The following is a 57,671-nucleotide window of genomic DNA, read 5'->3' as shown; positions in this document are numbered from 1 at the left end:
CTGCACGGCCACCTGGCCGGTGTGGATGATGCACATGAAGCTGCCGGCATCGCCCTCATGGAAAATCGCTTCGCCCTCGGCGATGGCGCTGATGCTGAAATAGCCCGACGCGGCGGCGAAGTCGACGGGCAGTAACTGGTCGAACAGACCGCAGTCCATCAGCCAGTCGCGGATTTCTTTATTCAGTAAGGTCGGTTCTGACATGTTGGCACGGTCTTTTTCTTGTGTCTGCTACGGGGTTGGATTGAAGAAGAACCCTTGTTATTTGATCTGGGATGCCCAGCGCATGGAGCTAAGACCCGGCCATCCCACAGAGTTCCTCAACCCAACCCCAAAACCTTCAAGACAAATGCATATTCGAGCGCTACGTCACGCAATCCCTGGTAGCGCCCGCTCATTCCGCCGTGGCCGGCGCCCAGTTCGGTCTTGAGCAGCAGGGGGTTGTCGTCGGTCTTGGTGGCGCGCAATTTCGCCACCCACTTGGCCGCTTCCCAGTACTGCACGCGACTGTCGTTGTAACCGGCGATCACCAGCAACGCCGGGTACGCCTGGGCGCGGACGTTTTCGTACGGGGCGTAGGCCCGGATCCGATCATAAACGTCCGGCTCCTCTGGATTGCCCCATTCGTCGTATTCGGTGACGGTCAGCGGCAGGTCCGGGTCGAGCATGGTGTTGAGCACATCGACGAACGGCACCTCGGCAATCGCGACCTTGAACAGCTCCGGGCGTTGGTTGAGCACTGCGCCGATCAGCAGGCCACCGGCGCTGCCGCCGCTGATTGCCAGTTGTTCGGCGGTGGTGAAACCGTTGGCGATCAAATGCTCGGCACAGGCGATGAAATCGCCGAACGTGTTGTGCTTGTGTTCCTGTTTACCGGCGCGATACCAGGCTTCCCCCAGCTCGCCGCCGCCCCGCACATGGGCAATGGCAAACGCCACGCCGCGGTCGAGCAGGCTCAGCCGCGCATGGGAAAACCACGGGTCGAGGCTTTCACCGTAAGCACCGTAGCCGTACAGGTACAGCGGCACCGGCCGGCCGAGGGCTTCGCGTTTGACCACCAGGCTGATGGGCACTTGTGTGCCGTCTGGCGCCGTCGCCCACAGCCGCTGGCTGACGTAGGCATCGGCATCGAACGGGCCCAGCACCGGGGTCTGCTTGAGTACGACCTGTTCGCCGCTGGCCAGGTCCAACTGACGGATCTGTGCCGGACGGTTCAGGGCCTCGTAGCGCAGGCGAATGCGATCGCTGACGAATTCCAGGCTGTTCTGCACATGCAGGCTGTAGGCCGCGTCCGGCAACCTCACCCGATATGCCGGCAAGTCCTGGGGATGCACCTCGATGATCGGCAGGCCGCCCTCACGCAGGCTCAAGGTCATGGCACCGGCGTTCAGGCTCAGGCCGTCGATCATCACCGTATCGCTGTGGGGGATCAGGTTCTGCCAGTCGGCTTCGGTCGGCGCCACGCCGGTGTCGGCGGCTTGGTACAGGGCGAAGTTGATTCCGTCGCGGTTGCTGCGGATCAACCAGGTCCATTGGCCATCGAGCAGGCCGTGGTCGACGTCGTATTCGTGGTTTTCCAGGCGTGGCGCCAGGCAGGTGAAGGGCTGTTGCGGTTGCGCGGCGTCCAGTACCCAGACTTCGCTGGTGGTCTTGCTGCCCAGGGACAGGATCAGTTGCTTTTCCGAGCTCGAACGATAGCAATGCAGGAAGAAACGCCCGTCCGGCTCATGGAACACTTCTTCGGCGGCAGTGCCGTCCAGTCGATAGCGCCAGAGTTTGTGGGGGCGATGGGTGTCGTCCAGTTCACCAAAAAACAGCGTCAGGCTGTCGTTGGCCCAGGTCATGCTGCCGTCGCAATTGTCGAAGGACAGTTCACTGACCTTGTCGTTGGACAATTCCTTGACGAACAGGGTGTAGATCTCGTCGCCCGTGGTATCCAGGCTGTAGGCCAGGCGCTGGTGGTCGGGGCTGATGCTGAAGGCGCCCAGGGCAAAGAATTCGCCGCCGGCCAGCGCGTTCGGGTCCAGCAGCAGTTGTTCGTGGCTTTCGTCCACGCTCAGGCTGTCGTCGGCCGGACGTGGGCAGCGGTAGTGGCGCGGGTATTCGTCGCCGGCCGTGGTGCGGGTGTAATACAGGTAGGGGCCCCAGGGTGAGGGCAGTGACAGGTCGGTCTCGAGAATCCGGCCCTTGATTTCCTGGAACAGGGTTTCGCGCAATTCGGCCTGATCGGCGAGTTGCGCCTCCTGATAGCTGTTTTCCGCCTTGAGGTAGTCGAGCACGGCGTCGGTGTCGCGCTCCTGCAGCCAGGCGTACGGGTCAACACCGGCGTCCCTGCGGGCAATCGGGGCGTTGGAAACGTGGGCAGATAGGGACATGAAAGGCTCTCGAACGTTGTACGAAAAGGGACACGCGGCCTGGACAGAAGCCACCACACAGGCCATTCGCCAGACGCCGGGGCAGCCTGACGCGCGAAAAGCCGTTACTATAAGCGTCTCTTTGCCTGCCTTGCCATGGACACCATGACCGAGAATGACTATCTGATCGCCTGGGGCCTCTACGCCTTCGCTGCCCTGGGCTGCCTGCTGGTGTGGATGCGCATGACCCGCTGGATGTGGCGCTGGTTGCGCGAGCCGCTGCGCTTGCTGATGGCGGTGTTGCTGTTCAGCCCCACCGTCGTCGACCCGGTGAAGGACAAAGTTGCCCCGGCCTTGGCCATTGTCGCCCTGGACATCTTGTTCAAGGTCGGCAACAACGTCTGGCGGGCGGCGTCCGATCTGCTCATGTACGGCATGATTGCCTTCGGCCTCTACCTGGTGATCGTGCTGATCCGCTTCCCCATCGAGCGCGCCGCCAACGCCCGCAAGGAACGGGCGGCCGCCGCCAAAGCCGCCGCCGCGGCCGATGAGCCAGAGGACGAACCACCGTTCGGCGTGGCCGGTGATGACCGCTACGGTCGCCCGCCCGTGCCGAGCAACCCCCAGCGTTCGCGTATCGAACCGCGCCTGTAAGCAGGCCTGCCCCTTGAAGCGAGAGTTCGAGCATGTGTGAGTTACTGGGCATGAGCGCCAATGTGCCGACCGACATCGTGTTCAGCTTCACCGGGCTGATGCAGCGCGGCGGCAAGACCGGGCCGCACCGGGACGGGTGGGGGATCGCCTTCTATGAAGGTCGTGGCCTGCGCCTGTTCCAGGACCCGGCCGCCAGCAGCGAATCGGAGGTGGCGAATCTGGTGCAGCGCTATCCGATCAAGAGCGAAGTGGTGATCGGGCATATTCGCCAGGCCAATGTCGGCAAAGTCTGCCTGTCCAACACCCACCCCTTCGTGCGTGAGTTGTGGGGCCGCAACTGGTGTTTTGCCCACAACGGCCAGCTGGCCGATTTCCAACCGGGCGTGAGCTTCTACCGCCCGGTGGGCGACACCGACAGCGAAGCGGCATTCTGCGATTTGCTCAACCGCGTGCGCCAGGCCTTCCCGGAGCCGGTGGAGGTAGAGCAGCTGCTGCCGTCGTTGATCGAGGCCTGCACCGAATACCGCAGCAAAGGCGTGTTCAACTGCCTGCTCAGCGATGGCGACTGGCTGTTCTGCTATTGCTCGACCAAACTGGCCCAGATCACCCGCCGTGCGCCGTTCGGCCCGGCGCGGCTCAAGGACGTGGATGTGATTGTCGATTTCCAGGCGGAAACCACGCCCAACGACGTGGTCACGGTGATCGCCACCGAGCCCTTGACCGAAAACGAAACCTGGACCCGCTACGAACCGGGCCAATGGAGCCTGTGGCGACGCGGCGAATGCGTCAGCCACGGCCGGACCGAATAAGGACGTCACGCTATGTTGCTCAGTTATCTACGGCTGGTGTTGTTCGCAGTGGGCCTGTTGGTTGGGGTCCAGGTGCCGGGCTTCATCAATGATTACGCCAAGCGGGTCGAGGCTCACCTGATCGAGGCGCAGACCGGCCTGCAAGGTTTCCAGGGCACCGCCAACCAGTTCTTCAAGGGCGACATGCAGGCCTTGGTGGCCCATTACCGCGCCAGCGAAGACCCGATCTTTCGCAGCGATGCCGACAGCCTGAACACCTTGCTCGTGCGCCAACAGGCCCTAGACAAACAATTCCAGGCCATGCAGGGCCCGTGGTACATCCGCCTGCTGCAAGTGGCCCTGGCCGCCGATCCGGACATCCGCAAGGAGACCTGGAACGGCTACAGCTATCAGATCCTGCTGACCCCCGAAGCCATGATCTGGGGCATCAGCGGCGCGATGTTGCTGTCGTTCGGCCTGGAATGCCTGTTCCGCCTGATCGATTGGGTGGTGTTGGGCGGCAAGCGCCTGCGCCAGGGCCGGCCGATTGAAGAACGGGACCTGCGGGGGTTGTAGCCAACAGTGGCCTTGCTGTTGTGGCGAGGGGATTTATCCCCGCTGGGCTGCGAAGCAGCCCCCCAATGCAGCAATAGAAATGATCCGCCTGACATATGTGGTGGCCTTGTAAGGGGGCGCTTCGCGCCCCAGCGGGGCGGTGCGACGTTTCGCTAAATCCCCTCGCCACAACGGTGTTCAGGCCCTGCGTGTTACCCAATCAAATTTTTCTTATGACCCAGCCAAGGTTTTATTCGTTGGACGGGATCGGCCGCGCGCTCAAGAATCGGGGCAACGGTCTCCACGTCAGCGTCGTCGAGACTCACAACAATAAAACCGTGGAGAACCCCCATGAGTGCACCCGACACGCTCGGCGTCCCCCAACCCCAGGCCCGTTCTGGCCCGTTCGATTGGTATCGCAACATCAACCAGCAGGAACGTCGCACCTTCTGGAGCTGCAAGATCGGCTACGCCCTGGACGGCATGGACACCCAGATGCTCAGTTTCGTGGTGCCGACCCTGATCGCGATGTGGGGCATCACCACCGGCCAGGCAGGCCTGATCCACACCAGTACCTTGATCGCCTCGGCCATTGGCGGCTGGGTGGCGGGCATTCTCTCCGACCGGATCGGTCGGGTGCGCACCCTGCAACTGACGGTGCTGTGGTTTGCCTTCTTCACTTTCCTGTGCGGCTTTGCCCAGAACTACGAACAACTGTTGATCGCGCGCACACTGATGGGTTTCGGTTTTGGTGGCGAGTGGACCGCTGGTGCGGTGTTGATGGGCGAGGTGATCCGTGCCAAGGACCGTGGCAAGGCGGTGGGCATGGTGCAGTCGGGCTGGGCGCTGGGCTGGGGCATGACGGCGATCCTGTATGCGCTGCTGTTCTCGGTGCTGCCGCCGGAAGACGCCTGGCGCGCACTGTTCATCCTCGGCATCGTACCGGCAGTGTTCGTGATTTTCGTCCGCCGACTGGTCAAGGATCCGGAAGTCTATAACCAGACCAAGGCCCGGCTGACGCCGGAAAACCCAGCGAAGTTCTACGAGATTTTTGCCCCCGGCATTCTCTTCACCACCCTTCGCGCCTCGCTGCTGACCACCGGTGCCCTGGGCGGTTACTACGCCATCACCTCCTGGCTGCCGACGTTCCTGAAAAATGAGCGCGGCCTGAGTGTCTTGAGCACCGGCGGCTACCTGGCGATGGTGATCGTCGGCTCCTACGTGGGCTATGTCATCAGTGCGTACCTGTCGGACATCCTGGGGCGCAAAAAGAACTTCGTCCTGTACGCCGTCGGCTCCTTCACCATCGTCCTGCTGTATACCCAGGTGCCGGTGAGCAATAACGTGATGCTCTGGCTGGGCTTCCCCTTGGGGTTCTTCGCGTCGGGCATGTTCAGCGGCATGGGCTCGTTCCTCACCGAACTGTTTCCTACGCGCATTCGTGGTTCGGGCCAAGGCTTCTGCTACAACATTGGCCGGGCGGTGGCGGCATTGTTCCCGCTGTTGATCGGTATTTTGAGCCAGAAGGTGCCGCTGAGCGTGGGTATCGGGGCGTTCGCGGCGGTGTCCTATGGCGTGGTGATCCTGGCGGCCCTGAGCCTGCCGGAAACCCAAGGCAAGCAGTTGGAAGCCGAGTAACTGATAACCTGTGGGGTACGTGCCCCACAGTTAAACAAAGAAAGAACCTACAGGAGCGTTCACCGTGAACCGCCTGCTATTGAACTGCGACATCGGCGAAAGCTTCGGCAGCTGGACCATGGGTCTGGACGCCGAGGTGATGCCCTTCATCGATTGCGCCAACATCGCCTGCGGCTTCCACGCCGGCGACCCGGGCATCATGCGCAAGACCGTCAGCCTGGCCCTGAGCCACGGCGTGCGGATCGGCGCACACCCGGCCTATCAAGACCTGGCGGGCTTTGGCCGCCGTTCCATGGCCTATGGCGCCCAGGAGTTGCAGGACTTGCTGCATTACCAGATCGGCGCCCTCGACGGCATCTGCCGGGCCCAGGGCGGGCGGGTCAGCTACGTCAAACCCCATGGGGCGATGTACAACGACATGATGGCCAACCCGGCGCAACTGCGCGCGGTGATCCAGGCTGTCGCGGCCTATGATCGGCAACTGCCGCTGATGCTCATGGCGACCCGGGACAACAGCGCCGCCCAGGCCTTGGGCGATGAGTACGGCCTGACCCTGTGGTTCGAAGCCTTTGCCGATCGCGCCTACGACAGCGCCGGCCGCCTGGTTTCGCGGCAAGCACCGGGCGCGGTGCACCACGATCCCGAGGTCATTATCGGGCAGGCCCTGACCATTGCCCGCGGCGATGCGTTGACCGCCAGTGATGGCAGCGCCTTGCACCTGAAGGCCAATACTTTGTGCGTGCACGGTGACAACGCCAGTTCCGTGGCGGCCGTGCAACGCATCCGCGAAGCCCTGGACCGGCAGCGTGCGCCATGAAACCACGCTTGGAAGTGGTGGCGGTGGACTGCCTGATGGTGCGGCTGTTCGACGAGATCGCCGAGGCCAACATGCCCTGGATGCTCGCCGCCAGCGAGCGCCTGCGAGCGGTGTTTGCCGGACATCTGATCGATCTGGTGCCGTCCTATACCACCTTGATGGTGCATTACGACTTGCTCGCCCTGGGCCCGGCCCAGGCCCGCGACTTGATCGACGAGGCGCTGCATCACCTTTCCCCGGATGCCCGGTCCGCCGGTCAATGCCACGTGTTGCCGGTGTGGTACGACCTTAGCGTCGGGCCGGAACTGGCGCTGCTGGCGAGCCGCAGTGGCTTGACGGTCGCCCAGGTGATCCGTCGCCACAGTGAACGCGAGTACCAGGTGTTTGCCCTGGGCTTCGCCCCCGGTTTCGCCTTCATGGGGTTGGTGGACGAAGCATTGGCTGCACCGCGCCTCGACACGCCGCGCAAGCGCGTGGCCGCAGGCAGTGTCGGCATCGCCGAGCGCCAGACCGCGGCGTATCCGGTGGTGTCGCCCGGCGGCTGGAACCTGATCGGTCGCACCCCGGCCAAACTGTTTGATCGTGAGCGCGACGGCTACAGCCTGATGCAGCCGGGGGACACGGTGCGTTTTGCCCCCGTGGACCATACCGAATTCATCGCGCTGGGTGGCGACGATACACCGCTGGAGGCCCAGGCATGAGCCGGTTGTTGATCGAGGCCAGCACACCGCTGTGCCTGTTGCAGGACACCGGCCGCTTCGGCGTGAGGCACCTGGGCGTGACCCAGGGCGGGGCGGCGGACTGGCTGTCGATGGCCTGGGCCAATTGGATGCTCGGCAATGGCCTGGACGCGGCGGTGGTAGAGATTACCCTCGGCGGTTTTACCGTGGTGGCCGAAGAGGATTGCGTGCTGGCGCTGGCCGGGGCGGACCTGGGCGCGCGAATAGACGGTCAGGGTGTGGCGTCGTGGCGCTTCTTCAGCCTGCGCAAGGGCCAGGTGCTGGCGCTCACCCAGCCCGTGCTCGGTGCCCGGGCCTACCTGGCGGCCCCTGGCGGTTTCAATGCGCCTGCGGTGCTGGGCAGCCGGGCGACGGTGGTGCGCGAGGAACTGGGTGGCCTGGATGGACGGGGGCGGGCGCTGAGTCGCGGCGAGCACTTGAGCTATTCAGGCACGGCGACGCCGCGGCCCATGCCGCACACGCGGATTCCGGATTTCCAGCAAGCGCAACCGCTGGACCTGATCCTGGGGGCGCAAAATGGCGCGTTTAGCGGGCAGAGTCTGTTCGACGCGTTCAACACCCCGTGGACGCTGGACAGTCGCGCCGACCGCATGGGCATGCGCTTGCTGGGCACGGCGCTGGAGTATCAGGGGGCGGCGATGATTTCCGAAGGCATCCCCCTGGGCGCTGTGCAGGTGCCGCCGGATGGCCAGCCGATCGTGCTGCTCAATGACCGGCAAACCATCGGTGGTTATCCACGCCTGGGCGCCTTGACCCCACTGGCCCTGGCCCGCCTGGCGCAATGCCTGCCGGGGGCGCAGGTGCGGTTGCGGCCGGTGGTGCAGGAGGTTGCGCATCGGCAGCAGGTGGAGTGTCTGCGTAGTTTTCTCGACCGCTAAAAGCATCGCGAGCAAGCTCGCTCCCACCGTGGATCTTCGTCACACTGAGATCCCCTGTGGGAGCGAGCTCGCTCGCGATGAGGCCTGAACAGGCAACCAAAATCTTACTTGGACAGAAACCGCATCCCTTCCTCCAGCCCCCGCAAGGTCAGCGGATACATCCGGTCTTCCACCAACTCGCGCACGATGTTGGTCGAGGCGGTGTAACCCCAGGTGTCCTTGGGGTACGGATTGATCCAGATGAGCTTCTTGTACTTCTCCATGAAGCGCTGCATCCACACATAACCGGCTTCTTCGTTCCAGTGTTCGACGCTGCCGCCGGCCTGGGTGATTTCATAGGGGGCCATGGCGGCGTCGCCGATGAAGATCACTTTGTAGTCGGCGCCGTACTTGTGCAGCAAATCCTGGGTCGAGGTGCGCTCGGAAGTGCGGCGCAGGTTGTTCTTCCACACCGATTCGTAGACGAAGTTGTGGAAGTAGAAGTACTCCAGGTGCTTGAACTCGGTCTTGCAGGCCGAGAACAGTTCTTCGCAGATCTTCACGTGGGCATCCATCGAACCACCGATGTCGAACAGCAGCAACAACTTCACGGTGTTGCGTCGCTCCGGGCGCATCTGGATGTTCAACAGGCCAGCGTCCCGGGCGGTGTGGTCGATGGTGCCGTCGATGTCCAGCTCTTCGGCCGCACCCTGGCGGGCAAACTTGCGCAGCCGGCGCAGGGCGATCTTGATGTTGCGGGTGCCCAGTTCCACCTGGTCGTCGAGGTTCTTGTACTCGCGCTGGTCCCAGACCTTCACGGCCTTGCCCTGGCGTTTGCCGGCGTCGCCGACCCGGATGCCCTCGGGATTGAAACCACCGGAGCCGAACGGGCTGGTGCCGCCGGTGCCGATCCACTTGTTGCCACCGGCATGGCGTTCCTTCTGTTCTTCCAGGCGTTTCTTGAATTCTTCGATCAGCTTGTCCAGGCCGCCCAGGGACTGGATCTGTGCCCGTTCCTCATCGGTCAGCGAGCGCTCGAATTCCTTGCGCAGCCAGTCCTCGGGAATCAGCGCCTGGAGGTGGTCGTCGAGTTTCTCCAGGCCGTTGAAGTAGGCGGCGAACGCCCGGTCGAACTTGTCGAAATGCCGTTCGTCCTTCACCAGGATGGCCCGGGACAGGTAATAGAACTCGTCCATGTCGGCGAAGATCACCCGCTGTTTCAGCGCGTTGATCAGGTCCAGCAGTTCACGCACCGACACGGGCACCTTGGCGGCGCGCATCTCGTTGAACAGGTTAAGCAGCATGGCAATCGCCCTCGCTCTTGTGGGACGAAGAGGATCAGCGGGTGCCGCGACGGCTCATGAACGCCAGGCGCTCGAGCAGTTGCACGTCCTGCTCGTTCTTGACCAGTGCGCCGGCCAGCGGCGGGATGGCCTTGGTCGGATCACGCTCGCGCAGCACCGCTTCGCCGATGTTGTCGGCCATCAGCAGCTTGAGCCAGTCCACCAGTTCGGAAGTGGAGGGCTTTTTCTTCAGGCCCGGCACCTTGCGCACGTCGAAGAACACGTCCAGCGCTTCGCTGACCAGGTCCTTCTTGATATCCGGGTAATGCACATCGACGATTTTCTGCAGGGTGACGCGGTCGGGGAAGGCGATGTAGTGGAAGAAGCAGCGGCGCAGGAACGCATCCGGCAGCTCTTTTTCGTTGTTGGAGGTAATGATGATGATCGGGCGCTGCTTGGCCTTGATGGTTTCGTCGGTCTCGTAGACGTAGAACTCCATCTTGTCGAGTTCCTGCAGCAGGTCGTTGGGGAACTCGATGTCGGCCTTGTCGATTTCGTCGATCAGCAGGATCACCCGCTCTTCGGACTCGAACGCTTCCCAGAGCTTGCCCTTCTTCAGGTAGTTGCGCACGTCGTGGACCTTGTCCACGCCCAGTTGCGAGTCCCGCAGGCGGCTGACCGCGTCGTACTCGTACAGGCCCTGGTGAGCCTTGGTGGTGGACTTGATGTGCCAGGTGATCAGGCGCGCGCCGAAGGACTCGGCCAGTTGCTCGGCGAGCATGGTCTTGCCGGTGCCCGGTTCGCCCTTGACCAACAGCGGCCGCTCCAGGGTGATGGCGGCGTTGACGGCCAGTTTCAGGTCATCGGTAGCCACGTAGGCGCTGGTGCCTTCGAACTTCATCTGCAATTCCTCGAACGGTGTCGCCGGCCTGGTGAGGCGGGGCGCGCGAAATAGATATCGTGCCCGACTATAACGCGAGGCCCCGCCGACTGTGAACGCAGACGCTGTATTCAGTCTCTGAATGGAGCGTCACATGTTGACTCAGTCTGGGCTGCTTGCCAGTATTGCATATCGCCAATTTGGCGATATGTTTGGCGCATGTCTACTAAATATCGATTTAAAAATACTTACCGCATTCAACTGCGTGAACGAGACCATCCACCGCCCCATGTTCACCTGACGTGTGGTGGGGTGGATGTGATGTTAAGCCTGGAGACCGTGGAAGTGATGATGGGCCGTGCGCCGCCGTTGATCATCAAGGAAGCGCTGGACTGGGTCGGGGTCCACCAGGCGCAACTGTTGGAGGATTGGAAACGATGTTACCCATGAAACGGCCGCGGCTATTGGCCGTGCAGGCCTTATTACCGTTCAGTCTTGAACTGACGTTCATCGACGGGCAGCAATTGACGCTGGACTTGAGTGCCGACGTGCAACGTTACCCAGGCTTGCAGCCTTTGCTGAAAGAGGCTGCGTTTGGAGGTGCGAGCCTGGGGGATGATGGTTGGAGCGTGGAATGGCCCGAACTGGATATCCAGATCGGTGCCGATACCTTGTATCTGGATGCGCTGGCGCAGAATGCCGTGGATGAAAATACCCGTATCTTCATCGATTGGCGTGCCCGTACCGGCCTGCCGTTGAACAAGGCTGCCGAAGCCCTCGGGGTCAGCACTCGCAGCATCACTCGCTATAGCAGTGGGCGCGAGGCTGTACCTCGTTCGCTGGCCCTCGCGTGCTTGGGATGGGACTCGCTGCAGCGTGGCGCGGGCATCGCGGCGGCGGAACCGATCGGCCGCTACACCGTCACGCGCAAACCCTAGTCGGTCGAAGGCGGTGGCTGTTCATAACGGGCGTTGAACGCCTGGACGAAACCGTTGCGCAGGATCTGCAGGAAGGCTTCGAAGGCGCTGATGTCCTGCTGGTGAACATTGCCGCTGAGTTCCACTCGGGTGGCGAACTGGTTCTTGCGCTGGTTCTTGAGGGCTGTTTCGCCCGTGCCGACCAACGCTTCCCAGACCGAACGGAAGATGTTCTTGTTCTGGTTTTCCACATCCTGCTGCCAATCGAACACATCGACATCACGCAGCAGAGGCTTGATGTAGCCGCTGAGCCGGGCATTGTCGGCTTCGGCCTCGACCACCAGGTCGCCGTGGCCGGCGTTGAAATCGAACTTGCCATAGGCGGCGGCAAAGTCGTTCAGGCGTTTGAGTTCGATGTTCGTGGCCCGCAGGCGGAAATCGAAATCTTCGAAATTGCTCAAGGGGTCGAAGGTGGCTTGCATTTCCAGGGGCGCATGTTCGGCTACCAAGGCTTTACCCTCGAAACGGGCGTCGCGCTTGCCTTCGGTGTCGACCACGTTGGTCAGGTTGTAGAAGCTGGCGTTGACGTCGGTGGCCCGCAGGTTGACTGGTGGCTTGGAGTTGAAGTTGCGAAAGGTGACCTTGCCGTCCCGGATGCGCACTTCGTTGAAGGTGATGGGTAGCAGTTTGCCCAGTTGTTCGCGCCAATTGGTGCCCCGGCCGGTCTGGGAGTTCTGTCGGTTGGCTCCGCCGTCGACGAAGTTTACTTCGGGGCGGGCGAATTCCACCTCGGCCACCACCGCGTGGTCGTACCACAGCGAGTGCCAGCTCACCGACAGGTCCACCAGCGGTGCGGTGACGAACGGCACCGGGACCTTGCCGTCGACCTTGACGATTTCCAGGCCGTTGATCCGATAGGCACCGCGCCACAGGGCCAGGTCCACGTCGGTGATCTGGCCGCGATAATCGCCCATATTGGCCAGTTTATCGTTCAGGTAGTCGCGTACCAGGTAAGGCAGGGCGAAATGCAGGGCCACCAGCACCGCGACGAGGGTGGCGAACACCCACAGTGGCCAGCGATATCGACGCTTCATGTCAGTCATTCTCCAGCGTTTGTTGGGGGGGCGCCTCCTAATGCCATTGACTGTCGCAACAACGGGAACGTTCGGTGCAACTGGACGCCTGTGGGCAACAGGCATACCTTTAAAGGCTTAAATTCTCGCCGCATCAAGGACCCAGCCATGAGCCGTATATTCGCTGACAACGCCCATTCCATCGGCAATACGCCACTGGTACAGATCAACCGCATTGCGCCGCGCGGTGTGACCATCCTGGCCAAGATCGAGGGGCGCAACCCAGGGTATTCGGTCAAGTGCCGGATCGGCGCGAACATGATCTGGGACGCTGAAAGCTCGGGCAAACTCAAGTCGGGCATGACCATCGTCGAACCGACTTCGGGTAATACCGGCATTGGCCTGGCGTTCGTGGCCGCCGCCCGTGGCTACAAGCTGATGCTGACCATGCCGGCCTCCATGAGCATCGAGCGCCGCAAGGTGCTCAAGGCCTTGGGGGCGGAACTGGTGCTCACCGAACCGGCCAAGGGCATGAAGGGGGCCATCGAGAAGGCCGCCGAGATCCTGGCCAGCGATCCTTCCAAATACTTCATGCCGCAGCAGTTCGATAACCCGGCGAACCCGGCGATCCACGAAAAAACCACCGGCCCGGAAATCTGGAACGACACCGACGGCGCGGTGGATGTGCTGGTGGCGGGCGTGGGCACCGGCGGAACCATTACCGGGGTTTCGCGGTATATCAAGAACACCTGTGGCAAACCGATCTTGTCGGTGGCGGTCGAACCTGAGGTTTCGCCGGTGATTACCCAGGCGATGGCGGGCCATGAGATCAAGCCCAGCCCCCACAAGATCCAGGGAATCGGTGCCGGGTTCGTGCCGAAGAACCTCGACCTGTCGATCGTCGACCTGGTCGAGCGGGTCACTGACGACGAGTCCAAGGCCATGGCCCTGCGCTTGATGCAGGAAGAGGGCATCCTCTGTGGGATCTCCTGTGGTGCGGCGATGGCGGTGGCTGTGCGCCTGGCGGAAAAACCGGAAATGCAGGGCAAGACCATCGTCGTGATCCTGCCGGATTCGGGCGAGCGGTACTTGTCGAGCATGTTGTTCAGTGATTTGTTTACCGAGCAGGAGACTCAGCAGTAACGGTGAATGGACTTCGAGGGTGGAGGGACCTTTGTTGTGGCGAGGGGATTTATCCCCGCTGGACTGCGCAGCAGTCCCCCAGCAACTCAGCCGGCTCGATAGCTGGGCCGTCAGGTTTCAGGGTCGCTTCGCAACCCAACGGGGATAAATCCCCTCGCCACAGGGTGGTGAGCAGGAAGTTGATCAGCGTCAGCCAAGGTTCAGGCCGTGCATGTTAAGAAGGACATTGTTGCGTAATCCTCAACAGTGAATGTTTGTGCCGGGCGGTTCCCTGGCCTGGCCACGATCTATAACATGGCCGGCCGCTGCGTCGGGCTGATGGCGTTGCGTAGTTGTTTTGGACAAGGAGTTATAAATGACCGTTTCGTTTGTCGCCAAGGCCTCGCTGTTGCTGCTGTTTTTGGGCAGTACGCTTTATGTGCATTTGCGTGGCAAGGCGCGTTTGCCGGTACTGCGGCAATTCGTCAACCACTCGGCGCTGTTCGCCCCCTATAACGCCCTGATGTACCTGTTCTCCGGCGTGCCCTCGAAGCCTTACCTGGATCGCAGCAAATTTCCCGAACTGGATGTGCTCAAGGACAACTGGCAAGTCATTCGCGACGAGGCCATGCACCTGTTCGACGAGGGTTACATTCGTGCCGCCGAGAAGAACAACGACGCCGGTTTCGGCTCGTTCTTCAAGAAGGGGTGGAAGCGCTTCTACCTCAAGTGGTACGACAAACCGCTGCCGTCGGCGGAGATGCTGTGTCCGCGCACCGTCGAGCTGGTCAACCAGATCCCGAATGTGCGCGGTGCGATGTTTGCCCTGCTGCCCGGTGGCAGCCATCTGAATCCACATCGAGACCCCTTCGCCGGTTCGTTGCGTTATCACTTGGGGCTGTCCACGCCCAATTCCGATGACTGCCGGATCTTCGTCGACGGTCAGATCTACGCCTGGCGCGACGGCGAAGACGTCATGTTCGATGAAACCTATGTGCACTGGGTCAAGAACGAAACCCCACAGACCCGCGTAATTCTGTTCTGCGATGTCGAGCGCCCCCTGAAAAGCCGGCTGATGACCCGCCTCAACCGCAGCATCAGCGCGTTCCTCGGCCGCGCCACCGCGCCGCAGAACCTGGAGGAAGAACACGTCGGTGGCATCAACCGGGCCTATGCCTGGAGCAAGTCGTTCAGTGACGGCATCAGCGGCCGGGTCAAGCAGTTCAAGCGCAAGCATCCCAAGGCCTACCGGGTGATGCGGCCAGTGTTGGCGGTGGCGGTGCTGACGGCGCTTGGCTACTGGTTGTTCGTTTAAATATTGCGTAGTCCATCGAGCGCTGGTTATAGTCGGCGCTCTTCGGGTTTTCGAACCCACCCTTCAAGAGATCGGCTCATGCCTGCATCCCCTGTCATCGCGGTCGTGGTTCCAGCGTTCAACGCTGGCGTCGTGCCGTGTGGGAGTCAGCAGCCTGCGCAGATCGGTCAATACCCTCCACCTGTCAGTAGCCCACCGGTGTACGCCGTCGTATCACCGCCGGGTGTTGGCATTCAGGGCTGATCGGCAACGGTTGCCATCCCCTGTGCCCGCCCGGAAAAAACTACTGGACTTCAGCTTCGGCTGAGTTGGCTTTTTGCCTGACTACAGGTGGTATTCATGTTTTTCCTTTCCAGAAACGCCTTATTGGCGGCGGCTTCCACGAGCCTGTTCGTTTTGCTGTGGAGCAGCGGGGCGATCTTTTCCAAGCTGGGCCTGGCCCACGCTTCCCCCTTCGCCTTTTTGCTGATCCGTTTTGCCATCGCGCTGTTCGCCTTGGTGCTGTTGATCCCCATGCTCAAGTTCAAGCTGCCCAAGACCGGCAAGCCGATGCTGTACGCGGTGACCACCGGGTTGGTGCTGCTGGGCGCCTATCAGATTTTTTATCTGCTGGCGCTGCAAATGAATGTCACGCCCGGGGTCATGGCCACCCTGATGGGCGTGCAACCGATCCTGACCGTGGTGCTCATGGAACGTCAGCGTTCCTGGTCGCGGATGTTCGGCCTGGTGCTGGGCTTGGTCGGGTTGGTCATGGTGGTGTACCAGGGCATCGGCCTGGCCGGCATGTCCCTGGCGGGGATGGTGTGCGGGTTGCTGGCACTGGTGAGCATGACGGCCGGTTCCATCATGCAGAAGCGCATCACCGATAACCCACTGGGCACGCTGCCGGTGCAGTACCTGGCCGGGTTGGTGTTGTGCGCGGTGTTCGTGCCGTTCCAGCCGTTTCACTTCGAATACAGCACGGGGTTCTTCGTGCCGGTGCTGTGGATGGCGCTGGTGGTGTCGGTGCTGGCAACGTTGCTGCTGTACCGTTTGATTGCTCGGGGCAACCTGGTGAATGTCACCAGCCTGTTCTACCTGGTGCCGGCGGTGACGGCGATCATGGACTACCTGGTGTTCGGCAACCGGCTGGCGTTGTTGAGCTGGCTGGGGATGGTGCTGATCATCGTGGGGTTGGTGTTTGTGTTTCGTAAGAGCCGCTAGCCCTTAGTCATCGCTGGGTGTACCACCGCCATCGCGAGCGAGCTCGCTCCCACAGGGTTATGCGCAGCCCTTTTGTGGGAGCGAGCTTGCTCGCGATGGCCTATTAAGCCACACCGATGGATTACCGGGCAGACGCTTCAGCCGGTTTCACCACCCCAGGCTTCAACACCAACCACAACGCCGCCGCAATCAACACCCCGCCATACAAATGCGCCATCCCCAACGGCTCATCCAGCAGCAACGCCCCCCACAACACGCCGAATGGCGGGATCAGGAACGTCACGGTCATGGATTTGACCGGGCCGATGGAGCTGAGCAGGCGGAAGTAAAGAATGTACGCCAGCGCAGTGCACACCAGGCCCAGCCCCAGCAGGGACAACCAGACGCTCCAGCCGCCCCAACTGGCCGGCGGCTGGCTGATGACGCTGTAACCAAACAGCGGCAGCAAGAACACCGTGGCACCGAACATGCTGCCCAGGGCCGAGAGGCGGCTGTCCAGGCCTCCCTGGTGATCGAGCCAGCGCCGGGTGAGGAAGCCGGCAAAGCCGTAGCAGGTCGTGGCCAGCAGGCAGGCGAGGGCGCCCATCAACAGTTGCAGGTCGAAGGCCACCGGGCCGGCGCGGGTCAGGATGGCAACGCCGAGCAGCCCCAGGAAGACACCGCTGACCTTGGCCGGGGTCAGTTGTTCGCTGAAGAACAAGCCGCCGATCAACACCCCCATCAATGGCGTGGTGGCATTGAAAATCGCTGAATAACCGGCCGGCAGCACCTGGGCCGCCAGCGAATAAAACGTGGCCGGAATGCCCGAGTTGATCAGGCCCAGCACCATCACGACTTTGAGCTTGCCGCGAAAATTCCAGTCGACGCGCATCAGGGCCAGGATCACCAGCAGCCCGACGAAGGCGATGGACACGCGAAAGAATGCAGTGGGGAGGGTGCCAATGACGGGGGCGATGATGCGCATGAACAGGAAGCTGGCCCCCCAGATGGCGGCCAATGACAGTAAACGCAGGATATCGACGAGGTTCACGAGCCACTCCTTCCTTGATGGGGTGGCAAGTGTCGCCGCCCTGCATAGCGATGGCAATGGTTGCGTTGGCGCGTGATTGGCCTCTAAGCTCAGTCGCCAATAACAAGCATGACCCGCCGAGGTTTACCCTATGACGCAGCCATGGCCCGCCCTCGAAATCGCCCGTTCGATCCTCGACGGCTTCGACGATTATCGTGAGCATTTCCGGCAGATCACCGACGGCGCCCGCGCCCGGTTCGAGCAGGCCCTGTGGCTGGAGGCCCAAGCGGCGTCGGCGGCGCGGATCAATTTGTATGAAGAAAAAGTCTTCGAAACCGTCGCCAGGCTGCACAAGGCCTTCGATGACGAAACACTGATGGATGTGGGCTGCTGGCCGCTGGTCAAAAGCGCCTACATCAGCCTGATCGACCTGCGTTTCGACGATGAACTGTCGGAAACCTGGTACAACTCGATCTTCTGCGGGTTGTTCAGCCACGACCTGATCAGCGACGGCACCATGTTCATCCACACCACCCGGCCCAGCCTGCGCCGGGCCCGCGCCGCCCAGACCCGTACCTACAAGCCCCAGGGGCAGTTGGACCGGATGCTGGCGAGCGTGTTCGCCGATTACCGGTTCAGCGAGGACTACGGCGACTTGCCAGGCGACCTGCTGCGCCTCGAAGCGCAGTTGCGCGAGAACCTGCCGGACTGGGTCTGCAAGGATCCGGAACTGACGGTGGAGTTGTTTTCCTCGGTGCTCTACCGCAACAAGGGCGCCTACCTGGTGGGCCGGATCTTTACCCGCGACGATCAATGGCCGCTGGTGATCCCGCTGCTGCACCGTGAGGGCCGGGGTATCCAGATCGATGCGCTGATCACCGACGAGGCGCAGGTGTCGATCATCTTCTCGTTCACCCGCTCGTACTTCATGGTGGACGTGCCGGTGCCGGCGGAATTCATCGGCTTTCTCAAGCGCATCCTGCCGGGCAAGCACATCGCCGAGTTGTACACCTCCATCGGCTTCTACAAGCACGGCAAGTCCGAGTTCTACCGGGCGCTGATCAACCACCTGGCGAACACCGACGACCAGTTCATCATGGCGCCCGGTGTGCGCGGCATGGTCATGAGCGTGTTCACCCTGCCGGGCTTCAACACGGTGTTCAAGATCATCAAGGACCGCTTCTCGCCGTCGAAAAACGTCGACCGGGCCACGGTGATCGAGAAGTACCGACTGGTGAAAAGTGTCGACCGGGTCGGGCGCATGGCCGATACCCAGGAGTTCGCCGATTTCCGCTTTCCCCTGAGCAAATTCGAGCCGGCCTGCCTGGAGGAACTGTTGGAAGTAGCACCTTCCACGGTGTCGGTGGAAGGCGAGACGGTGCTGATCCGGCACTGCTGGACCGAACGCCGGATGACGCCCCTGAACCTCTACCTGGAAAACGCCAACCCCGACCAGGTGCGCGAGGCGCTGGAAGACTACGGTCTGGCGATCAAGCAACTGGCGGCGGCCAATATCTTCCCCGGCGACATGCTGCTCAAGAACTTCGGCGTGACCCGCCACGGTCGCGTGGTGTTCTATGACTACGATGAAATCTGCTTCCTCACCGAAGCCAATTTCCGCCACATCCCCGAGCCCCGTACCCCGGAAGACGAAATGGCCTCCGAGCCCTGGTATTCCATCGGGCCGTTGGACGTGTTCCCCGAGGAGTTCCCGCCGTTCCTGTTCGCCGACGCCGGGCAGCGCAAGCTGTTCGACCAGTTGCACGGCGAGCTGTACAACGCCGACTACTGGAAAAGCCTGCAAGAGGCAATCCGGGCGGGGAAGGTGATCGATGTGTTCCCGTATCGGCGTAAGGGTTAGAAGCAGCTTCAAGCTTCAAGCTTCAAGCGGCAAGTTTTGAGTTTCAGGGCAGTGCCGCTTGCAACTTGCAGCTTGCAGCTTGAAACTTGCCGCTGCTCCTATTCCCCTTGCGTACCTGATGACTGACCAAGCCCCCGCTATCGACAAGCTGCTGAAAAACCTCGACCACGCCATGCTCGCCGACCGTCACCGGTTGCGGCGCCAGTTGATCGAGCTGCGCAAGAAGCCCGACGAGGCCAAGTTGGCCCAGTGGGTGGCGCGCATGCAGGCGTCGTGCGACCAGGTGCTGGCGCGCAAGGCGAGCCTGCCGGTGATCCGCTATGACGACAATCTGCCGATCGCCGCCAAGCGCGACGAAATCAAGGAGGCGCTGCTCAAGCATCAGGTGCTGATCATCGCCGGCGAAACCGGCTCGGGCAAAACCACACAGTTGCCGAAGATCTGCCTGGAAATCGGTCGCGGCCAGCACGGCTTGATCGGCCACACCCAGCCGCGTCGGATCGCCGCCCGCAGTGTCGCAAGCCGTGTCGCCGAAGAGCTGGCCACGCCGTTGGGGGCGTTGGTGGGGTATCAGGTGCGCTTCGAGGACCAGAGCGACGCCAACACCCTGATCAAGCTGATGACCGACGGCATCCTGCTGGCCGAGACCCAGAACGACCGCTACCTCGAGCGCTACGACACGATCATCGTCGACGAAGCTCACGAACGCAGCCTGAACATCGATTTCCTGCTCGGCTACCTCAAGACCCTGTTGCCGCGCCGCCCGGACCTTAAAGTCATCATCACCTCGGCGACCATCGACCTGGAGCGCTTTTCCAAGCACTTCGACGACGCGCCCATCGTGGAAGTTTCGGGCCGCACCTTCCCGGTGGACACCTGGTATCGCCCGCTGACCCTGGAGCAGGACGAGGAGGGCAACCGGGTCGAGGACGACTTGACCGTCGACCAGGCGATCCTCGCCACCCTCGATGAAATCGCCGCCTACGAGCGCAGCGAGCGCCGCAGTCCCGGGGACGTGCTGGTGTTCCTGCCGGGCGAGCGGGAGATTCGCGACGCCGCGGAGATGCTGCGCAAGGCCCAGCTCAAGCACACCGAGATCCTGCCGCTGTATGCGCGTTTATCGCCGGCCGAACAGCAGCGGATCTTCCAGTCCCACCCGGGCCGTCGCGTGGTGCTGGCGACCAACGTCGCCGAAACCTCGCTGACCGTGCCGGGCATTCGCTACGTGATCGACAGCGGTACCGCGCGCATCAGCCGCTACAGCTACCGGGCCAAGGTCCAGCGCTTGCCCATCGAGGCCATTTCCCAGGCCAGCGCCAACCAGCGCAAAGGCCGTTGCGGGCGGGTCGAGCCGGGCATTTGCGTGCGGTTGTACAGCGAGGAAGATTTTCTTGGGCGGCCGGAGTTCACCGATCCCGAGATCCTGCGCACCAACCTGGCGGCGGTGATTCTGCAGATGCTGCACCTGCGCCTCGGCGAGATCACCGACTTCCCGTTCATCGAGCCGCCGGACGGCAAGGCCATCAGCGACGGTTTCAACCTGCTGCAAGAACTCTCGGCGGTGGACCGCAACAGTCAGCTGACCCCGCTCGGTCGGCAGTTGGCCCGCCTGCCGGTGGACCCACGCATGGGACGCATGCTGCTGGAAGCGGCGAAGCTGGGCAGCCTGCAGGAAGTGTTGATCGTCGCCAGCGCCATGTCGATCCAGGACCCGCGCGAGCGTCCGCCGGAGCGCCAACAGGCGGCCGACCAGGCCCACGCCCAGTGGAAGGATCCGGATTCGGACTTCGCCGGGCTGGTCAACCTGTGGCGCGGTTTCGAAGAACAGCGCCAGGCCCTGACCGCCAGCCCGCTGCGCAACTGGTGCCGCAAGAATTTCCTCAACTACCTGCGCTTGCGCGAATGGCGTGATTCCCATCGCCAGTTGAGCCTGATCTGCCGCGACATGCAGTTGAGCCTCAACAAGGAGTCGGCGGATTACCCGAAGCTGCACAAGGCGGTGCTCTCGGGCCTGTTGAGCCAGATCGGCCAGAAAACCGAAGACGGTGATTACCTCGGTGCTCGCCAGCGGCGGTTCTGGGTCCATCCGTCGTCGGGCCTAGGCAAGAAGCGGCCGCAGTGGCTGATGACCGCCGAGTTGGTGGAAACCACCAAGTTGTACGCGCGCATGGTGGCCAAGATCGAGCCGGACTGGATCGAACCGCTGGCCGGGCACCTGATCAAGAAAAACCACTTCGAACCCCATTGGGAGAAGAAGCGCGGGCAAGTGGTGGCCTATGAGCAGATCACCCTGTTCGGGCTCATTGTCGTCGGTCGGCGGCCGGTGCATTACGGGCCGGTGGACCCGGTGGTGTCCCGTGAGCTGTTCATCCGCGAGGCGCTGGTGCGCGGCGAGATCCAGTCCAAGGCCAAGTGCCTGGGGGCCAATACCCGCCTGCTGGAGCAACTCGACGAACTGGAAGCCAAGGCCCGTCGCCGCGACATCCTGGCGGACGAGGAAACCCTGTTTGCGTTCTACGACGCCCGTTTGCCGGCCGAGATCCACCAGACCGCGACGTTCGACAGCTGGTACCGGATCAACAGCCAGAAAGACCCGCAATTACTGATCATGCGCGAGGAAGACGTGTTGGCCCGCGAGGCCAGCGAGGTCACCGCCACGCAGTACCCCGACACCTTGCGTGTCGGTGACCTGACCTTACCGCTGAGCTATCACTTCGAGCCCAACCATCCCCGCGACGGCGTGACCTTGCGCGTGCCGGCACCGTTGTTGCCGATGCTGCCGCCGGAACGCCTGGAATGGCTGGTGCCGGGGATGATCGAGGCCAAGTGCATCGCCCTGGTGCGCAACCTGCCCAAGGCCTTGCGCAAGAACTTCGTGCCGGTACCGGACTTCGTCAAGGCGGCGCTGCAACGTATCACCTTCGCCGAGGGCTCGTTGCCGCAGTCCCTGGGCCGTGAGCTGCTGCGCATGACCGGTGCGCGGGTCAGCGACGAAGCCTGGGCCGAAGCGGCCCAGCAGGTGGAAAGCCACTTGCGCATGAACCTGGAAATCGTCGACGGCCAGGGCAAGTTCCTCGGCGAGGGCCGCGACCTGGCCGAGCTGACAGCACGCTTTGCCGAGGCCAGCCAGGCGGCCTTGGCCGTGCCGCAAACGGCAAAAAGCCAGGCACCGGTGGAGGCGAAGGTCTTCGCGCCGGTGGCCGAGAAAACCCAGCAGAAGATCGCCGGGCTGTCGATGACGGTCTATCCGGCGCTGGTGGAAGAGGGCGGCGTGGTCAAGGAAGGGCGTTTCCCGACTCCGGCCGAAGCCGAATTCCAGCATCGCCGCGCTTTGCAGCGCTTGCTCATGCAGCAATTGGCCGAATCGGCCAAGTTCCTGCGGGGCAAGCTGCCGGGGCTGACGGAGCTGGGCCTGCTGTACCGCGACTTGGGTCGCATCGACGGCCTGGTGGAAGACATCCTGCTCGCCAGCCTCGACAGCTGTGTGCTCGAAGGTGAAGCGAGCCTGCCCCGCGACGGCGCCGCCCTGGCTGCCCTGGCCGAGCGCAAGCGCGGCGGCTGGACCGAACACGCCGAACGCCTGGCCAAGCTGACCCTGGACATCCTCAAGCTCTGGCATGGCCTGCAGAAACGCTTCAAGGGCAAGATCGACCTGGCCCAGGCCGTGGCGCTGAACGACATCAAGCAGCAACTCAGTCACCTGGTGTACCCGGGCTTCGTGCGGGAAACCCCGCATCAGTGGCTCAAGGAGCTGCCGCGCTACCTCAAGGCCATCGAGCAACGCTTCGAGAAGTTGGGCAGCCAAGTGCAGAAAGACCGGGTCTGGAGCGGCGAACTGTCGAACCTCTGGGCCCAATACCAGGCCCGCGCCAGCAAACACGCCCAGGAAGGCAAGCGCGACCCGCAACTGGAATTGTACCGCTGGTGGCTGGAGGAATACCGGGTGTCGTTGTTCGCCCAGCAACTGGGCACCAAGGTGCCGATTTCCGACAAGCGCCTGGGCAAGCAGTGGGGGCTGGTGGAGGGGTGATGGCAGAAGTCAGATGATACTCATACCCCCTGTGGGAGCGGGCTTGCTCGCGAATGCAATTGCACATTCAACATTGATGCAAGCTGATCCACCGCTTTCGCGAGCAAGCCCGCTCCCACAGGGTTTTGTGTGGTGAAGAAGGGAGAATGGGCCAAACCCCCGCGTTTATGGCAAACTTCGCGCCTATAAATGCCGGTCCCGTGGTTTTGAGCTTCAAGGCCACGGGCGGATCCGGAATAAAGCGATGCCAGGGCTGCTTCCCCGGATGGGAAAAGTCCCTTTGTGTATTGGTACGTCGGTGCCAATACTTTCTGCCTGAACAGATCAGAGACACGACCCATGCATAACGTCGTCATCAGCGGCACCGGCCTGTACACCCCGGCCAACAGCATCTCCAACGAAGAGCTGGTGCAATCTTTCAATACCTATGTCGCGCAATTCAACGCCGACAACGCCGATGCCATCGAGCGGGGTGAAGTCGAGGCGTTGACTGAATCCAACGCCGCGTTCATCGAAAAGGCCTCGGGCATCAAGAGCCGCTTTGTCATGGACAAGGACGGCATTCTCGATCCGCAACGCATGACCCCACGCCTGCCCGAGCGCTCCAACGACGAGTGGTCGGTGCTCTGCGAAATGGCCATCGGCGCTGCGAAACAGGCCCTGGAGCGGGCCGGCCGCACGGTCGCGGACATCGACGGGGTCATCGTCGCCTGTTCCAACCTGCAGCGTGCCTACCCGGCCATCGCCATCGAAGTCCAGGAAGCCCTGGGCATCGAAGGTTTCGGTTTCGACATGAACGTGGCCTGTTCCTCGGCGACCTTCGGTATCCAGGCCGCGGCCAACAGTGTGCAACTGGGTCAGGCCCGGGCAATCCTGATGGTCAACCCGGAGGTGTGCACCGGCCACTTGAACTTCCGCGACCGCGATAGCCACTTCATCTTCGGTGACGCGGCCACTGCCGTGATCATCGAGCGGGCGGACCTGGCGACCTCGCCGTACCAGTTCGACGTGGTCAGCACCAAGCTGCTCACCAAGTTCTCCAACAACATCCGCAACAACTTCGGTTTCCTCAACCGCGCCGCGGGAGAGGGCATCGGCAGCCGCGACAAACTGTTCGTCCAGGAAGGCCGCAAGGTGTTCCGCGACGTTTGCCCGATGGTGGCCGAACTGATCGGTACCCACCTGGAAGAAAACCAACTGAACGTTGGCGACGTGAAACGCTTCTGGCTGCACCAGGCCAACTTGAGCATGAACCACCTGATCGTGCGCAAACTGCTGGGCCGCGAAGCCACCGAAGCGGAAGCCCCCGTGATTCTCGACCGCTACGCCAACACCAGTTCGGCCGGTTCGGTGATCGCGTTCCACAAATACCAGGATGACCTGCCCAGCGGCTCGGTTGCCGTCCTCAGCTCCTTCGGTGCCGGTTATTCGATTGGCAGCGTGATTTTGCGTAAGCATTGATGACTGGCAATGGGATGTATTGTGGCGAGGGGATTTATCCCCGCTGGGCTGCGTAGCAGCCCCAAAGCAGGCAATGAATACATCCTGATGTACCGCAATGGCAGATATCAGGGTCGCTTCGCAACCCAGCGGGGATAAATCCCCTCGCCACAAAAACATAGTCAGTCTTGCAAGGCAGTGGGGCATTGAATGACGGTCACCGATGACACCTTCCTGCTCCAACGCCTCCTGGCCGGTGAGCAGCAGGCCTACAGGGAACTGGTCAGCGCCTACCAGAGCCCGATGCGTGCCGTGGCCTATGCCATCGTCGGCAGTCGCCATGCCGACGAAGTGGTGCAGGACGCCTGGCTGTCCGTGGTGCGCAATCTCAGTGGTTTCCAGGGGCGTTCCAGCCTCAAGACCTGGCTGTTGACCATCACGGCCAACGCCGCCAAGGGGCGCTACAAGCAGAACCGGCGGGAAGTGCTGCTCGATGACCTCCCGGCTCCCCACGGTACCCTTGGCGATGACCGTTTCGCCGCGGACGGCCATTGGCTGCTGGCACCGTTCGCCTGGCACCAGGACACGCCCGAAGCGCTGCTCACGATGAGTGAATTGCGTGATTGCCTGGAGCACACGTTGCTCAGCCTGTCGGAGCTGCAAGGCAGCGTACTGACCCTGCGGGAACAGCAAGACCTGGAGTTGGACGAAATCTGTAATCTGTTGGGTATCTCGCTCTCCAATGTCCGTGTGCTGTTGCATCGTGCCCGACTGAAGATCTTCGCGACTGTTGAACATTTCGAGGAAACCGGCGAATGCTGACCTGCAAGGAACAAGTGGCGCGCTCCAGCGATTATCTCGATGGACAATTGAGCTTTCGTGAACGCCTGATGGTGCGTCATCACTTGATGTTCTGCCCCAATTGCCGACGCTTCATCCGTCAGATGCGCCTGATGCAGGCGACCCTCAAAAAACTGCCGCAACCCCCGATTCCCGACCTGGATCACCTCGCCGAGAAACTCGCCGCCGAGCGTCGCAAAGACATCCGTTAAACCCGTAGGGGCTGACGAGTGCAACGAGGCTGCGATCTTTCCCCTATCGATTGAATCTCAAGGGAAGAGTCAAAAGATCGCAGGCTTCGCCAGCTCCTACAGTTATTCCTATTCGAAGTAAAAAGTTCCGCTGTCATAAAATCTTTATGTGATAGCAACTCGCCTGACACAACCGGCCGCCAACATCCCCTCCCAACACCAGCGGGCCCAGTTCCGCGTGTTTTCTAACGCATAGACTACCAACAGGGGAATTCTTCGATGATCCGTAAGCACTTCGCAGGTGTTGCCGCCAGCGCACTGGCAATGGCAGTAACCGCCCAGGCTTTCGCCGGCACCGTCACTACCGATGGCGCCGATATCGTGGTCAAAACCAAGGGCGGCCTCGAGGTCGCTACCACTGACAAAGAGTTCAGCTTCAAGCTCGGCGGTCGTTTGCAGGCTGACTACAGCCAGTTCGATGGCATCTACACCGACAACGGCAAGTCGGCCGATGCCGCTTATATCCGCCGCGCGTTCCTGGAACTGTCCGGCGTGCTGTACACGGATTGGGCCTACACCATCAACTACGACATGTCCCACAACAGTGGCGACTCCGATAACGGCTACTTCGACGAAGCGTCCCTGGCCTACAACGGCTTCAAGCCGGTGTCGATCAAGGTCGGTCGTTTTGACCCCGACTTCGGCCTGGAAAAAGCCACCAGCTCCAAGTGGGTGACCGCGCCCGAGCGTAACGCTGCCTACGACCTGATCGACTGGGCCAACAGCCACCAGAACGGCCTGGGTATCCAGGCCTCCAGCACCTTCGCTGATTCGTTCTATGCTTCGGCCGGCGTGTTCAGCAAGGACACCGACGACACTGACGGCGACAGCGTCAAGCAGGTCAACGGTCGCTTCGTCTTCGCTCCGATGCACGAAGCTGGCAACGTGCTGCACTTCGGTCTGAACGTAGCCTCCCGTGACGTTTCGGACACCGCGTTCGATGCACGTTATCGCTCCCGCCTGGGCATGCGTGGCGTTGAAACCCTGGGTGGCAACGATGCCGGCCCTAACGGTAACCGTCCGGTCCTGGGCGGCGCCAACAACTCGCCGGCCGGTTCGTACGACACTGACACCGCCTTCGGCCTGGAAGCCGCTTTCGCCATGGGTCCAGCGTCGATCCAGGGTGAATACATCTCCCGCAAGACCAAGGCTGACAGCGACGCCTTCGAAGACCTCAAAGGCCACGGCTTCTACGTCCAGGGTGCCTACACCATCACCGGTGAGTCCCGTGGCTATAAGGTCGGCAAATTTGACGCGATCAAGCCTCAGAACAAATCCATCGGCGCCTGGGAAGTGTTCTACCGCTTCGACAGCATGACCGTCGAAGACGACAACATCACCACTGCCTCGGCGACCCGTGAAGTGGGCGATGCCGAAGCCAAGGTGCACAACCTGGGCGTGAACTGGTACGCCAACGAAGCGGTGAAAATCACCGGTGCCTACGTCAAGGCCAAGACCGACAAAGTCACCAACGCCAATGGCGATGACGATGGCGACGGTTTCGTCGTCCGTGCCCAGTACGTGTTCTGAATCGCGCTGACTTGATACACCGCTGCACTTTCATCCGTTAAAGCTCCTTTCGACCCCGCCCCTGGCGGGGTTTTTTTATGTGCGCTCGGTCAGGATCGGCGATACTCGTTCCATCCGTCGTCTGGCTCTCGAGGAATCGCATGCCGCTTCACGTCTTGGACAGCCTGTCCGCCATCGCGCCGCACGAGTGGGACGCGTTGGTGCCCGCCAACCAGCCTTTCCTGCGCCACGCCTTCCTTGGCACCCTGGAAGACAGCGCCAGCCTGGGGCCGCAATCCGGTTGGCAAGCCGAGCATTTGTTGCACATTGAAAACGGTCAGCTGTTGGCGGCCTTGCCCAGTTACCGCAAGTGGCATTCCTACGGTGAATACGTGTTCGACCACGGCTGGGCCGACGCTTGCGCCCGCGCCGGCATCGATTACTACCCCAAGCTGTTGACGGCGGTACCGTTCAGCCCGGTCAGTGGGCCGCGACTGTTGGCGGCGCGGGTGGAGGACGGTCTGGCGTTGCTGGGCAGCGTGCCCGGATACCTGGAAATCGAAGGGCTTTCCAGTGCCCACATCAACTTCACCGATGCCTTCACCGACGCGGCACTTGCCGGGCAAGAAGGCTGGCTGCAGCGGATCGGCTGCCAGTATCACTGGCAAAATCGCGGTTATCGCGACTTCCAGGACTTTCTCGATGCCCTCAGTTCCCGCAAGCGCAAGCAGATGCGCAAGGAACGCGAACAAGTGGCGGGACAGGGCATCGCGTTCGAATGGCTCGAAGGTCATCAGTTGGACGAGGCACAGTGGGATTTTGTCTACGCCTGTTACGCCAACACCTACGCGATACGACGGCAGGCGCCCTACTTGACCCGGACATTCTTCAGCCTGTTGGCCGAACGCATGCCCGAGGCCATCCGTGTGGTGCTGGCCAAGCAAGGTTCACGGCCGGTGGCGATGGCGTTCAGCCTGGTGGGCGGCGACAGTTTCTATGGACGGTACTGGGGCTGCCTGGCGGAGTTCGACCGGTTGCACTTCGAGACCTGTTTCTATCAAGGCATGGATTATGCGATTGCCCATGGCTTGCAGCGCTTCGATGCCGGCGCCCAGGGTGAGCACAAGTTGATTCGCGGGTTCGAGCCGGTGATTACCCGCTCGTGGCATTACTTGCGGCATCCGGGGTTGAAAGCGGCAGTGGCGGATTTTCTCGTGCGCGAGCAGGAGGGGGTGCAGGCGTACGCCGAAGAGGCCAGGACGGCACTGCCGTATCGGCAGTGCTGATATCTCCTGACTGGCACCGACCCCTGTGGCGAGGGGATTTATCCCCGCTGGGCTGCGAAGCAGCCCCAATACAGTTAACTCATTCGAGCCTGACACTACCGAGTGATCTGGTTCTAGGACTGCTTCGCAGTCCAGCGGGGATAAATCCCCTCGCCACAGTAAGGTAGCAAGTCAGGTCCTTATCCATAGGGCCTGATGACCCATCCCCTCAGTTCAGTCGATCCCTACAAACCCCCCGGTCTGATGCTGCCACAACCGCGCATACAATCCGCCATGGGCCAGCAGCTCGGCGTGGCTGCCGGTTTCGGCGATGCGACCATTTTCCAGCACCACCAATCGGTCCATCCGGGCGATGGTGGAGAGGCGGTGGGCGATGGCGATCACCGTCTTGCCTTGCATCAGGGTCTCGAGGCTTTCCTGGATCGCCGCCTCGACTTCCGAGTCCAGCGCTGACGTCGCTTCGTCCATGATCAGAATCGGCGCGTCCTTGAGCAGCACTCGTGCGATAGCGATGCGCTGGCGCTGGCCGCCGGACAGTTTCACCCCGCGCTCACCCACATGGGCATCGAAGCCGGTACGGCCTTCGGCGTCCGACAGCAATGGGATGAATTCATCGGCCCGGGCCTTGTGCACGGCTTCCCAGAGTTGCGCATCGGTGGCGTCGGGTTTGCCGTAGAGCAGGTTGTCGCGAATCGAGCGATGCAGCAGCGAGGTGTCCTGGGTGATCATGCCGATGCGCTCGCGCAGGCTTTCCTGGCCGACTTCGGCGATGTCCTGGCCGTCGATGAGGATGCGCCCGCCTTGCACGTCATAGAGGCGCAGCAGCAGGTTCACCAAGGTGGATTTGCCCGCGCCGGACGGGCCGATCAGGCCGATTTTCTCGCCAGGCTTGATGGTCAGGTTGAGGTCGCCGATGACCCCGCTTTTCTTGCCATAGTGGAAATCCACATGCTCGAAACGCACCTCGCCCCGGGCCACCGCCAGGGGCTTGGCCTGGTCGCGGTCGGTGACGCTGACCGGTTGGGCGATGGTCTGCAGGCCGTCCTGGACCATGCCGATGTTTTCGAAAATGCCGTTGACCACCCACATGATCCAGCCGGACATGTTGACGATGCGGATCACCAGCCCGGTCGCCAAGGCAATGGCGCCGACGCTGATCAGCGACTGGGTCCAGAGCCACAGGGCCAGCGCGGTGGTGCCGACGATCAGCAGTCCGTTCATGCTGGTGATGACCACGTCCATGCTGGTCACCACGCGGCCGGCCAACTGGGCTTTTTCGGTCTGCTCCTGGATGGCTTCGCGGGCGTATTGCTGTTCGAAATTGGTATGGGCGAACAGCTTCAGGGTGGTGATGTTGGTGTAGCCGTCGACGATCCGCCCCATGAGTTTGGAGCGGGCATCGGACGACACCACCGAGCGCTCCTTGACCCGTGGCACGAAATAGCAGAGTGCGCCGATGTAGGCGGCAATCCACATCAGCAGCGGGATCATCAGGCGCCAGTCGGCTTCGGCGAACAGCACCAGGGAACTGACGGCGTAGATCAGCACGTGCCACAGGGCATCCACTGCCTGGACCGCCGAGTCGCGCAGGGAGTTGCCGGTTTGCATGATGCGCTGGGCGATGCGCCCGGCGAAATCGTTCTGGAAGAAATTCAGGCTCTGCTTGAGCACGTAGCTGTGGTTCTGCCAGCGGATCAGGCTGGTCATGCCGGGGCTCAGGGTCTGGTGCACCAGCAGGTCATGCAGGGCCACGAAGATCGGCCGGAAGACCAGCGCCACCACGGCCATCCAGACCAGCTCCAGGCCATGGACCTTGAAGAAGTCCACATTGGGCGTGCCTTGGGTCAGGTCGATGATGCGGCTCAGGTAGCTGAACAGCGCCACTTCGATCAGCGCGCCGATCAGGCCAACCACCAGCAGCACGACGAAGCTGGGCCAGACCTGTTTCAGGTAATAGGTGTAGAAGGGCAGGACGCGGTTCGGCGGGGCCGAGCTCGGGGCGTCGCGGAAGATATCGATCAGTGTTTCGAAGCGGCGAAAAACCATCTGTAAATGCCCTGGCAGGGGCTCTCCTTTTTGCTAATGGGCGGTGCGGGATGACCGCGCCGCCCAGGCTTGCCGTGTGCCGCTTCAGTCGATGCGCTTGGCCGACTTGATGAGCACAGGGTCGATCGGCACGTTTTGCATGCCTTGCTTGGTGGTGGTCTGGGAGTTGACGATGATGTCCACCACGTCCATGCCCTTGACCACTTTGGCGAACACCGCGTAACCGGCGTCACGGCCCGGGTCGAGGAAGGCGTTGTCGGCTACGTTGATGAAGAACTGGCTGGTGGCCGAGTCCGGGTTGGACGTGCGCGCCATCGACAAGGTGCCGCGAACGTTGTGCAGGCCATTGCTGGCTTCGTTCTTGATCGGTGCCTTGGTGTCTTTCTGTTGCATCTGTGCGGTGAAGCCCCCGCCCTGGGCCATGAAGCCCGGGATCACACGGTGGAAAATCGTGTTGTTGTAGAAACCACTGTCCACGTACTCGAGGAAGTTCTTGGTACTGATGGGGGCCTTGACCGGGTCCAGTTCGATTTCGATCAGGCCGTTGGTGGTGTCCAGCAATACATGGGGGGCCTTGGCGGGAGTCGCAGCCATCAGGTTGGCGGCAAACAATACGGTGCCGGCGGCAAGGGCGATTTTTTTCAGCATGGGGTCAGAGATCCTGAGTGGTGGAATCGGTTGCGGTCAAAAAGTCGAGCAGGGTTTGGTTGAAGCGTTCGGGTTGATCCAGCGGGGTAGCGTGCCGTGAATCGGCGATGACCACCAGATGCGCATTGGGCAGCCGCTTTACATAGGCTTCTTTCAGCGCCACCGGGGTGTAGTCGTGGTCGGCGCAGATGACGAGGGTTGGACAGGCAACCTGTGAAAGTCGTTCCTGCACACCCCACCCCACGATTGCATCGAAGCTGGCGAGATAAGCACGTTTGTCGTTCTTTGCCCAGCGCCGGGCCATTTCCAGGCGTAACTCGGTTTGCTCGGGCTTGGGAAACAGCTTGGCGCCCAGGGCCTTGCCGATGGTTTCCAGGCTGAGCAGGCGCATCAGGCTCCAGCGCTTGAACCATTGCCAGCAATCGTCGGGCGTGCGGACCTTGACCTGCGGCGCGCTGTTGACGATGCACAGGCTCCTGATCCGTTCCGGCTCATCCACCGCCAATTGGAAACAGATCATGCCGCCCATGGACCAGCCCACCAAATGCACCGGACCCAGCTCCAGGTGATCGATCAGGGCGCTCAGGTCGGCGCTGAAACCTTTGATGCTGTAGCGTTCGCGGGGTTTGTCGGAGCGGCCGTGACCGCGCACATCCATCACGATCAGGCGGTAGCGGGCGGACAATGCCGGGATCTGCTTTTCCCAGTCGCGGGTGCTGGAGCCCAGCCCATGGACCAGCACCAAGGGCGCGCCGTGGCCGTATTCCTCGTAGTGCAGGTCGCATCCTTCGTGTGCAAAATAGGCCATCGGCAAAATCCTTGTCAGGCTTGTTCAGGAGCGGCGAACGGCGCATCCAGCGGCGCGGTGTCGAAGGTGCGCAGCAATTCGATCAGGATTTGCGTGGCCGGGCCCAGGGGTTTTTCCTTGTTTGAGAAAAGATAGAAGGTCGAGTTGCGGCTGCCTCCCTGTTCCAAGGGTAGACGCTTGAGCACGCCTTCCTTGAGTTCTCGTTCGATCATGTGCCGGGGCAGCCAGGCGAAGCCCAGGCCGCTGCCGACAAAACTCGCGGCGGTGGCCAGGCTGCCCACGGTCCAGCGCTGTTCGGCGCCGAGCCAGCCGACGTCGCGAGGCTGCTGGCGGCCGGAGTCGCGGATGACCACTTGCAACTGGCTTTCCAGGTCCTGGAAGTTCAGCTCGCGATTGAGGCGGTGCAGGGCATGCTCGGGATGGGCCACCGCGATGAACTCCACGTCGCTCAACTCCGCCCCCAGGTAACCGGGAATGCTGAAGCCGCTGATGGCCAGGTCGGCCACGCCTTCGAGCAGCACTTCTTCGACACCCGACAACACTTCTTCGCGCAGCCGCACCCGGCAGCCACGGCTTTGCGGCATGAACGCGGTCAAGGCGCGAACGAGGCGGGCGTTGGGGTAGGCCGCGTCGACCACCAGGCGCACTTCCGCTTCCCAGCCCTGCTCCATGTGGTGGGCCAGGTCTTCCAATTGGCTGGCCTGTTTCACCAGTTGCCGCGAGCGGCGCAGCAGCACCCCGCCGGCTTCGGTCAAAACGGCCTTGCGTCCATCGATGCGCAGCAACGGCACGCCGAGCTGATCCTGCATGCGGGCCACGGTGTAGCTCACGGATGACTGGGAGCGATGCAGCACGTCGGCGGCCTGGGCGAAACCGCCGTGGTCGACCACTGCCTGCAAGGTGCGCCATTGATCCAGGGTCACGCGGGGCGCTTTCATATCGGGCTCCTCTTGTCCTAAGCTGGCGGTCCCTTGGTGGAGACTGCCGAATGAAGAAAATCTGTTGTGTGGTGCTGGCCTTGCTGCCCCTGACTGCGTTTGCCTACCCGATCGATGTGGAAAAACACCTCAACGGCCTGAGCATCGACTACACCGCCTATGACACCGATGCCGACATCGGCTCTATCCAGGTCAACAACTACGGCAGCACCGACGCGGCCTGCACCGTGGTGTTCAACAACGGCCCCGAGGCGCCGCGCACCCGCAAGATCGAAGTCGCCGCCGGCAAGTTCAAGAACGCCACGGCCAAGTTCAACCGCAACATCATCAAGCTGCGCATCAAGCTGACCTGTCAGCCGAAATAGTCCGGCAGCGGGGCAGGTGTTCGTACCTGCTCCGCTTATAAACGAAAATATCGATGCATTACAGCAGTTATTTGCGCTTTTTCATCGATATGGTCACGTTTAACCTTCACTCCATCGACTGACAACATTCTCAGATGGAGCCTACAAGCCATGTCCCGCGTTCTGATCATCGAAAGCAGTGCCCGCCAGCAAGACTCGGTTTCCCGTCAACTGACCCAGACTTTCATCAGCCAGTGGAAAGCTGCGCACCCGGCCGACGAAATCAGCGTCCGCGACCTGGCCATCAACCCGGTGCCGCACCTGGATGCCAATCTGCTGGGCGGCTGGATGAAGCCTGTCGAGCAGCGCAACGACATTGAAAACGCCTCGCTGGAACGCTCGAACCAACTGACCGATGAGCTGCTGGCCGCCGACGTCCTGGTGATGGCTGCACCGATGTACAACTTCGCCATTCCCAGCACTTTGAAGGCGTGGCTCGACCATGTGCTGCGTGCCGGCGTGACGTTCAAATACACCCCTACCGGTCCCCAAGGCCTGCTGGCCGACAAGCGCGCCTTCGTGCTCACCGCCCGGGGCGGCATTCACGCCGGTGGCAGCACCGACCATCAGGAACCCTACCTGCGCCAAGTCATGGGCTTCATCGGCATCCACGATGTGACCTTCATCCATGCCGAGGGCATGAACCTGGGTGGTGAGTTCCAGGAAAAGGGTTTGAATCAGGCCAACGCCAAATTGTCCCAGGTCGCCTGATCCGTTAATCCTCGGGTAATCGCCAGGTGGTCTATTGACCTGGCGCTTCCCTTCAAACCGTTTTGCGCATCGAACCTCCCTTTGCACTTATTGCTCCTGAGTGCATCAGCCCGATTGAACGCTTTAGCGAGATCGGGCTTTTTTTTGCCTGCGATTTACTGGCCGCTGAATGATCCTGTGGGAGCGAGCTTGCTCGCGATAGCGGAGTATCAGTCAGCCGCCATGTCTCTGATGCAGCGCCATCGCGAGCAAGCTCGCTCCCACAGGGTTTGGCGGTGACCGCGAGACTGTGCTCACCACACCGCCCTGCGTGGGAGTGAGCTTGCTCGCGATGGCGGTGGGTCAGCTTGCATCGATCTATGAATGTACCGACGCCATCGCGAGCGAACTCGCCCCCAAAGCTCAAAACCGCTATCTTCGCCGCCATCCGAAACGAGGGGCGATATGGGCTATCTACTTTTTGTGACATTGATCCAGGCATTTTCCTTCAGCCTGATCGGCGAGTACCTGGCCGGACATGTGGACAGTTACTTCGCTGTACTGGTACGGGTCCTGTTGGCCGGGCTGGTGTTCATTCCGCTGACCCGCTGGCGTCAGGTCGAACCATCGTTCATGCGCGGCATGCTGTTGATCGGTGCCTTGCAGTTCGGAGTGACCTACGTCTGCCTGTACCTGAGCTTCCGCGTATTGACGGTGCCCGAGGTGTTGCTGTTCACCATCCTTACGCCTTTGCATGTGACCTTGATCGAGGATGCGCTGAACCGGCGCTTCAATCCTTGGGCGCTGATCGCGGCGCTGGTGGCCGTGGCCGGTGCGGCGGTGATTCGCTACGACCGGATCAACCCGGATTTCTTCATGGGCTTCTTGCTGCTGCAGTTGGCCAACTTCACCTACGCGGCCGGGCAGGTGCTCTACAAACACTTGGTGGCCCGTCATCCGAGCGACCTGCCGCACTACCGGCGTTTCGGCTATTTCTATCTCGGTGCGTTGATGGTGGCGTTGCCGGCATTCCTGCTGTTCGGCAAGGCCAATTTCTGGCCAGAAGCGCCGTTGCAATGGGGCGTGCTGGTGTTCCTCGGCCTGGTTTCCACTGCACTGGGGTTGTACTGGTGGAACAAAGGCGCCTGCCTGGTCAACGGCGGGACGCTGGCGGTGATGAACAACCTGCACGTGCCGGTGGGGCTGCTGATGAACCTGCTGATCTGGAACCAGCACGAGGCGTTGGGGCGGTTGCTGCTGGGTGGGGCGGTGATACTGGCGGCGGTGTGGATCAGTCGGTTGGGGGGACGCCAGCCTCAGCCTTCACACTGAACCCCCTTGTGGGAGCGGGCTTGCTCGCGAAGGCGGAGTGTCAGGCAACAAATATATCGACTGAGGCGACGCCTTCGCGAGCAAGCCCGCTCCCACATGGAGATCTTGGCTGAGGGTCAGATCACCTGCTTCTGCGGCTCCGGCAGGTGACTCGCCCCCAACACCGCCGGCAACAACCCCGAACGCAAGTCCATGCCGCTGGGCTGCTGGTACAGGTTCAATCCGAACTCCGGCATCACCGCCAGCAGGTAATCGAAAATATCCCCCTGGATGCGTTCGTAGTCCGCCCACGCCGTGGTACGGGTGAAGCAGTAGATTTCCAGCGGGATGCCCTGGGCGGTGGTCTGCATCTGCCGGACCATGCAGGTCATGTTCGGCTGGATCTCCGGGTGGCTCTTCAAATAGGCCAGGGCATAGGCGCGGAAGGTGCCCAGGTTGGTCATCCGCCGACGGTTGGCCGACATCGCCGCCACGTTGCCCTGGGCTTCGTTCCAGGCCTTGAGCTCGGCCTGCTTGCGGCCGATGTAGTCGGTCAGCAGGCGCACCTGGGTCAGGCGCTGTTCTTCCTCGTCATGCAGGAAACGCACGCCGCTGGCGTCGATGAACAGGCTGCGCTTGATCCGTCGCCCGCCGGACTGCTGCATGCCGCGCCAGTTCTTGAACGACTCGGACATCAGCCGCCAGGTCGGGATCGAGACGATGGTCTTGTCGAAGTTCTGCACCTTCACCGTGTGCAGCGTGATATCCACCACATCGCCGTCGGCACCGACCTGAGGCATCTCGATCCAGTCGCCGACCCGCAGCATGTCATTGCTGGTCAGCTGCACGCTGGCAACGAATGACAGCAGGGTGTCCTTGTAGACCAACAGGATCACCGCCGACATCGCACCCAGGCCCGACAGCAGCAACAGCGGCGAGCGGTCGATCAGCGTGGCGACGATGATGATCGCGCCAAACACATACAGCACCATTTTCGTCAGTTGCACGTAGCCCTTGATCGAGCGGGTACGCGCATGTTCGGTGCGGGCGTACACGTCCAGCAGGGCGCTGAGCAGGGCACTGAGGCTCAGCACCATGAACAGGATGGTGAACGCCAGGGCGACGTTGCCCAGGAAAATCAGGCTGGTCTTGCTCAGTTCCGGCACCAGGTGCAGGCCGAACTGGATGATCAGTGACGGCGTCATCTGCGCCAGGCGATGGAAAACCTTGTTCTGGCGCAGGTCGTTGACCCAGTGCAGGGCCGGTTGGCGTCCAAGCAGTTTAGCTGCGTGCAGGATCAGGTAGCGCGCCACCCGCCCCAGCACCAGGGCGATGACCAGCAGCAACATCAGGGCGAGGCTGGAATGCAGGAGCGGGTGCTGGTCAAGGGCACCCCAGAGGTCTTGGATGTTGACCCAGAGTTGTTTGATGTCCATGGACGAAACGGTTCTTCTATAAAGACGCGACGGGACGATTAGAGCATTTAAGCCCGGTCAAGTGACTGTTGATGACAAATCGGCTTATAAAAATGCACTGATTTACCGCCGTTTGTATAAAGAAACTCGGCCTTCGCGCTCGAAACCGTTACCCTATGCAGCTGTTTTTTTGCATTTCTTCGAGGTAGCACCCGTGTTTTCCCAATTCGCCCTGCACGAACGCCTGCTCAAAGCCGTGGCCGAGCTTAAATTTGTCGAGCCAACGCCGGTGCAGGCAGCGGCTATTCCGCTCGCGCTCCAGGGGCGTGACCTGCGGGTGACGGCGCAAACCGGCAGCGGCAAGACCGCCGCGTTCGTGCTGCCGATCCTCAACCGCCTGATCGGCCCGGCCAAGGTGCGCGTCAGCATCAAGACCCTGATCCTGCTGCCGACCCGCGAACTGGCCCAGCAGACCTTGAAGGAAGTGGAACGCTTCTCGCAATTCACCTTCATCAAGTCCGGCCTGATCACCGGCGGCGAAGACTTCAAAGTCCAGGCCGCGATGCTGCGCAAGGTGCCGGACATCCTGATCGGCACGCCGGGGCGGATGATCGAGCAGTTGAACGCCGGCAACCTCGACCTCAAGGAAGTCGAAGTGCTGGTGCTGGACGAAGCCGATCGCATGCTGGACATGGGCTTTGCCGAAGACGTGCAGCGCCTGGTGGACGAATGCGTCAATCGCCAGCAGACCATGCTGTTCTCCGCCACCACCGGCGGTTCGGGCTTGCGCGAGATGATCGCCAAGGTGCTGAACAACCCCGAGCACTTGCAGCTCAACGCGGTCAGCCAGCTGAATTCCACCACCCGCCAGCAGATCATCACCGCCGACCACAACCAGCACAAAGAACAGATCGTCAACTGGTTGCTGGCCAACGAGACCTACGAAAAAGCCATCGTGTTCACCAACACTCGGGCCATGGCCGACCGCATTTACGGTCGCCTGGTGGCTCAGGAATACAAGGCGTTCGTGCTGCACGGCGAGAAAGACCAGAAGGACCGCAAGCTGGCCATCGACCGCCTCAAGCAGGGCGGCGTGAAAATTCTCGTCGCCACCGACGTCGCCGCCCGCGGCCTGGACGTGGATGGCCTGGACATGGTCATCAACTTCGACATGCCCCGCAGCGGCGACGAATATGTGCACCGCATCGGTCGCACCGGCCGCGCCGGTAACGATGGCCTGGCGATCTCGCTGATCTGCCACGGCGACTGGAACCTGATGTCGAGCATCGAGCGCTACCTCAAGCAGAGCTTCGAGCGCCGCACCATCAAGGAAGTCAAAGGCACCTACGGCGGACCGAAAAAGGTCAAGGCCTCGGGCAAGGCCGTTGGCGTGAAGAAGAAAAAGGTCGACGCCAAGGGTGACAAGAAGAAAACCGGCGCCAAGGCCCCGACCAAGCGCAAGACCGCCAACCGCCCGAAGACCGACGCCCCGTCGCTGGTCAGCAAGGACGGCATGGCCCCGCTCAAGCGCCGCAAGCCGGAAGCGCCGGCGGCTGAGTGAAGCCGCGGTAGTGCTTCATGAAAAACCGGACCTTGGGTCCGGTTTTTTTATGGGCAACAGAATCTGATGCAACACCCGTGACTAGGGAGCATGCTCCCGCTGGGCTTTGTAGGAGCTGGCGAAGCCTGCGATCTTTTGATCTTTCGCTTGGGACTCAAGCGTCTGGGGAGAGATCGCAGCTTCGTTGCACTCGACAGCTCCTACGCAGTTCCTGCAGTTCCTTTGGCCCCCCAGCGGGAGCAAGCTCCCTCGCCACAAAAGCGGGCTGTGCTCGGCTGTGGCTAATCACCCAGCCTTCTTCTCTGCTTGCTTCAGCTCTTGCAGACGCTTATCGATCAACTGGCACTTGTCTGGCACATCCTTGCTGGCAGTCTCCAGGTCCATGGCCTGCAGTTCGTCATTGATTTCCTTGGCCTTGGCCGGGTTCTGCTCGGTGAGCTTGGTCACCTCCTGGGCCAGTTGCTCACGCTTGGCGGTCGCTTCCTCTGGCGTGCAAGTGGCCCAGGCGGGCAGGGCGCAGGTGAGGGTGGCTGCGAGGGTGAGTTTCAAGAGGGTTTTCATGGATGGGCCTCGTATTCCTTGTTGGGCAGGTAATGGGTTGAGGCCGGTATTGGCTGGAAAGTTCACCTCAAGCCGCCATCGCTTGATTCTTTTTCGGCGTTCGCCTAGCTGATGTAAAACAGTCGTCTACCATGGAAGATGCACCTATCGCACACCCGCCTGCAAAAGCCAGAGCGTGCCTGCAATCGTTGCCTTCCAACCCCATGCGTTATCCATGCACAACAATGGAGGTGAGTACAAAAAACGGCTGGGCCTGGACACATGGCTGTCAGTACAGATCACACGTTACCAATGGACTAACTACCGCAGGCAGGCGTACGGCCTGGGTAGCACTTACTCAAGGAATGAATCGATGAGCATTAAAGCAATACTCAGTCGGCTGATGTTGTGCTTGTGTGGTTTATTTACTGTCTCCTCGACCTATGCGGAAAGTGTGATTGTCGCGACACCGCAACAAGGCGTAGGGATCGAAGTGGATGTCTTTGATAATCCGGATGACTCCGGTGGCAAGCCTTCCTCAACGAGCGTGGTGCGCTACAGTTCATCGTACTTTGTCCCGGTGGTGCAGTCGTTCAAGGGCAAGGTCTATATGTTCTGGGCCAGCAACAATGATCAGAAAAATATCTATTTCTCTTCTTCCGTAGAGGGGAAAGTCTGGTCTGCGCCGAAGCCCATCCCGGTCGGTAACATCTACAGTGGAGTCTCCGCCACCGTATTCAAGCAAAAACTGGTACTGACCTTTGCCGACGCCCCGCGCCAACAGTTAAAGACCATCAGTTCCGAGGACGGCGTCAATTGGTCCCCTGTTGATTCAGTCAATACAATCCATACTGCCCTCAATAACAAAGCCGTTGTGTACAACGGCCAGTTGTTCGTCCTGTATAACGAAAACAGTGGCAAGGCTGTTTACTACGTGACCTATGACGGCCTTAAATGGAGCCCGGAAAAAACCGCATTCCAAGAAGGCCCCAACACGATTGGGAACCTGGTACCGATCGTCTATAACGGTGATTTGAGGCTCTATTACACATTTCTTAACGGCGGCCTGTTCGCGCGCACTTATGACCGGAGTGGTAGCTGGGGCGAGAAGCAGGGGCTGACAGGTATACCTGACAAGAGTCCCCTGAACAGTGCGACGATGGTTAATGAGCGCGTGTTCATCAGCAGTGGCCCCAGCACTTTTTATTCAACCGATGGGCTCAGATGGGCACCCTATTTCGCTTTTCCCGGGCGTTCTGCCTACCCTTCGGGATTGGGCGTTTCCTATGGCATTACCACGAGCGATCTAACCGTACGCAACCCGCAACTGCCGTCGGACCTGGCCACAGGCCTCAGCCATACCGACTATGCAACCTTCGCCTGGCGGAGCTTTTTCGCACTGAACAATACAGCTGCGGCACCATTGCCCGCTAACCGCGGCGTCGGCAATCCCGCCAGCAGTTTTGCTGATTCGGGCAAGGTGCCAAAGTCTCCCAGCCCCTTGTTATGGCAAACCTTCGCGCACCGTACCGAGTTGTTTCCCGCGGGACCACAAAAAAACACCGCAGGTGGTCCGACGCGCCCGTTCGGTTCTGACCCGCAATACAGCTATATCCAATTTCCCCAGGGTATTCGTTTGGCGCCTGGCGCCACCTTTAATCATTACAACAATCTGGATGAGGCGACCCAAATAGGACAAAACGCTATTTTCTTCCCGGTCAATCCGCCAAATGTGGCGAAGACAGGAGGCGATTATGCTCCTTCAAACGACAGCCAGATCCTGTTCGAGGCCAAGGCGAACCCCGTCGTCTACGAGTATGCGAAAGGCCTGAGCAAGTTCCCGGATAACATAGTGCTGCCCGACGGTGCGGTGGAGGTCAAGGCGACATGGCGCAAGCTGGCAGACATCCCGGTACAGAATCGTGGGCGCTACCACACGGCGACGGTGGTGACTTACAAGGGCCTCGACAGTGACCCGGTGGCGCAGAACGAAGACTATGCACTGGTCGCCTTGCATATCATCCATAAGACGCCCAACTACCCGACGTTCATTTTCGCCACGTTCGAACACGAAGATGCCCTGATGCTGCCCGACGGTAACTCACCGACCGGGCTCTACTACATTGCCAACTACAACAAGATTGATTACCCCGGTTTCGATATAAACAACCCCCCGACCGCCACGTTCTCTGACGGCAACAAGACCTATACGGTTTCCCTGCCAAAAGCGGGCGCAGTCGCAAACGCGAGCCTTGATCCGCCGGTCTACTCCGGCAGTAACGGGATCCCTGAAGGGCAGGCCGGCCCGATCCGGGTCGTGCAACCGCTCACCATGGATGTCGAGGTCGCGGCGGTGAACAACCAGGTCAAGCAGTTGATGGACGGCAGCGGCGAATTCAACAATTCGGTCTGGAAGCATTATCGGCTCAAAGGCGTTCAAGCCATCCCGTCGAGCACTCAAACCGATCCGGATTACTACCTGGCCAATATCATGGTCGAAAGCAGCCAGCCGGGGATTCAGCTGTTTCGTGGGAGCAACGTATTCCCCATCCCGAATAACAACACCCTGACCAATGCGCGCAACCAGCCGAACATCAAGGTACCGGATTACGACCACAGCACCCAAAGCCTGACCATGGGCGGCTGCATGGGGTGTCACGGCATCGCCCAGAGCTCGCTCAAACAAGGTTTCAGCTTCCTGTTCGATGCGATCAATCCCACGTTCAGCAAAGGTGTCACCGGCTTTGCGGGCCCAGAGACCGTAGGCTTACCTGATCCGCGCACCATGAAGGCTCGGGCCCTGAAATATTCTTTCGGTCCTCAGAACACAGCAGCCGTCGAGGAGGCAAGCAAGTAGTCGTCAAACCTCTGCCCAGCAGGGTATCCGTGCTGGGCAGAGGCGGATGCCTAGCTCTTTCATAAAGAACCGGACCTTGAGTCCGGTTTTTTTATGAAGCCCAACCTGGATTCGCCACAGCCCTCGTGATGAGGGTGCTTGCTCCCGCTGGGCTCTGTAGGAGCTGACGGAGCCTACGATCTTTTGATCTTTCGCTTGAGATTCAAGTGTATTGGGAAAGATCGCAGCCTCGTTGCACTCGACAGCTCCTACACGGCTCCTACGCACTCCAGCGTCGGCACAAAGTACCTGCGGTGAACGCTGCTTGTCCGTTTTGTAGGAGGTTTCCAGAGTTGTCTCGGGACCTTTCGTACCCCCGTACCGGAGCCGTCCGATTTCAGATGAATGGTTCCAGCAATAGCCTTAAAGCCCAATTCATTTAGTTGACGTCAAAATGATGGCTCATTAATATCGCGCCACTATTTTGATGTCATTTTCCACTCGAGGGATCGAACATGTCCTCACCCGTCTTTTGGGCGAGGTTGTGCGTGGCTTTGCTGTGCCTTTCTCCGCTGACCCTGGCTCACGCCGCCCCCACTCCAGGCGAGACGGACCTGATCCGCGAGCGCCAGAACCGTTTGCTCGAAGAGCAGCGTCGTCGCCTGGAGGAGCTCAAGGACCTGCCCGGCCAGGAGGCGAAGCCGGCCCAGCCGAGCGCACCTGTCGATACCCGTTGCTTCCCCATCAAGACCATCGAGCTCAAAGGCGCCAACAGTCTTTCCGCCAGCGAGCGCGAGCATCTGCTCAAGCCCTACATCGGTCAATGCCTGGGTGTGCCGCAGCTTAACGAACTGCTCAAAGTCATCACCGACTACTACATCGAAAAGGGGCTGGTCACCAGCCGTGCCTATCTGCCGCAGCAAGACCTGTCTGGTGGGCATCTGAGCGTGCTGGTGGTGGAAGGGCGTCTCGAAGGCCTGAAGGGGGCCGAGAACAGCAAGCTGTCGGAGCGTGAATTGGCGATGGCTTTTCCCGGCAAGGCCGGTGACCTGGTCAACCTGCGGGAGATCGAGCAGATGGTGGATCAGCTCAATCGCCTGCCGTCGAACCAGGCCAAAATGGAGCTGACCCCCGGCCAGGAAGTCGGTGGCAGTGAAGTGCGGGTCACCAATGAACCGAAAAAGCCTTGGCGCGCCGGCCTGTCGCGCAGCAACGACGGCCAGCGCAGCACCGGCGAGCAGCAGTGGGGCAGCAGTTTTGAGTGGGACAGCCCGCTGGGCCTGGCCGACCAGTTGATGTTGCGTGGCGGTCACGATGGGATGACCGATCACCAGCACACCTCCAACAACGCCATGCTTTATTACAACCTGCCTTGGGGCTGGTGGAACGTCAGCTACACCTACAGCCAGAGCGAATACCGCTCGCAAATCCCGGCCAACGGTTTCAACTTCAAGCAGACGGGCGACAGCCAGAACCATCAGTTGCGGGTCGAGCGGGTGATCCATCGCGATGCGCTGAGCAAGACCTCCCTCAACACCGGCCTTTCGTACCTGCGCACCAACAACTTCATCGAAGACAGCAAGCTTCGCGAGAGCAGCAATCGCATCAGCGAGGCGCAGTTCGGGATCAACCACGGACGGCGAGTCGGCAGTGCTTTCGTCAACCTCGACCTGGGCATGCAGGAGGGCATCGGTGCCTTGGACGCCCAGGGAGATCACGACCCGGGCCCTGGTGTGCCGGATGCGCGCTATCGCAAATACACCGCCACCGCCAGCTACCTGCAGCCTTTCAAGCTGTGGGACGAGTCCTTCAGCTTCAGCAGCCTGATGACCGGCCAGCGCAGCGAGGACGTGCTGTTCAGCCCGCAACGCATGAGCCTGGGCGGGCAATCGTCGATTCGTGGCTACAAGGACCAATCACTGTCCGGCGACAGCGGCGGCTACTGGCGCAACGACCTGCGCTGGAGCCGCCCGATAGCGTTGGAGTGGCTGCGCCCGGTGTTCGCCGAATACGGCACCAGCCTCGGCTATGACCAGGGCGTGATTCGCGGCGACCGCTACAACGGCGGCCAGCACGGGCGCATGTCGAGCAACTCGCTGGAGCTGTTCGCCCGTGGTGAGCACCTGAGCGCCAGCGTCACCTTCGCCCACTCCCTGGAACGCCCGGATGCCCTCACCGAGCGCGAAGCGCCGATCTACTTCCGCGTGGACGTACTCCTTTAAATTTTGCTGCAACGAGACCTGAACATGGACGACCGCCAACACGCCTTCCTGGCCCGCCAACCTTCCGCAGCCCTGCAAGCCCGTGACCGCTTCTGCGGCATGCCCAAGCGTGGCCTGGCGTTCCTGCTGGTCAATGTCATGTTCTGGCAACCGCTGTGGGCCCAGGCCGATGGCATCGTCGTCAGCGCCCCGGGCACCGGGCTGGACCGGGCGGGCAACGGCGTGCCCATCGTCAATATCGCCAAGCCCAACGGCAATGGCCTGTCGCACAACCAGTTCACGGACTACAACGTCGGCAGCAACGGCGTGATCCTCAACAACGCCACCGCCCGCACACAATCCACGCAACTGGGCGGCATCATTCTCGGCAACCCGAACCTCAACGGTACGGCCGCCACCACCATCCTCAATGAAGTCAACGGCGGCAACCCCAGCCAGTTGCGCGGCTACACCGAAGTGGCTGGGCAATCGGCCCGCGTGATCGTGGCCAACCCCTACGGAATTACCTGCAACGGCTGCGGCTTCATCAATACCCCGAAAGCGACCCTGACCACCGGCAAGCCAATCATCGAGAACGGCCAGGTGAGCCGCTATCAGGTGGACCAAGGCAGCGTCGCCATCGAAGGCGCGGGCCTCAACGCCAACAACGTCGACAGTTTCGAAATCATTACTCGCAGTGCCAGGATCAATGCCGAGATCCAGGCCAAGAACCTGACCATCGTCGCCGGGCGCAACGACGTCAACGCCAATACCCTCAATGCTACCGCCCGGGCGGACGACGGCAGCGCCAAACCGCAACTGGCCATCGACTCCTCGGCCTTGGGCGGCATGTACGCAGGCGCTATCAAACTGGTGGGCACCGAAGCCGGCGTCGGCGTGAAACTGGACGGCAAACTGATCGCCAGCGGCGGCGACATTCAGCTCGATGCCAACGGCCGCCTGAGCCTGGCAGAGACCTCGGCCAGTGGCGCCATCAATGTCAAAGCCGCGAGCCTTGATGCCCGAGGTCCGGCCTACGCCGGCACCACGTTGAACGCCCAGACCCAGGGCAACCTGAGCAACCAGCAGAGTCTTGCGGCGCGGGACAGCATTACGCTGAACGCGGGTGGGCAGTTGACCAACAACGGCATTATCGAGGCCGGGGTCAACGCGGATAACACCCGTAACGCGGCGGGGGATGTGAGCCTGACGGCGCAGAATCTGAGCAACACGGGTAAGAGCGTTGTTGCCAGTCGTAACCTCACAGCCAACGTGGCGCAGACGCTGAGTAACCAAGGCGGAACCCTGAGCGGCGGGCAGACCACCACGGTCAACGCCGCGACCCTGGACAATCAAAGTAAAGGACGGGTACTCAGCAGCAATACACTGAACATCACCGCCAACACACTGCTCAACACCCAGGGCACGGTCAGCAGCAACGGCAACCTGACGGCCAATGTCGGGCAGTTGAATAACACCAGTGGCGAATTCACCGGTTTGAACGGCGTTACGTTGCGCGTTGCTTCGCTGGACAACGTAGCGGGTCTGGTCGCGGCAGGGCAGGGGTTGGCTATCAACGCCAGCGGCCAAGTGAACAACCGCAGCGGCCGGATCACTTCAAGCAAGAGCGTGCAGCTCAGCGCTGCGTCGCTGGATAACACCGCAGGCCGTTTGCTCAGTGACGGTGCGCTCACCGCCAGCATTTCGGCGCAATTGCTGAATCAGGCGGGATTGCTGTCCTCCGCCGGACTGCTGACCCTCAACGCGGCGAGCCTGGACAATCGCCAGAGCGGCGTCGTCACCACAAGCCAGGCTGCCAGCCTCACCGTAGGCACGTTGGATAACCGCGGCGGTGAGCTGTCGAGCCAGGGTGTCCTGGCGCTGACCGGCACTGAGCTGAGCAACGGCAACAACGGCAAACTGATTGCCTACGGCGACTTGCGCCTGACCCTGGAACGCCTGACCAACCAGAGCCAAGGGTTGATCTCCACCCGAGGCGCCCTGGCCGTCAATGCCGGGCAACTGGACAACCGCCAGGGTTCGCTGTACGCCCGGCAAGGGATGAACCTGGACCTGCGCGGGCAACTGCTCAATGCCCAAGGCAGCCTCAAAAGCGACACCAGCGCCAGCGTCAAAGCCGCCGGTATCAATAACGATGCGGGCCAGTTGACCAGCGTCGCTGCGTTGAACATCGACAGCGCCGCGACCTTGAGCAACCTGGGCGGTAGCGTGATCAGCGGTGACACGCTGTCATTGAAGGCCGGTCAGGTGAACAACACCTCCGGCCGCATCGCCAGTGCCAAAGTCTTGAATGCCAGCGTCACCGGGCTGGAGCAACAGAACGGCCAATTGGTCAGCAACACCAGCCTTTCCCTCGACCTCAACCATGGGCAACTGAACAACCAGGGCGGGCTGATCAGCACCCCCGGCGCGCTGCTGTTGAACAACCTCGCCGCCGTGAACAACCGCGAGGGTGAGATCTCCAGCGACAAAGCCTTCAGCCTGAATGCAAACAGCCTGGACAACAGCGCCGGCAAGGTCGTCAGCAAGCAGGGCCTCAACTTAACCATTGCTCAGGCGTTGAACAACGCCCAAGGATTGGTCTCGGCCAATGGCCTTGCCGTGCGCGCCGCCAGCCTGGACAACAGCAGCGGCACCTTGAGCAGCGACGCCGACCTGAGCGTGAGCGTCGATGGAACGCTGACCAACCTCGAGGGCGAAGTGTCCAGTGCCGGCCTGACCCGGCTCAACGCGATGACCCTGAATAACCGCAACGGTCAGGTACTGGGCGATAACGCCTTGAACATCAGCCTTGGCGGCGCGCTGGACAACCGCGAGGGCGTGCTCGGTTCGGGCAAGGTCGTGGACATCCAGGCCGCGAGCCTGAACAACGGCAACGCCGGTCAGGTGATCAGCGACGGCAGCCTGAGCGCACGCATCAGCGGCCTGCTGGACAACCAGAGCCAGGGCGAAGTGATCGCCAAGGGCGCACTTGACCTGCAAACCGGTAGCCTCGACAACCGCGGCGGTCGTCTCACCGGGGTCGACCTGCTGACCGTGCGCAGCGATTCCCTCGACAACCGTGGCGGCAACATCCGCGCCGATAAAGCGCTGCAACTGACGGTCGCGCAACTGGACAACCGTAACAACGGGATCATCACCGGCAAGGCCGGCGTCGGCGTCGAAGTCACGCGGCTGGACAACCGCGGTGGTCTGCTGAGCAGCGTCGGCCCGCTGAACTTGAAGGCCAATGAGGTGCAAAACGCCCTTGGCCGTATCTCCAGCCAAACCGACCTCACCGCGCTGATCGATACCCTGCAACAGCAGGGCGGCGCGCTGGTCTCACAAGGCAACCTGAGCCTGACCGGCAGCGTTCTGGATAACCGCAACGGTGGCTTGGTCGGCACCACAAAAGCGCTGGATTTGCAGGTTGAGCAGATCGATAACCGGGCGGGCGAACTGTCCGCAGGGCTGGACGTCAAGGTTGGCGCTCAACGCCTGGACAACAGCGACGGCGGCAAACTGATTGCCGGCAGCGCGCTTGAATTGAAAGTCGCGCAACTGATCAACCAGACCAAGGGCCTGATCCACGCCCAAGGCCGCCTCATGCTCACGGGCAATACGCTGGACAACAGCGGTGGCGCACTCAGTAGCCTGAATGCTTTGGTGATCACACTCGACAACGCATTGTTGAATAACAAAGGCCTGATCAGCAGCGAAGGTGAACTGATCGTCAACGCCGGCAGCCTCGATAACACCGCCGGCAGCCTCGGCAGCGCTGGCGCGTTGTCCATCGTCAGCCAGGGTGGGCTGATCAACCAGGGCGGCTCCGTCAGCACCGACGCCGGCCTGAGCCTCAAAAGTGCCAGCCTGGACAATAGCCAGAAAGGCCTGATCTCGAGCAGCGCCGCCACTGAGGTTCGCACTGGCGCTTTCAATAACAGTCAAGGCGGTCGCCTGACCTCGGGCAACACCCTCAAGCTCACCGCCGCTCAGGTGAACAACGCCGCCGGCCGTATCGCCAGCAGCCAGGCTCTGACTGCATCGGTCACCGGGCTGGATCAACAGCAAGGGGAGTTGTTCAGCAACACCAGCGTCAGCCTGGACATGAACCAGGGCCAGTTGAACAACCAGGGCGGCCTGATCAACGCCCCGGGCCTGTTGCTGCTGAGCAACCTCAAGGACGTCAACAACCAGGGCGGTGAAATTTCCAGCCGGCTAGCGTTCACCCTGGCGGCGCGGAATCTCGATAACAGCGGCGGCAAACTGCTCAGCAATCAAGGCCTGGTCCTGAGGACAGCCCAGGCCCTGAACAACGCCAAAGGGATCATCTCGGCCGCGTCCGTGGACAGCCACAGCGCCAGCCTGGATAACAACGATGGCTTGATCAGCAGTCTCGATCAGCTCGATTTGAACGTAGATACCCTGCTCGACAACCAGCGCGGCTCGCTGATCGCCGACGGCACGCTGACATTGAACGCTGATCGCCTGGACAACCGTGCCGCCAACATCGCCGGCAAAGCCGGGCTCAACGCTACCGTCACCGCGCTGGATAACCGTCAAGGCACGCTGGTCAGCACCACGGACCTGACGTTGCAAGCGTCGAGCCTGGACAACCGCCAGGCCGGTTTGATCGGTGCTACAAAAGCGCTGGATCTCAACGTTGACGACCTCGACAACCGTGGCGGCGAGCTGAGCGGTAACACTGGCGTCACACTGGTGAGCAAAAACCTCGACAACAGCGACAGCGGCCAAATATTCGCCGGGCAAAGCCTGAAGCTCACCGTGGACAAGCTGCTCAACCGGACCAAAGGCCTGCTCAGTGCCAAGACCCAATTGAGCCTCGACGGCGGTTCCCTGGACAACAGCGGCGGCTATCTGGTCAGCCAGCAGAACCAACGCATCGACCTCAGTGGCGACCTGATCAACACCCAGGGCCAACTCAGCAGTGAAGGTACCCTCGACGTCAGCGCCGCCAACCTGAGCAACAGCGGCGGCAGCCTGTCCAGCGCCGCCAACCTCACCGTTAAAAGCCTAGGCCGCCTCGACAACCAGGGCGGCGAACTGGTGACCGACGGCGCGTTGTCGCTCAGCAGCACGGCCCTGGACAACCGTCAGCAAGGCAGTATCAGCGGCAAAGGCGCGGTCAACGTCACCACCGGCGCGTTCGACAACAGCCAGAATGGACGCCTCAACAGTGGCAGCACGCTGAACCTCAAGGCGGCCCAGGTCACCAACCAGGATGGCGGCCGCATCGGCAGCCAGGGCGCGTTGACTGCCGCGGTCTCCGGCCTGGATCAACAGGGCGGCCAGTTGTTCAGCAACACCTCGCTGAGCCTGGACTTGAACAACGGCCAGCTCAACAACCAGAACGGCCTGATCAACGCCCCCGGTACGTTGCTGCTGAAAAACCTGCTCGGTGTGAATAACCAGGGCGGTGAAATCTCCAGCGCCCAAGCCTTCACCCTGGCGGCACAAAACCTCACCAACGACAACGGCAAAGTGCTGAGTAGCCAAAGCCTGACCCTGCGCATCGCCCAGGCGCTGAACAACGTCAAAGGCCTGATCGGCGCGGCAACCGTCGATGCCCACGCCCAGAGCCTGAACAACAACGGGGGTGTCCTCACCAGCCGTGGCAACCTCGTCCTGGCGATCGATCGACAACTGGATAACCAGGCCCAAGGTCTCATCAGCGCCGCGCAATCGCTCACGCTCGACAGCGGCGACCTGAATAACCAGGACGGCAGCGTGTTGGCCGGTGGTGCCTTGCTCCTCAACGCCATGGCCCTGAACAACAGCGCCAATGGCCTGATCAATGCCCAGGGTGACCTCACGCTCACTGCCAACGCGCTGGACTCCAGCGACGGCGGCGAAGTGTCGGCCAAGGGCGATATGAACCTGACCCTCGCGGCGCTGACCCAAAACGGCGGACGTCTGTTGGGCGAACAAGCCATGACGCTGAACCTGGGCGGCCATGACCTGAACAACCGCAATGGCCTGATCACCGCTAATGGTCCGCTGACCCTCAACGGCCTGCGCAACCTGAACAACCAGGGCGGCGAAATTTCCAGTAGCCAGAGCTTCACGCTCAGCGGTCAGACACTCGATAACAGCGGCGGCAAACTGATCAGCAGCCAGAGCCTGAGCCTAAAGGGCGATAGCCTGGTCAACCAGAACGGCTTGATCTCTGGATGGCAAGACTTGCAGGTCAGTGGCAGCAGCCTGGACAACCGCAACAACGGCACGCTCTCCAGCCGCAATGGCGACGTTGGCGTGACCCTCAGCGGGGCTCTGCTCAACAGCGCTGCCGGTGCCCTGGTCGGCCAGAAAAAACTCACTGTCAGCGCCGCCAGCCTGGATAACCGGGGCGGGATTCTGTCCAGCGGTGGCGACCAGACCCTGACTGTCACTGGCGGTGTGCTGAACAACGCCCAAGGCGGCTTGATCGACAGCGGCGCCATTCTGGTCATGAAGGCCATGACCCTGGGTAACGCTGGCGGTATTGTCAACGCACAAAAAGCCCTGAGCTTCACCGGCACCAGCCTGGACAACAGCGGCGGCAACCTGAGCGGTAACGCCGCCGTGACCCTCAACCTCAAGGGGGCCCTGGACAACCACGGCGCCAAGCTTGCCAGCGCTGGTCCGTTGACGGTTAAAGATGCGACCGCGATCAACAACCAAGGCGGTCAATTGGTCAGCCAGGGCGAAATGACCCTGGGCACCGGCACCCTGGACAACAGCCATACCGGTACTGTCGCCGCGAAAAATGCGCTGACGGTCACTGCCTCCGGAGCCGTGCAGAACCATACCAACGGGCTGATCTACAGCCAGACGGCGGACGTTGAACTCAATGCCGCGAGCCTTGCCAACGGCCAAGGCGAGATGCAAGGCCAGACGGGTGTGAGTCTTGAATTGCGCGCGGATCTGGACAACCAGGGCGGCAAACTCATCGCCCAAACCGGCGATGTAAACGTGACCGCGGCCAACATCGATAACCGTGGCGGCACCCTCGCCAGCCTCAAGGGCGCCCTTGAGGCGAGAACCGTAGGGGTGCTGCGCAACGGCTTCGATGTGAACAACAAGGGCGGTGTGATTCAAGGCCAACGCCTTGGCCTGCGCGCCTTGGCCGGGCTGAACAACAACGGTGGCCGGATTGCCGCGCAGGCGGGCGATATCGTCATCGACACCGCCGGCCTGAACAATCGCAGTGGCGGTCTCTATGCCTCTGGGCTGATCAAGGTCAGCGGCACCGGTGCCAGCCTGGACAACACCGCCGGCCAGATCGCCGGCAACGCCATCAATTTGGACCTGGACGGCGCCCTGACCAACCGTGGCGGCATTCTGGAAAGCGACAGCACCTTGGTGGTGAGCGCCGCCAGCCTCGATAACCAGACCGGCCAACTGCGAGCCCTTGGGGTAACGGGTAAAACCGACTTCCAGATCGGCAGCCTCTTCGACAACCGCAATGGCAAGCTGGAAAGCGTCAACAGTCACCTGACCCTGTCCGCCAACAGCTTCCTCAATGGCGGCGGCCAATTACTGCATCTGGGCGACGGCACGTTCGACATCTCCCTGGCCAACGTCACCGGCGCCGGCGGCGACATCGTCACCCGTGGCGGCCTGACGCTCAAGGCCGACACCTGGACCAACACCAGCGCCATCCAGGCCGGACGGCTGACGGTCGACGTCAACAATTTCACCCAGACCGAGACTGGGCAACTGCTGGCCTCGACGCAGTTGGAGGGTAAAGGCGGGAACTGGGTTAACAACGGGTTGATTGCCAGTGATGGTGGCCTGGGCTTGCAGTTGACTGGGCGGTATAGCGGCAATGGCCGGGTCACCAGCCTGGGTGACATGACGGTAGATGCCGCTGCGATCGACTTGAGTAGTGTGGCCAGTATCACCGGCGGCGGGACCACGACGATCGGTGGGCGCGGTGGCCTGGGCAGCCTGAACAATTACGGGCGGCTGACATCGGCGGGTGCGTTGAATATCACTGCGGGCACCATTAATAACTATGGGACGGTTGCCGGTGCAGATGGTTTGAAACTGACGGCTTCGACCTTGCTGAACGATCAAGGTGGGTTTTTGTTCAGTGGGGCGGACATGAAATTGCGGGTGGGGAGTTTTACCAACCGTAAGTCGGATGTTTATGCCCTAGAGAACATTGATGTAGCGCGCAATGACCTGGGGGGACGGTCGGCGTTGATGGAGAATGATTCGGGCACCATGGAGAGTGGGCGGGATTTTTCCATTAATGCGGATTCGATTATTAATAAGCGCGGGGATTTTAAGACTGAGGCGGAGTTGTATTCGTCGGCGTTGGGGGTTCGCTGCTATAGCTGTGATTCGATTCCACGTTATTGGACAGATCGGCAACCTTCTTTATATTTGGTTTATCTACAACAATATCGAATTAAACTTTCTGGAGATGCGACGGCTAAAGCGGCTTCGTTGAGTGCAGGAAGAAATCTGACCGTTAAGGGATCCTCTTTCTCCAATTCAAATTCACTTGTGAGTGTTGGCGGTGATGTAGATGTAGCAGTAAGTGAGTTTGAGAATACAGGCGCGGCTCTGGGTGACTATGCAAGCTACCAATATTTTGCTGAAGATAATATTTCTTTGGAGAGAATGAGGGAGGTTGTAAATTACAATATACGTAACGACGCGGGTTACAAGGAAGATCTGCGTTTCTGGAACGCAGCAGGTACTGAATCCTCAGTTTATTCTGATGTTCTGCGTACTGGCTCCAAGAATCCGGATAAGGAAACTTATCAGGTTATCGGTCCGGTGGTGTTTTTGCTCGCGGCGGGTTGGAATACATCGTCGGCAATTATATTTGGACAGTCTGAGTTTGCAGCGGGCAGTCGTGCGGAGCTACCGGACTTTATAAAGAACCTCAATCCATTCAAGCAGGAGGTTTTTACTTCCACCGCGTCCGACAATTTTGTCCCTGCCATCATCCAAGCCGGCGGCAACGTCTCCATTACCGCAACAAACAAAATCACCAATGGCGTGGAGCGCCCATTCTCCACCGGCATAACAACTTCGTCCCGCAGCATTACAACCGCCGCCGCAGGATCAGGCAAAACCACGGTCGTGACCCTGAACAGCCAACTCCCACCGGACTTGGCTCAACAACAAATAAACCCCCTGACACTCCCCGGCTTCAGCCTCCCCACCGGGCAAAACGGCCTGTTCCGGCTGAGCGGGCAGGGCGCCAGCGACGCGTCATCCTCCCAGACGCCGGTCGTGTCGCAGAACTGGACAATCGGCGGCGCCAGCGTGAGCGCATCGAATCGATCCACCGCCACTCCAACCGCCAATGTCCGCGACATCCAGATCGCCGATGCTACCCAGGTTTCCACCGCCGAACGACAGGTGCAGTTGTTGAATCGTGAGAGCGGCGGCGTCACGGCTGGCGCGTCCGCCATTCAGGTCACCGCTCCAACGGACTCGTCCACAGGCACGCCGCAACTGCCAGGGCATTCCCTTGACGGTACCATCACCCGTGGCGTCGACATTGCACTGGACACTTCGAGCACGCCGCCGATCGGCATAAGTCGTCCAGCCGACGCCTCGGTAAGCGCGCCAGCACCTGTCAATGGCCAAACGCTGGCGCGGGTCACGGGGCTACCAAGCGCAACCGTGGCTTCCAAACCGCAAAAATACCTGATCGAAACCAATCCGGTTCTCACCGAACTCAAGACTTTCATGAGCTCGGATTATTTGCTGCGCAACCTCGGCTACGACCCCGACATCAGCGCCAAGCGCCTGGGCGATGGCCTATTCGAGCAAAGACTCATCCAGCAGGCCGTCGTCGCCCGCACCGGCCAACGCTTTATCGACGGCCAGACCTCCGATGAGGCGATGTTCGAGTACCTGATGAACAACGCCATCGCCAGCAAGGACGCCCTCAACTTGTCGGTAGGCGTCACCCTCACCGCCCAACAAGTCGCCGCCCTGACCCACGACATCGTCTGGCTCGAAGAGCACGAAGTGAACGGTGAAAAGGTGCTGGTGCCGGTGCTGTACCTGGCCCAGGCCAATAATCGTCTGGCGCCTAATGGTGCGTTGATTGCTGGTCAGAACGTTACGTTGATTGCCGGCAAGGATCTAGAGAACGCCGGCACGCTTCGGGCTACGAATAACCTCTCCGCATCCGCTGGCGAGAACCTGACGAACAGCGGATTGATTGAAGCCGGCAACCGTCTCGACCTGTTGGCCGGCAACGACATCGTCAATAAATCCGGCGGCATCATCGCCGGGCGTGACGTCAGCATGAATGCGATCGTTGGCGACATAATCAACGAGCGCACGTTGACCACCGCAAGTATCAGCAACAAGGGCTACACGCAGCGGCAGGACTATGCGGATAACGCCTCGCGTATCGAGGCGGCCAACGACCTGACCATGGGGGTTGGTAGAGACGTCAACAGCGTTGGCAGCGTCATGGTCAGCGGACGCGACACCCAAATCAATGCAGGGCGGGATGTCAATATCGTTTCCGCGCAACAACAGACCGCTAACACCGGTGGCACCCGTAGAAGTTCGATCACTCAATTGGGCTCGGAGGTGGATGCGGGGCGCGACGTTGTTGTGAATGCCCGTCGAGACTTCAACGCCATTGCGAGCCAGATCAGTGCTGATCGCGATGTAGCGCTGGCCGCCGACGAGAACATGACAATCTCCTCCGGCGCCAACGAAACCCACTCTTACTACAAGTCGAAAAAGGTCACGGCCCAAGAGGACCACGTCAAACAGATTGGCAGCGCTATCAGTGCTGGAGGCGACGTGAGGTTGGATGCCGGGAAAGATATGGCGCTTATCTCCAGCCGTATCAACGCCGGTGATGAAGCTTATCTGGTGGCTGGAGAAAGCCTGGCGCTTCTGGCCGCGCAGGACAGCGATTATTCGCTGTATGAGAAAAAGAAGAAGGGGAGCTGGGGGAAGAAACAGAGTCGGCGTGATGAGCTGACCAAGGTGACTCATGTGGGGAGTGAGATTACCACTGGGGGCGATCTGACCTTGGTTTCCGGTGAGGATCAGCATTATCAAGTAGCCAAGCTGAACAGTGGCAATGACCTGACCTTGCAAAGCGGTGGCTCGATTACCTTTGAGAGCGCCAAGGACCTGCATCAGGAGAGTCACGAGAAAAGCAAGACCAGCGCCGCGTGGTTCAGCATGAAGGGCAGCGGCCGCACGGATGAGACGGTTCGTCAGAGTGAACTGACTGCTCAAGGCGACTTGGTCATCAGCGCGGTGGGCAAGATTCATGCGGACGTGCTGCAAGTCAACAAGCAGACGGTCAGCGAATCCATCGATGCGATGGCCAAGGCCGATCCGAAACTGGCTTGGCTCAAGGAGCTTGATGAGCAGGGTGGTGTTGATTGGCGGCAAGTGCAGGAGATCCATACCAGCTTCAAGTACTCGAACTCCGGCCTGGGTCCGGCAGCGCAGATGATAATTGCCATTCTGATGACCGTTCTGCTCGGCCCTGCTGGTGCCGGTCTTGGCGGCTGGGCCTTGGCTGGTGCGTCCAGTCTGGCAACCACCGGCACTGTGGCGACGATCAACAATAACGGCGACCTAGGTGCCGGGTTGAAAGCGGTAGCCAGCAAAGACGGCCTTACCAACGCCGCCATCGCGGCCATCACGGCCGGTGTCGCCGAGAACTACCTGGGCGATATGACCATGACCAAGCAGGTCAATGGCAAGACGGTAATTGACTTAAGTTCGATCGAAGCCGTCAGCCATTTTGCGGGTCAGCAGTTGATCAACAACGCATCTGCTGCTGCGATCGCCAAAGCTTTCGGTCGGGATGTTACGTTGGCGAGCATCCTGCAATCGACGGTCTACAACACCCTGGCGGCTTATTCCTTTGACCAGGTAGGTAACCTCGGCCTGAAGACCGGCAGTCCGGAGAAGATCGCCCTGCACGCCTTGGTAGGCGGCATGATCGCCGAAGCATCGGGCAGCGACTTTGCTGTCGGTGCGATGGCGGCGGGAGTGAATGAGACGTTCGCTAACCAGTTGCGGCGGATGTCGGCTCAGATGAGTCCGGAGAACCGTGACCATCTTATGCTCATGTCTTCGCAATTGCTGGGTGTGGTGGCTGCCGCAGCTGTGGCTGGTGATGATGCGAATAGTCTACAGACCGGCTCGTATGTGGCTGGCAATGCGACCCAGTACAACAACCTCAACCACCACGACATGAGTGATTTTGTCGGGGACATGAACGCCTGCGGTAGCAACGAGGCTTGTCAGAAGAACACGTGGGATGGGGGTAAGTACCAAGAGACCAGTGACAAAATCACCGATTGGTCGGAGAAGGCCGTCAGTGGTGCATTTGCGAAATCCTTGCTGACCTCGATCCAGGGCGGGCTGACCGCACTGAATGACCTCAATTGCACGACGGCGACTTGTACGCAATACAAGGACACCCTGACTGAGCGTGCGTTGAACGACCTGACGAACTTGGCGAAGGTTACTGACACGTGGGAAAACGCAACAAGCGTGGCTACGCTGGTCATACCGACCTCAGGCGGCGCGCGTGGTGCTGGCGTTGGCGAAGGAGGGATTTCGCCTAGGGTTCAGGCGGCTTTGGATAAGTTTACGGAAGCCAAGGCCGTACGTACGGGAGCTTCTACGGGCAAGAACGGCAGCACGCCGCTTGGGGGGCCGGATGCTGAGGCGGGGATGCCTTATACTCATCCGGTTAAAGATGTTCCAAGTGAACCCATTATCCCGGTCCCGGGCCGCGTACAGTCCCGCATAAACATTGCCAACGGCCGTACTGAAACGACACCTCTTCGGGATAGTGGTAAACCCGTGTCTGCGGGTTTCGAACATGTTTTAGAAGGGCATTTTAATAGGGAAATATCTAATTCACGCTCCGTATTCACTATTGCACCGGAGGAGCTAAAAGGGATTTTGCAAAGTACATCTGTGGTGAAGTCCCCGGTTGTGGGGCTGCCGGATGGCCAGTTTGTTAGAACGGTTGATGTGGGGCGGACGATTGGTACTACTACGTTGAAGGATGGCGGTGTCCCCACTTCTGTGTTAAGGGTATTTACCGACAGAGCCGGTAATTTGATAACAACTTTTCCTGTTAAGGCGGGTATTTGATGGGTGGTCTACCAACTAAAGTTTGGGGTGAATTTCAGTCGGCAGTCTCAGCTCTGGCTGATGAGGCATCTTCGAGAAAAGTTCTTGAATTAATACTTCGCTGGATTCGGAATAATTATCAGTATCTTGACTGTGAGCCGTTCACGACTTATGGATTTGATAGGATTATGAAGGTCAATGAGCGAGCAATGCCGGTTGAGCGCTCTTGTTTTACGGCGGTGGATTTAATGAATTTTAAAAATACTATCATGAAACGTCAGCCTCGGGAGGGAGAGGCGATTGCGAGATTTCTGCGCGATACGATTGAGGAGTTGATAACGGTCGAAGTAGATGAGCAATGTCCAAGATGTAAGTCTGATGGGGGACGCATTTTTATAGGTAGATATAATGGATTGTTAGCTTGTCAGTGTGGTGTCTGTGGTTACTCTCATTATTCAGATGGGACTAGGGTTAAAAGTGATGAATTAGACTTTGCGAGCGAAATTCAGTTGCGAGAGCTTGGTCTGAATTAGTGAAAAAAGCGGAGAGAAAAGGGGACACCCATTAGCCGGTCTCGACCAGAAAAGGGGACAGATTCTGGGGGCAAAGGGGCAAAGGGGACAGATTTATTTGATTTATTGCCACGCTGAAAGCTTCCATGGAGGAGGAATCAAATATGCCCAGGATGGGACGTATTGTTTTACCGAATTACCCGCATCACGTAGTGCAGCGAGGCCATAACCG

The 57,671-nt window shown here is 60.8% G+C and carries 40 protein-coding genes and 1 pseudogene (1 of these 41 running past the window's edge); 29 read left to right on the top strand and 12 right to left on the bottom strand.

The window, feature by feature from the left end:
• Together BLP82_RS22455 and BLP82_RS22450 are read right to left on the bottom strand one after the other, a co-directional pair.
• A protein-coding gene (locus tag BLP82_RS22455) for a cyclic nucleotide-binding domain-containing protein (RefSeq protein ID WP_057449793.1) crosses the window boundary here: on the bottom strand, window positions 1–204 show its beginning. The gene continues 270 nt to the left of window position 1, outside the view; only the first 204 of its 474 coding nucleotides appear in the window; its start codon is at window positions 202–204; the stop codon falls past the left edge of the window.
• Between the two features lie 116 nt (window positions 205–320).
• Window positions 321–2,375, bottom strand: coding sequence for a S9 family peptidase (locus tag BLP82_RS22450; RefSeq protein ID WP_092173109.1), 2,055 nt, complete (start codon window positions 2,373–2,375; stop codon window positions 321–323).
• 135 nt (window positions 2,376–2,510) lie between these two features.
• Here BLP82_RS22450 and BLP82_RS22445 point away from each other — a divergent pair, with 135 nt between their 5' ends.
• From BLP82_RS22445 to BLP82_RS22415, 7 genes are all read left to right on the top strand, one after another.
• Window positions 2,511–3,008: a hypothetical protein gene (locus BLP82_RS22445; RefSeq protein ID WP_053120114.1), complete on the top strand. Its 498-nt coding sequence runs from the start codon at window positions 2,511–2,513 to the stop codon at window positions 3,006–3,008.
• A 32-nt stretch (window positions 3,009–3,040) separates the two neighbouring features.
• Window positions 3,041–3,817, top strand: coding sequence for a class II glutamine amidotransferase (locus tag BLP82_RS22440; RefSeq protein WP_053120116.1), 777 nt, complete (start codon window positions 3,041–3,043; stop codon window positions 3,815–3,817).
• A 12-nt stretch (window positions 3,818–3,829) separates the two neighbouring features.
• Window positions 3,830–4,372, top strand: a complete 543-nt coding sequence (locus tag BLP82_RS22435; protein ID WP_039593345.1) for a DUF2937 family protein — start codon at window positions 3,830–3,832, stop codon at window positions 4,370–4,372.
• A 330-nt stretch (window positions 4,373–4,702) separates the two neighbouring features.
• Window positions 4,703–5,989 carry an MFS transporter gene (locus tag BLP82_RS22430; protein ID WP_060738732.1) on the top strand — a complete coding sequence of 429 codons (1,287 nt, stop codon included), beginning with the start codon at window positions 4,703–4,705 and terminating at the stop codon, window positions 5,987–5,989.
• A gap of 64 nt (window positions 5,990–6,053) precedes the next feature.
• Complete coding sequence (locus BLP82_RS22425) at window positions 6,054–6,806, top strand: 5-oxoprolinase subunit PxpA (RefSeq protein ID WP_092173106.1); 753 nt, start codon at window positions 6,054–6,056, stop codon at window positions 6,804–6,806.
• Complete coding sequence (gene pxpB / locus BLP82_RS22420; protein ID WP_092173103.1) at window positions 6,803–7,507, top strand: 5-oxoprolinase subunit PxpB; 705 nt, start codon at window positions 6,803–6,805, stop codon at window positions 7,505–7,507. The genes BLP82_RS22425 and pxpB overlap by 4 nt, the downstream gene beginning before the upstream one ends.
• Entirely contained in the window at window positions 7,504–8,424 is a 921-nt protein-coding gene (locus BLP82_RS22415; protein WP_092173100.1) for a 5-oxoprolinase subunit C family protein, read from the top strand. Before pxpB ends, BLP82_RS22415 begins: the two co-directional genes overlap by 4 nt.
• A gap of 104 nt (window positions 8,425–8,528) precedes the next feature.
• Here the strand turns inward: BLP82_RS22415 and BLP82_RS22410 are convergent, their stop codons facing one another.
• On the bottom strand, window positions 8,529–9,707 hold the full coding sequence (locus BLP82_RS22410) for a vWA domain-containing protein (RefSeq protein WP_003198888.1): 1,179 nt from the start codon (window positions 9,705–9,707) through the stop codon (window positions 8,529–8,531).
• A 34-nt stretch (window positions 9,708–9,741) separates the two neighbouring features.
• Window positions 9,742–10,587: an AAA family ATPase gene (locus BLP82_RS22405; protein ID WP_003184225.1), complete on the bottom strand. Its 846-nt coding sequence runs from the start codon at window positions 10,585–10,587 to the stop codon at window positions 9,742–9,744.
• Window positions 10,588–10,720: 133 nt separating this feature from the next.
• Here BLP82_RS22405 and BLP82_RS31735 point away from each other — a divergent pair, with 133 nt between their 5' ends.
• Genes BLP82_RS31735 through BLP82_RS22395 form a run of 3 tightly spaced genes read left to right on the top strand, consistent with a single transcriptional unit; the run spans window position 10,721 to window position 11,504 of the window.
• Window positions 10,721–10,867, top strand: coding sequence for a hypothetical protein (locus BLP82_RS31735; protein WP_256576660.1), 147 nt, complete (start codon window positions 10,721–10,723; stop codon window positions 10,865–10,867).
• Complete coding sequence (locus BLP82_RS22400; RefSeq protein ID WP_256576659.1) at window positions 10,822–11,016, top strand: DUF4160 domain-containing protein; 195 nt, start codon at window positions 10,822–10,824, stop codon at window positions 11,014–11,016. The genes BLP82_RS31735 and BLP82_RS22400 overlap by 46 nt, the downstream gene beginning before the upstream one ends.
• Window positions 11,004–11,504 (top strand): DUF2442 domain-containing protein, encoded by a 501-nt coding sequence (locus tag BLP82_RS22395; RefSeq protein WP_092173094.1) that lies wholly within the window; start codon window positions 11,004–11,006, stop codon window positions 11,502–11,504. The genes BLP82_RS22400 and BLP82_RS22395 overlap by 13 nt, the downstream gene beginning before the upstream one ends.
• Here BLP82_RS22395 and BLP82_RS22390 read toward each other — a convergent pair.
• Window positions 11,501–12,577, bottom strand: coding sequence for a DUF748 domain-containing protein (locus BLP82_RS22390; protein WP_092173090.1), 1,077 nt, complete (start codon window positions 12,575–12,577; stop codon window positions 11,501–11,503). The two genes, BLP82_RS22395 and BLP82_RS22390, sit on opposite strands and share 4 nt — an antisense overlap.
• A gap of 147 nt (window positions 12,578–12,724) precedes the next feature.
• Between BLP82_RS22390 and cysK the strand changes: the two genes are divergently transcribed.
• The 3 genes from cysK (at window position 12,725) to BLP82_RS22375 (ending at window position 16,196) form a co-directional block, all read left to right on the top strand.
• Window positions 12,725–13,699 carry a cysteine synthase A gene (gene cysK / locus BLP82_RS22385; protein WP_092173087.1) on the top strand — a complete coding sequence of 325 codons (975 nt, stop codon included), beginning with the start codon at window positions 12,725–12,727 and terminating at the stop codon, window positions 13,697–13,699.
• A gap of 355 nt (window positions 13,700–14,054) precedes the next feature.
• Window positions 14,055–14,993 carry an aspartyl/asparaginyl beta-hydroxylase domain-containing protein gene (locus tag BLP82_RS22380; RefSeq protein ID WP_092173084.1) on the top strand — a complete coding sequence of 313 codons (939 nt, stop codon included), beginning with the start codon at window positions 14,055–14,057 and terminating at the stop codon, window positions 14,991–14,993.
• A 339-nt stretch (window positions 14,994–15,332) separates the two neighbouring features.
• Window positions 15,333–16,196, top strand: coding sequence for a DMT family transporter (locus BLP82_RS22375; protein WP_092173081.1), 864 nt, complete (start codon window positions 15,333–15,335; stop codon window positions 16,194–16,196).
• A gap of 121 nt (window positions 16,197–16,317) precedes the next feature.
• Here the strand turns inward: BLP82_RS22375 and BLP82_RS22370 are convergent, their stop codons facing one another.
• Window positions 16,318–17,226: a DMT family transporter gene (locus tag BLP82_RS22370; protein ID WP_092173078.1), complete on the bottom strand. Its 909-nt coding sequence runs from the start codon at window positions 17,224–17,226 to the stop codon at window positions 16,318–16,320.
• 130 nt (window positions 17,227–17,356) lie between these two features.
• Here BLP82_RS22370 and aceK point away from each other — a divergent pair, with 130 nt between their 5' ends.
• The 7 genes from aceK (at window position 17,357) to BLP82_RS22335 (ending at window position 28,422) form a co-directional block, all read left to right on the top strand.
• A complete protein-coding gene (gene aceK, locus BLP82_RS22365; RefSeq protein ID WP_092173075.1) occupies window positions 17,357–19,066 on the top strand; it encodes a bifunctional isocitrate dehydrogenase kinase/phosphatase in 1,710 nt (569 codons plus the stop codon).
• A 118-nt stretch (window positions 19,067–19,184) separates the two neighbouring features.
• On the top strand, window positions 19,185–23,096 hold the full coding sequence (gene hrpA, locus BLP82_RS22360) for an ATP-dependent RNA helicase HrpA (RefSeq protein WP_092173072.1): 3,912 nt from the start codon (window positions 19,185–19,187) through the stop codon (window positions 23,094–23,096).
• Window positions 23,097–23,435: 339 nt separating this feature from the next.
• Window positions 23,436–24,557 (top strand): beta-ketoacyl-ACP synthase III, encoded by a 1,122-nt coding sequence (locus BLP82_RS22355; RefSeq protein WP_092173070.1) that lies wholly within the window; start codon window positions 23,436–23,438, stop codon window positions 24,555–24,557.
• 189 nt (window positions 24,558–24,746) lie between these two features.
• Window positions 24,747–25,358: an RNA polymerase sigma factor gene (locus BLP82_RS22350; RefSeq protein WP_092173067.1), complete on the top strand. Its 612-nt coding sequence runs from the start codon at window positions 24,747–24,749 to the stop codon at window positions 25,356–25,358.
• Complete coding sequence (locus BLP82_RS22345; protein ID WP_092173064.1) at window positions 25,352–25,588, top strand: anti-sigma factor family protein; 237 nt, start codon at window positions 25,352–25,354, stop codon at window positions 25,586–25,588. Before BLP82_RS22350 ends, BLP82_RS22345 begins: the two co-directional genes overlap by 7 nt.
• A 258-nt stretch (window positions 25,589–25,846) precedes the next feature.
• The gene (locus tag BLP82_RS22340; RefSeq protein ID WP_060738718.1) at window positions 25,847–27,157 is read left to right on the top strand and encodes an OprO/OprP family phosphate-selective porin; all 1,311 of its coding nucleotides are present in this window, start codon (window positions 25,847–25,849) and stop codon (window positions 27,155–27,157) included.
• Window positions 27,158–27,297: 140 nt separating this feature from the next.
• Window positions 27,298–28,422 (top strand): GNAT family N-acetyltransferase, encoded by a 1,125-nt coding sequence (locus tag BLP82_RS22335; protein WP_092173061.1) that lies wholly within the window; start codon window positions 27,298–27,300, stop codon window positions 28,420–28,422.
• Window positions 28,423–28,635: 213 nt separating this feature from the next.
• On the opposite strand, the gene BLP82_RS22330 is transcribed toward BLP82_RS22335, so the two are convergent.
• From BLP82_RS22330 to BLP82_RS22315, 4 genes are all read right to left on the bottom strand, one after another.
• Complete coding sequence (locus BLP82_RS22330; protein WP_092173058.1) at window positions 28,636–30,468, bottom strand: ABC transporter ATP-binding protein; 1,833 nt, start codon at window positions 30,466–30,468, stop codon at window positions 28,636–28,638.
• Between the two features lie 84 nt (window positions 30,469–30,552).
• The gene (locus BLP82_RS22325; protein WP_092173055.1) at window positions 30,553–31,116 is read right to left on the bottom strand and encodes a peptidylprolyl isomerase; all 564 of its coding nucleotides are present in this window, start codon (window positions 31,114–31,116) and stop codon (window positions 30,553–30,555) included.
• A gap of 4 nt (window positions 31,117–31,120) precedes the next feature.
• Window positions 31,121–31,924, bottom strand: coding sequence for an alpha/beta fold hydrolase (locus BLP82_RS22320; RefSeq protein WP_092173052.1), 804 nt, complete (start codon window positions 31,922–31,924; stop codon window positions 31,121–31,123).
• Between the two features lie 14 nt (window positions 31,925–31,938).
• Window positions 31,939–32,862, bottom strand: a complete 924-nt coding sequence (locus tag BLP82_RS22315; protein ID WP_053120154.1) for a PA3225 family LysR-type transcriptional regulator — start codon at window positions 32,860–32,862, stop codon at window positions 31,939–31,941.
• Between the two features lie 50 nt (window positions 32,863–32,912).
• Between BLP82_RS22315 and BLP82_RS22310 the strand changes: the two genes are divergently transcribed.
• The 3 genes from BLP82_RS22310 to BLP82_RS22300 all read left to right on the top strand — a co-directional run bounded on the left by BLP82_RS22310 (window position 32,913) and on the right by BLP82_RS22300 (window position 35,288).
• A complete protein-coding gene (locus BLP82_RS22310; protein ID WP_060738712.1) occupies window positions 32,913–33,227 on the top strand; it encodes a hypothetical protein in 315 nt (104 codons plus the stop codon).
• Between the two features lie 150 nt (window positions 33,228–33,377).
• Window positions 33,378–33,977, top strand: a complete 600-nt coding sequence (locus BLP82_RS22305; RefSeq protein ID WP_053120158.1) for an FMN-dependent NADH-azoreductase — start codon at window positions 33,378–33,380, stop codon at window positions 33,975–33,977.
• 444 nt (window positions 33,978–34,421) lie between these two features.
• Window positions 34,422–35,288 (top strand): carboxylate/amino acid/amine transporter, encoded by an 867-nt coding sequence (locus BLP82_RS22300; RefSeq protein ID WP_092173049.1) that lies wholly within the window; start codon window positions 34,422–34,424, stop codon window positions 35,286–35,288.
• Window positions 35,289–35,404: 116 nt separating this feature from the next.
• On the opposite strand, the gene BLP82_RS22295 is transcribed toward BLP82_RS22300, so the two are convergent.
• Window positions 35,405–36,703, bottom strand: a complete 1,299-nt coding sequence (locus BLP82_RS22295) for a mechanosensitive ion channel family protein (RefSeq protein ID WP_092173046.1) — start codon at window positions 36,701–36,703, stop codon at window positions 35,405–35,407.
• 193 nt (window positions 36,704–36,896) lie between these two features.
• On the opposite strand from BLP82_RS22295, the gene BLP82_RS22290 reads away from it, so the two are divergent.
• The gene (locus BLP82_RS22290) at window positions 36,897–38,243 is read left to right on the top strand and encodes a DEAD/DEAH box helicase (protein WP_060738709.1); all 1,347 of its coding nucleotides are present in this window, start codon (window positions 36,897–36,899) and stop codon (window positions 38,241–38,243) included.
• 285 nt (window positions 38,244–38,528) lie between these two features.
• Here the strand turns inward: BLP82_RS22290 and BLP82_RS22285 are convergent, their stop codons facing one another.
• A complete protein-coding gene (locus BLP82_RS22285; RefSeq protein WP_092173043.1) occupies window positions 38,529–38,804 on the bottom strand; it encodes a hypothetical protein in 276 nt (91 codons plus the stop codon).
• 352 nt (window positions 38,805–39,156) lie between these two features.
• On the opposite strand from BLP82_RS22285, the gene BLP82_RS22280 reads away from it, so the two are divergent.
• The 5 genes and pseudogenes from BLP82_RS22280 to BLP82_RS31730 all read left to right on the top strand — a co-directional run.
• The gene (locus BLP82_RS22280; protein ID WP_092173040.1) at window positions 39,157–41,640 is read left to right on the top strand and encodes a sialidase family protein; all 2,484 of its coding nucleotides are present in this window, start codon (window positions 39,157–39,159) and stop codon (window positions 41,638–41,640) included.
• Between the two features lie 494 nt (window positions 41,641–42,134).
• On the top strand, window positions 42,135–43,841 hold the full coding sequence (locus BLP82_RS22275; RefSeq protein WP_092173037.1) for a ShlB/FhaC/HecB family hemolysin secretion/activation protein: 1,707 nt from the start codon (window positions 42,135–42,137) through the stop codon (window positions 43,839–43,841).
• Between the two features lie 24 nt (window positions 43,842–43,865).
• Window positions 43,866–56,948 (top strand): two-partner secretion domain-containing protein, encoded by a 13,083-nt coding sequence (locus BLP82_RS22270; protein WP_256576656.1) that lies wholly within the window; start codon window positions 43,866–43,868, stop codon window positions 56,946–56,948.
• The gene (locus BLP82_RS22265) at window positions 56,948–57,460 is read left to right on the top strand and encodes a hypothetical protein (RefSeq protein ID WP_092173034.1); all 513 of its coding nucleotides are present in this window, start codon (window positions 56,948–56,950) and stop codon (window positions 57,458–57,460) included. The genes BLP82_RS22270 and BLP82_RS22265 overlap by 1 nt, the downstream gene beginning before the upstream one ends.
• Window positions 57,461–57,603: 143 nt before the next feature.
• Window positions 57,604–57,671, top strand: a pseudogene (locus BLP82_RS31730) (transposase); the annotation flags it as partial.

The sequence above is a fragment of the Pseudomonas sp. NFACC37-1 genome (assembly GCF_900101575.1).
GTDB lineage: Bacteria > Pseudomonadota > Gammaproteobacteria > Pseudomonadales > Pseudomonadaceae > Aquipseudomonas > Aquipseudomonas fluorescens_AA.
The sequence above is the reverse complement of the archived record's forward strand: the minus strand, read 5'-3'. Positions and strand labels throughout refer to the sequence as shown.

Bases quoted from the DNA above. Each gene is read 5' to 3' on its own strand.
- BLP82_RS22405 (WP_003184225.1), bottom strand. From the start codon at position 10,587: ATGAAGTTCGAAGGCACCAGCGCCTACGTGGCTACCGATGACCTGAAA.
- BLP82_RS22330 (WP_092173058.1), bottom strand. From the start codon at position 30,468: ATGGTTTTTCGCCGCTTCGAAACACTGATCGATATCTTCCGCGACGCC.
- BLP82_RS22310 (WP_060738712.1), top strand. From the start codon at position 32,913: ATGAAGAAAATCTGTTGTGTGGTGCTGGCCTTGCTGCCCCTGACTGCG.
- BLP82_RS22305 (WP_053120158.1), top strand. From the start codon at position 33,378: ATGTCCCGCGTTCTGATCATCGAAAGCAGTGCCCGCCAGCAAGACTCG.
- BLP82_RS22380 (WP_092173084.1), top strand. From the start codon at position 14,055: ATGACCGTTTCGTTTGTCGCCAAGGCCTCGCTGTTGCTGCTGTTTTTG.
- BLP82_RS22325 (WP_092173055.1), bottom strand. From the start codon at position 31,116: ATGCTGAAAAAAATCGCCCTTGCCGCCGGCACCGTATTGTTTGCCGCC.
- BLP82_RS31735 (WP_256576660.1), top strand. From the start codon at position 10,721: ATGTTGACTCAGTCTGGGCTGCTTGCCAGTATTGCATATCGCCAATTT.
- BLP82_RS22315 (WP_053120154.1), bottom strand. From the start codon at position 32,862: ATGAAAGCGCCCCGCGTGACCCTGGATCAATGGCGCACCTTGCAGGCA.
- BLP82_RS22350 (WP_092173067.1), top strand. From the start codon at position 24,747: ATGACGGTCACCGATGACACCTTCCTGCTCCAACGCCTCCTGGCCGGT.
- BLP82_RS22340 (WP_060738718.1), top strand. From the start codon at position 25,847: ATGATCCGTAAGCACTTCGCAGGTGTTGCCGCCAGCGCACTGGCAATG.
- BLP82_RS22415 (WP_092173100.1), top strand. From the start codon at position 7,504: ATGAGCCGGTTGTTGATCGAGGCCAGCACACCGCTGTGCCTGTTGCAG.
- pxpB (WP_092173103.1), top strand. From the start codon at position 6,803: ATGAAACCACGCTTGGAAGTGGTGGCGGTGGACTGCCTGATGGTGCGG.
- BLP82_RS22345 (WP_092173064.1), top strand. From the start codon at position 25,352: ATGCTGACCTGCAAGGAACAAGTGGCGCGCTCCAGCGATTATCTCGAT.
- BLP82_RS22440 (WP_053120116.1), top strand. From the start codon at position 3,041: ATGTGTGAGTTACTGGGCATGAGCGCCAATGTGCCGACCGACATCGTG.
- BLP82_RS22375 (WP_092173081.1), top strand. From the start codon at position 15,333: ATGTTTTTCCTTTCCAGAAACGCCTTATTGGCGGCGGCTTCCACGAGC.
- BLP82_RS22295 (WP_092173046.1), bottom strand. From the start codon at position 36,703: ATGGACATCAAACAACTCTGGGTCAACATCCAAGACCTCTGGGGTGCC.
- BLP82_RS22285 (WP_092173043.1), bottom strand. From the start codon at position 38,804: ATGAAAACCCTCTTGAAACTCACCCTCGCAGCCACCCTCACCTGCGCC.
- BLP82_RS22300 (WP_092173049.1), top strand. From the start codon at position 34,422: ATGGGCTATCTACTTTTTGTGACATTGATCCAGGCATTTTCCTTCAGC.
- BLP82_RS22275 (WP_092173037.1), top strand. From the start codon at position 42,135: ATGTCCTCACCCGTCTTTTGGGCGAGGTTGTGCGTGGCTTTGCTGTGC.
- aceK (WP_092173075.1), top strand. From the start codon at position 17,357: ATGACGCAGCCATGGCCCGCCCTCGAAATCGCCCGTTCGATCCTCGAC.
- BLP82_RS22390 (WP_092173090.1), bottom strand. From the start codon at position 12,577: ATGAAGCGTCGATATCGCTGGCCACTGTGGGTGTTCGCCACCCTCGTC.
- cysK (WP_092173087.1), top strand. From the start codon at position 12,725: ATGAGCCGTATATTCGCTGACAACGCCCATTCCATCGGCAATACGCCA.
- BLP82_RS22450 (WP_092173109.1), bottom strand. From the start codon at position 2,375: ATGTCCCTATCTGCCCACGTTTCCAACGCCCCGATTGCCCGCAGGGAC.
- hrpA (WP_092173072.1), top strand. From the start codon at position 19,185: ATGACTGACCAAGCCCCCGCTATCGACAAGCTGCTGAAAAACCTCGAC.
- BLP82_RS22320 (WP_092173052.1), bottom strand. From the start codon at position 31,924: ATGGCCTATTTTGCACACGAAGGATGCGACCTGCACTACGAGGAATAC.
- BLP82_RS22445 (WP_053120114.1), top strand. From the start codon at position 2,511: ATGGACACCATGACCGAGAATGACTATCTGATCGCCTGGGGCCTCTAC.
- BLP82_RS22265 (WP_092173034.1), top strand. From the start codon at position 56,948: ATGGGTGGTCTACCAACTAAAGTTTGGGGTGAATTTCAGTCGGCAGTC.
- BLP82_RS22435 (WP_039593345.1), top strand. From the start codon at position 3,830: ATGTTGCTCAGTTATCTACGGCTGGTGTTGTTCGCAGTGGGCCTGTTG.
- BLP82_RS22280 (WP_092173040.1), top strand. From the start codon at position 39,157: ATGAGCATTAAAGCAATACTCAGTCGGCTGATGTTGTGCTTGTGTGGT.
- BLP82_RS22270 (WP_256576656.1), top strand. From the start codon at position 43,866: ATGGACGACCGCCAACACGCCTTCCTGGCCCGCCAACCTTCCGCAGCC.
- BLP82_RS22355 (WP_092173070.1), top strand. From the start codon at position 23,436: ATGCATAACGTCGTCATCAGCGGCACCGGCCTGTACACCCCGGCCAAC.
- BLP82_RS22410 (WP_003198888.1), bottom strand. From the start codon at position 9,707: ATGCTGCTTAACCTGTTCAACGAGATGCGCGCCGCCAAGGTGCCCGTG.
- BLP82_RS22430 (WP_060738732.1), top strand. From the start codon at position 4,703: ATGAGTGCACCCGACACGCTCGGCGTCCCCCAACCCCAGGCCCGTTCT.
- BLP82_RS22335 (WP_092173061.1), top strand. From the start codon at position 27,298: ATGCCGCTTCACGTCTTGGACAGCCTGTCCGCCATCGCGCCGCACGAG.
- BLP82_RS22395 (WP_092173094.1), top strand. From the start codon at position 11,004: ATGTTACCCATGAAACGGCCGCGGCTATTGGCCGTGCAGGCCTTATTA.